The sequence below is a fragment of the Rhodoferax aquaticus genome (assembly GCF_006974105.1).
GTDB lineage: Bacteria > Pseudomonadota > Gammaproteobacteria > Burkholderiales > Burkholderiaceae_C > Allorhodoferax > Allorhodoferax aquaticus_A.
Genome location: NZ_CP036282.1, coordinates 2,517,403 through 2,575,073, shown reverse-complemented (window position 1 = coordinate 2,575,073; position 57,671 = coordinate 2,517,403). Strand labels below are relative to the sequence as shown.

General features: G+C 59.1%; 47 protein-coding genes (2 of these 47 only partly in view). 16 read left to right on the top strand and 31 right to left on the bottom strand.

Going from position 1 to position 57,671, the window contains the following annotated elements; genetic code table 11:
* The 3 genes from EXZ61_RS11780 to EXZ61_RS11770 all read right to left on the bottom strand — a co-directional run.
* Nucleotides 1-1,342, bottom strand: partial view of an efflux transporter outer membrane subunit gene (locus EXZ61_RS11780; protein WP_342590548.1) — the 5' portion only. Its footprint begins 140 nt before the window's first position; the window shows 1,342 of its 1,482 coding nt (coding positions 1-1,342); it begins with the start codon at nt 1,340-1,342; its stop codon lies beyond the left edge, outside the window.
* Nucleotides 1,343-1,399: 57 nt separating this feature from the next.
* Entirely contained in the window at nt 1,400-1,945 is a 546-nt protein-coding gene (locus EXZ61_RS11775) for a MarR family winged helix-turn-helix transcriptional regulator (RefSeq protein WP_142811956.1), read from the bottom strand.
* A 153-nt stretch (nt 1,946-2,098) separates the two neighbouring features.
* Nucleotides 2,099-2,698 (bottom strand): TetR/AcrR family transcriptional regulator, encoded by a 600-nt coding sequence (locus tag EXZ61_RS11770; protein ID WP_142811955.1) that lies wholly within the window; start codon nt 2,696-2,698, stop codon nt 2,099-2,101.
* Nucleotides 2,699-2,823: 125 nt separating this feature from the next.
* On the opposite strand from EXZ61_RS11770, the gene EXZ61_RS11765 reads away from it, so the two are divergent.
* Genes EXZ61_RS11765 through EXZ61_RS11750 form a run of 4 tightly spaced genes read left to right on the top strand, consistent with a single transcriptional unit; the run spans nt 2,824 to nt 8,392 of the window.
* A complete protein-coding gene (locus EXZ61_RS11765) occupies nt 2,824-4,233 on the top strand; it encodes a 3-oxoacyl-ACP reductase (protein ID WP_142811954.1) in 1,410 nt (469 codons plus the stop codon).
* Nucleotides 4,234-4,249: 16 nt separating this feature from the next.
* On the top strand, nt 4,250-5,134 hold the full coding sequence (locus EXZ61_RS11760; RefSeq protein WP_142811953.1) for a MaoC/PaaZ C-terminal domain-containing protein: 885 nt from the start codon (nt 4,250-4,252) through the stop codon (nt 5,132-5,134).
* Between the two features lie 51 nt (nt 5,135-5,185).
* Complete coding sequence (locus tag EXZ61_RS11755) at nt 5,186-6,478, top strand: acetyl-CoA C-acetyltransferase (protein WP_142811952.1); 1,293 nt, start codon at nt 5,186-5,188, stop codon at nt 6,476-6,478.
* A gap of 3 nt (nt 6,479-6,481) precedes the next feature.
* The gene (locus EXZ61_RS11750) at nt 6,482-8,392 is read left to right on the top strand and encodes an acyl-CoA dehydrogenase C-terminal domain-containing protein (protein ID WP_142811951.1); all 1,911 of its coding nucleotides are present in this window, start codon (nt 6,482-6,484) and stop codon (nt 8,390-8,392) included.
* Nucleotides 8,393-8,690: 298 nt separating this feature from the next.
* Here EXZ61_RS11750 and EXZ61_RS11745 read toward each other — a convergent pair whose 3' ends face one another.
* The 3 genes from EXZ61_RS11745 to EXZ61_RS11735 all read right to left on the bottom strand — a co-directional run bounded on the left by EXZ61_RS11745 (nt 8,691) and on the right by EXZ61_RS11735 (nt 11,427).
* On the bottom strand, nt 8,691-9,986 hold the full coding sequence (locus EXZ61_RS11745) for a type II toxin-antitoxin system HipA family toxin (RefSeq protein WP_142811950.1): 1,296 nt from the start codon (nt 9,984-9,986) through the stop codon (nt 8,691-8,693).
* On the bottom strand, nt 9,976-10,236 hold the full coding sequence (locus tag EXZ61_RS11740) for a helix-turn-helix transcriptional regulator (RefSeq protein ID WP_142811949.1): 261 nt from the start codon (nt 10,234-10,236) through the stop codon (nt 9,976-9,978). Before EXZ61_RS11740 ends, EXZ61_RS11745 begins: the two co-directional genes overlap by 11 nt.
* Nucleotides 10,237-10,524: 288 nt before the next feature.
* Nucleotides 10,525-11,427, bottom strand: coding sequence for a LysR substrate-binding domain-containing protein (locus EXZ61_RS11735; RefSeq protein WP_142811948.1), 903 nt, complete (start codon nt 11,425-11,427; stop codon nt 10,525-10,527).
* A gap of 213 nt (nt 11,428-11,640) precedes the next feature.
* On the opposite strand from EXZ61_RS11735, the gene EXZ61_RS11730 reads away from it, so the two are divergent.
* Both EXZ61_RS11730 and EXZ61_RS11725 read left to right on the top strand, forming a co-directional pair.
* A complete protein-coding gene (locus EXZ61_RS11730) occupies nt 11,641-12,831 on the top strand; it encodes an acyl-CoA dehydrogenase (RefSeq protein ID WP_142814215.1) in 1,191 nt (396 codons plus the stop codon).
* 153 nt (nt 12,832-12,984) lie between these two features.
* Nucleotides 12,985-14,025: a LacI family DNA-binding transcriptional regulator gene (locus EXZ61_RS11725; protein ID WP_142811947.1), complete on the top strand. Its 1,041-nt coding sequence runs from the start codon at nt 12,985-12,987 to the stop codon at nt 14,023-14,025.
* Here EXZ61_RS11725 and EXZ61_RS11720 read toward each other — a convergent pair.
* The 6 genes from EXZ61_RS11720 to EXZ61_RS11695 form a co-directional block, all read right to left on the bottom strand.
* The gene (locus EXZ61_RS11720) at nt 14,022-15,359 is read right to left on the bottom strand and encodes a GH1 family beta-glucosidase (protein ID WP_142811946.1); all 1,338 of its coding nucleotides are present in this window, start codon (nt 15,357-15,359) and stop codon (nt 14,022-14,024) included. The genes EXZ61_RS11725 and EXZ61_RS11720 overlap by 4 nt on opposite strands.
* A 106-nt stretch (nt 15,360-15,465) precedes the next feature.
* Nucleotides 15,466-16,809: a GH1 family beta-glucosidase gene (locus tag EXZ61_RS11715; RefSeq protein WP_142811945.1), complete on the bottom strand. Its 1,344-nt coding sequence runs from the start codon at nt 16,807-16,809 to the stop codon at nt 15,466-15,468.
* Nucleotides 16,810-16,812: 3 nt separating this feature from the next.
* Nucleotides 16,813-17,895 carry an ABC transporter ATP-binding protein gene (locus EXZ61_RS11710; RefSeq protein WP_142811944.1) on the bottom strand — a complete coding sequence of 361 codons (1,083 nt, stop codon included), beginning with the start codon at nt 17,893-17,895 and terminating at the stop codon, nt 16,813-16,815.
* 6 nt (nt 17,896-17,901) lie between these two features.
* On the bottom strand, nt 17,902-18,786 hold the full coding sequence (locus EXZ61_RS11705; RefSeq protein ID WP_237218939.1) for a carbohydrate ABC transporter permease: 885 nt from the start codon (nt 18,784-18,786) through the stop codon (nt 17,902-17,904).
* Nucleotides 18,787-18,790: 4 nt separating this feature from the next.
* Nucleotides 18,791-19,690, bottom strand: a complete 900-nt coding sequence (locus EXZ61_RS11700) for a carbohydrate ABC transporter permease (protein WP_142811942.1) — start codon at nt 19,688-19,690, stop codon at nt 18,791-18,793.
* Between the two features lie 83 nt (nt 19,691-19,773).
* On the bottom strand, nt 19,774-21,012 hold the full coding sequence (locus tag EXZ61_RS11695; RefSeq protein ID WP_142811941.1) for an ABC transporter substrate-binding protein: 1,239 nt from the start codon (nt 21,010-21,012) through the stop codon (nt 19,774-19,776).
* A 261-nt stretch (nt 21,013-21,273) separates the two neighbouring features.
* Here EXZ61_RS11695 and EXZ61_RS11690 point away from each other — a divergent pair, with 261 nt between their 5' ends.
* Nucleotides 21,274-22,566, top strand: a complete 1,293-nt coding sequence (locus tag EXZ61_RS11690; RefSeq protein WP_142811940.1) for a CaiB/BaiF CoA transferase family protein — start codon at nt 21,274-21,276, stop codon at nt 22,564-22,566.
* Nucleotides 22,567-22,609: 43 nt separating this feature from the next.
* Here the strand turns inward: EXZ61_RS11690 and EXZ61_RS11685 are convergent, their stop codons facing one another.
* From EXZ61_RS11685 to EXZ61_RS11665, 5 genes are all read right to left on the bottom strand, one after another.
* Nucleotides 22,610-23,182 (bottom strand): hypothetical protein, encoded by a 573-nt coding sequence (locus tag EXZ61_RS11685; RefSeq protein WP_142811939.1) that lies wholly within the window; start codon nt 23,180-23,182, stop codon nt 22,610-22,612.
* Nucleotides 23,183-23,314: 132 nt separating this feature from the next.
* Entirely contained in the window at nt 23,315-24,013 is a 699-nt protein-coding gene (locus EXZ61_RS11680; RefSeq protein WP_142811938.1) for a CTP synthase C-terminal region-related (seleno)protein, read from the bottom strand.
* Nucleotides 24,014-24,261: 248 nt separating this feature from the next.
* The gene (locus EXZ61_RS11675) at nt 24,262-24,975 is read right to left on the bottom strand and encodes a substrate-binding periplasmic protein (protein WP_142811937.1); all 714 of its coding nucleotides are present in this window, start codon (nt 24,973-24,975) and stop codon (nt 24,262-24,264) included.
* A gap of 293 nt (nt 24,976-25,268) precedes the next feature.
* The gene (locus EXZ61_RS11670) at nt 25,269-27,152 is read right to left on the bottom strand and encodes a M66 family metalloprotease (protein WP_168224757.1); all 1,884 of its coding nucleotides are present in this window, start codon (nt 27,150-27,152) and stop codon (nt 25,269-25,271) included.
* 478 nt (nt 27,153-27,630) lie between these two features.
* A complete protein-coding gene (locus EXZ61_RS11665) occupies nt 27,631-28,347 on the bottom strand; it encodes a DUF2726 domain-containing protein (protein ID WP_142811935.1) in 717 nt (238 codons plus the stop codon).
* A gap of 436 nt (nt 28,348-28,783) precedes the next feature.
* On the opposite strand from EXZ61_RS11665, the gene EXZ61_RS11660 reads away from it, so the two are divergent.
* Entirely contained in the window at nt 28,784-29,350 is a 567-nt protein-coding gene (locus tag EXZ61_RS11660) for a response regulator (protein ID WP_168224756.1), read from the top strand.
* A gap of 49 nt (nt 29,351-29,399) precedes the next feature.
* Here the strand turns inward: EXZ61_RS11660 and EXZ61_RS11655 are convergent, their stop codons facing one another.
* From EXZ61_RS11655 to EXZ61_RS11615, 9 genes are all read right to left on the bottom strand, one after another.
* Nucleotides 29,400-30,980 carry an indolepyruvate oxidoreductase subunit beta family protein gene (locus EXZ61_RS11655; protein WP_142811933.1) on the bottom strand — a complete coding sequence of 527 codons (1,581 nt, stop codon included), beginning with the start codon at nt 30,978-30,980 and terminating at the stop codon, nt 29,400-29,402.
* A complete protein-coding gene (locus EXZ61_RS11650; RefSeq protein WP_142811932.1) occupies nt 30,977-33,244 on the bottom strand; it encodes a thiamine pyrophosphate-dependent enzyme in 2,268 nt (755 codons plus the stop codon). Before EXZ61_RS11650 ends, EXZ61_RS11655 begins: the two co-directional genes overlap by 4 nt.
* Nucleotides 33,245-33,290: 46 nt before the next feature.
* Nucleotides 33,291-34,142 (bottom strand): ABC transporter ATP-binding protein, encoded by an 852-nt coding sequence (locus EXZ61_RS11645; protein ID WP_142811931.1) that lies wholly within the window; start codon nt 34,140-34,142, stop codon nt 33,291-33,293.
* A complete protein-coding gene (locus tag EXZ61_RS11640) occupies nt 34,139-35,059 on the bottom strand; it encodes an ABC transporter ATP-binding protein (protein WP_142811930.1) in 921 nt (306 codons plus the stop codon). Before EXZ61_RS11640 ends, EXZ61_RS11645 begins: the two co-directional genes overlap by 4 nt.
* Nucleotides 35,056-35,937, bottom strand: a complete 882-nt coding sequence (locus tag EXZ61_RS11635) for an ABC transporter permease (RefSeq protein ID WP_142811929.1) — start codon at nt 35,935-35,937, stop codon at nt 35,056-35,058. Before EXZ61_RS11635 ends, EXZ61_RS11640 begins: the two co-directional genes overlap by 4 nt.
* A complete protein-coding gene (locus EXZ61_RS11630) occupies nt 35,934-36,947 on the bottom strand; it encodes an ABC transporter permease (RefSeq protein WP_142811928.1) in 1,014 nt (337 codons plus the stop codon). Before EXZ61_RS11630 ends, EXZ61_RS11635 begins: the two co-directional genes overlap by 4 nt.
* A 64-nt stretch (nt 36,948-37,011) precedes the next feature.
* The gene (locus EXZ61_RS11625; RefSeq protein WP_201799072.1) at nt 37,012-38,565 is read right to left on the bottom strand and encodes an ABC transporter substrate-binding protein; all 1,554 of its coding nucleotides are present in this window, start codon (nt 38,563-38,565) and stop codon (nt 37,012-37,014) included.
* Nucleotides 38,566-38,624: 59 nt separating this feature from the next.
* The gene (locus EXZ61_RS11620) at nt 38,625-39,407 is read right to left on the bottom strand and encodes a cyclase family protein (RefSeq protein WP_142811927.1); all 783 of its coding nucleotides are present in this window, start codon (nt 39,405-39,407) and stop codon (nt 38,625-38,627) included.
* Nucleotides 39,408-39,462: 55 nt separating this feature from the next.
* Nucleotides 39,463-41,046 carry a phytoene desaturase family protein gene (locus EXZ61_RS11615; protein ID WP_142811926.1) on the bottom strand — a complete coding sequence of 528 codons (1,584 nt, stop codon included), beginning with the start codon at nt 41,044-41,046 and terminating at the stop codon, nt 39,463-39,465.
* 240 nt (nt 41,047-41,286) lie between these two features.
* Here EXZ61_RS11615 and EXZ61_RS11610 point away from each other — a divergent pair, with 240 nt between their 5' ends.
* The 8 genes from EXZ61_RS11610 (at nt 41,287) to EXZ61_RS11575 (ending at nt 53,200) form a co-directional block, all read left to right on the top strand.
* Entirely contained in the window at nt 41,287-42,324 is a 1,038-nt protein-coding gene (locus EXZ61_RS11610) for an AraC family transcriptional regulator (RefSeq protein ID WP_142811925.1), read from the top strand.
* Nucleotides 42,325-42,848: 524 nt separating this feature from the next.
* Nucleotides 42,849-43,340, top strand: coding sequence for an SH3 domain-containing protein (locus EXZ61_RS11605; protein WP_142811924.1), 492 nt, complete (start codon nt 42,849-42,851; stop codon nt 43,338-43,340).
* 395 nt (nt 43,341-43,735) lie between these two features.
* Nucleotides 43,736-45,304, top strand: coding sequence for a phytoene desaturase family protein (locus EXZ61_RS11600; protein ID WP_142811923.1), 1,569 nt, complete (start codon nt 43,736-43,738; stop codon nt 45,302-45,304).
* Between the two features lie 76 nt (nt 45,305-45,380).
* Nucleotides 45,381-45,923 carry a BLUF domain-containing protein gene (locus tag EXZ61_RS11595; RefSeq protein ID WP_142811922.1) on the top strand — a complete coding sequence of 181 codons (543 nt, stop codon included), beginning with the start codon at nt 45,381-45,383 and terminating at the stop codon, nt 45,921-45,923.
* Nucleotides 45,920-46,333, top strand: coding sequence for a response regulator (locus tag EXZ61_RS11590; protein ID WP_142811921.1), 414 nt, complete (start codon nt 45,920-45,922; stop codon nt 46,331-46,333). Before EXZ61_RS11595 ends, EXZ61_RS11590 begins: the two co-directional genes overlap by 4 nt.
* Nucleotides 46,334-46,374: 41 nt before the next feature.
* The gene (locus EXZ61_RS11585) at nt 46,375-47,550 is read left to right on the top strand and encodes an EAL domain-containing response regulator (protein WP_142811920.1); all 1,176 of its coding nucleotides are present in this window, start codon (nt 46,375-46,377) and stop codon (nt 47,548-47,550) included.
* Nucleotides 47,540-51,493 carry a PAS domain S-box protein gene (locus EXZ61_RS11580; protein ID WP_168224755.1) on the top strand — a complete coding sequence of 1,318 codons (3,954 nt, stop codon included), beginning with the start codon at nt 47,540-47,542 and terminating at the stop codon, nt 51,491-51,493. Before EXZ61_RS11585 ends, EXZ61_RS11580 begins: the two co-directional genes overlap by 11 nt.
* 60 nt (nt 51,494-51,553) lie before the next feature.
* Nucleotides 51,554-53,200 carry a methyl-accepting chemotaxis protein gene (locus EXZ61_RS11575; protein ID WP_168224754.1) on the top strand — a complete coding sequence of 549 codons (1,647 nt, stop codon included), beginning with the start codon at nt 51,554-51,556 and terminating at the stop codon, nt 53,198-53,200.
* A gap of 39 nt (nt 53,201-53,239) precedes the next feature.
* On the opposite strand, the gene EXZ61_RS11570 is transcribed toward EXZ61_RS11575, so the two are convergent.
* The 5 genes in view from EXZ61_RS11570 to EXZ61_RS11550 are tightly spaced (at most 54 nt apart) and all read right to left on the bottom strand, a layout consistent with a single transcriptional unit that may run on beyond the window.
* Nucleotides 53,240-54,682 carry a gamma-aminobutyraldehyde dehydrogenase gene (locus EXZ61_RS11570; protein WP_142811918.1) on the bottom strand — a complete coding sequence of 481 codons (1,443 nt, stop codon included), beginning with the start codon at nt 54,680-54,682 and terminating at the stop codon, nt 53,240-53,242.
* A 54-nt stretch (nt 54,683-54,736) separates the two neighbouring features.
* Complete coding sequence (locus EXZ61_RS11565) at nt 54,737-55,537, bottom strand: ABC transporter permease (RefSeq protein ID WP_142811917.1); 801 nt, start codon at nt 55,535-55,537, stop codon at nt 54,737-54,739.
* The gene (locus EXZ61_RS11560) at nt 55,527-56,513 is read right to left on the bottom strand and encodes an ABC transporter permease (protein WP_237218938.1); all 987 of its coding nucleotides are present in this window, start codon (nt 56,511-56,513) and stop codon (nt 55,527-55,529) included. Before EXZ61_RS11560 ends, EXZ61_RS11565 begins: the two co-directional genes overlap by 11 nt.
* The gene (locus EXZ61_RS11555) at nt 56,506-57,525 is read right to left on the bottom strand and encodes an ABC transporter ATP-binding protein (RefSeq protein WP_142811916.1); all 1,020 of its coding nucleotides are present in this window, start codon (nt 57,523-57,525) and stop codon (nt 56,506-56,508) included. Before EXZ61_RS11555 ends, EXZ61_RS11560 begins: the two co-directional genes overlap by 8 nt.
* Nucleotides 57,526-57,535: 10 nt before the next feature.
* Nucleotides 57,536-57,671, bottom strand: partial view of an ABC transporter substrate-binding protein gene (locus EXZ61_RS11550; protein ID WP_142811915.1) — the final stretch only. It continues 1,016 nt past the right edge of the window; 136 of the gene's 1,152 nt are visible here — the last part of the coding sequence; the start codon falls outside the window, past its right edge; the stop codon is at nt 57,536-57,538.

The window sequence follows — 57,671 nt, the reverse complement described above, 5'->3', positions numbered from 1 at the left end:
TCAGCACGTTCAGGTAAGTGCCCAAGCCTGCCTTGTAGCGCTGGGTGGCAATGGCGTAGGCGGCTTCGGCAGAGGCCTGGGCTGCGGCTTGCTCCACGCGTTGGCGTTGTATGGCTTTGGCCGAGGCCAGTTGGTCGGCCACGTCGCGCACTGCGTCAATGACTAAGGCGTTGTAGCTTTCAATGGCGGCGTCTAGGTCAGCCGCTTTGCCCTTGAGGTTGGCACGCAAGCGGCCCGCTTCAAAAATGGGCAAACGGATGGCGGGGCCTACGCCCCATTGCTGGCTCTCGTTTTTCAGCAGCTTGTCAAAGCCAATGCTGGAGAGTCCGGCAAAGCCGACCAAGTTCACATTGGGGTAGAACAGTGTTTTGGCATTGGCAACATCGCTGCTGGCGGCCTCCACACGCCAGCGTGCGGCGGCTATATCGGCGCGTCGGCCCAACAGGTCCAGTGGAATGGTCTGGCTCAGTGCTATAGGTTCTATAGCTGCTTGCGCAGTCAGCGTGGGCGCTAGTGGCACATTTTGCTGAGAAGTCAGTGCCGCCAGCATATTGAGCTGCAGGGCTTGCTGCTCTTTGAGCACTTCGATTTGGAAGCGGGCCTCAGGCAGCGCGCTGTCGCTTTGCTGCAGCTCGAGCTGCGTGTCCAGGCCAGCGTTCACACGGTCTTGCACCAAGGCTTTGGATTGCGTGCGTTGCGCCAGGGTGCGCTCGGCCACGGCGAGTTGGGCATTCACCCTCTGTAGCGCAAAGTAGGTGCGCGCCACATTGCTGGCCAAAAGCATGCGAGCCGCTTGCGCATCGGCTTGGGCTGCGCGGGCTTGGCCCAGTGCCGTGTCCAAGGCCGAGCGGTTCTTGCCAAAGAAGTCCAGCTCCCAGCTGGCGTTGGCTTGCAGCGTGCCGGTGTCGTTAACAGACCCAGCCAGCGGCGGTGGGTACATGCCGGTTGCGGTAAAGCGTTGGTGGGTCATGTCCAGGCTGCCATTGACTTGGGGCGCACCGTTGGACTCGGCGTGTTGGCTCACGGCTTGGGCGCGTGCCAGGCGGGCTTGGGCCACGCGCAGGCTAGGGTGGCTGTCGAGCGCCTGCGTGATCAAGGTGTTGAGCTGGCTGTCTTGGTAGGCCAGCCACCACTGGGCGTCCAAAGGCGCGGCCAAGGGTGGCAGGTCAGCGGAGGCTTGGCTTGCTTGCGGCGCTAGGCCCACGGCTTTGGGTTCAATGAGCTTGGCGCTGGAGCTGATGCCTGAAAAATTGGCGCAAGCGCTGAGCACCAGGAGTGCGGTGGCGCTAAGGGCCATGCGGCCCCATGCTGGGGCGTGGTGAGAAGTGGTGGTATGGGTCATAGGGATACGAGCGGGGGGAATCAGGCGGGCGCTTAGGTAGCGGGGCGGGCCTTGTGCTTACTCTGCGTGGGAATTGGGTGCGTCTGTGGTGCCAAAGTTTTGTGCGTTGGTCAACATGCGCCGTAGCAGGCTTTTGAGGGTGTCAAATTCTTCTTGGCTAAAGCCTGCGAGGTAGGCGTTTTGCACCGTGCTTAAGACCTTGGGAATCTCTTGCGCAGCTTGGGTGCCCGCCTCGGTGAGGGTGATGTTGACCACGCGGCGGTCTTCCTCGGAGCGGCTGCGTTTGCACAGGTCTTTGGCCTCCAAACGGTCCAGCAGGCGGGTCATTGCGCCCGAGTCCATTTGGCAGCTGCGCGCAACGCTGGCCACGGTGTTGCTTTGGCCGAGGTGCATTTTGTACAAGGGCAGCCATTGCGCGTTGGTGAGCTCGGTATGGGCGAATTGCCGCTCAACCTCTTGGCCCACGCTGGTGATGATTTGCCGCATGAGGTAGCCCACGCTGTCATCGGGCTTGTAGCTGTGGGCTTGGTAAAACGTGATGGGCTCGGGCGTGTTGCCAGCGTCTGATGACGGAGTGGGCGACTTGGAGGCTTTAGCGTTCATGGGCTGAATATTAATTGCCTAGGCAGTGATTGTCAAGGCAATTAATGTTTGAGCAAACATTGTTTAGGCAATCACTGGCGTGGTAAGCGGCAAAAACGCCAAAGGCCGAGCACATGGCGTCGGCCTTTGGCTATTTCCTGGGGCGGGCGTTGGCTAGCGTTTGGGGCTGTGGAAGTCCACCACGGCGCGTACCAAAGTGGCGGTGGTGACGGCGATGGTCTTCATCTCGTGCACACGGTCTTGCTCGATCAACTCCAGCGCCAGCTCATTCACACTGCCCACCATGGCCATGGCCAGTTCGGGGGACAAGACTTGGCGGCCTTCAGAGGCGTTGATCACGGCGCGCATGAAGTCGGCAATCTCTTGGTGCACGCGTCTGCGGGCGGCCAATCCCGGCGCGCCCAAGCCCAGTATTTCGATGAACAGGGTTTGCGTAAGCACCGGGTTGCTGCCCAAGTAGCCTAAATAGGCGGTGATCGCTTCTTCAATCTGGCTGTGCCAGTCGCGTTCGGGGTCAAGGGTGGCGCGCAGCACGGCCAGTGCGTTGCGGCTGGCGTTTTCGTACAAGGCGACCAGGCAATCCGCTTTGGTGGCGAAGTGTTCGTAAAAGGTGCGGCGCGAGACGCTAGCTTCCCGCACGATGTCGGCAATGGTGCTGGCACCGTAGCCCTTAGACGCTACAGCGCGTGCCATGCCTTCAAACAGGCGGATACGGTGCTCGTTGGTGTCGAGAGTGGGGAGGGCGGGGTCCATGGGAAATATTTATTTTGTTTTAGGCACGCAGGTCTAGAGAATACCAAGAGATTGCGCAGAGAATGGCGCTCGTGGTACTTGGCGGTACCAAAATCCAATATGCATGCACAACACTGGACGACACCATGACCGATTCCTACCTGAATTTCGCTAACTCCCCTGTGGGCGGCAAACTGGCAGATGTGCTGGGCCTGCCCAAACCGATGGTGCTAGAGCGCTACAAGGCGGGTCAGCCCGTCATCAAAGGCAGCGTCTTGCTCGGTGGTGGCACCAACGCGCCTTTGCTAGAAACATTGGCCGGCATTTTCAAACGCATTGGCGCTCAAACCGTGGCCCACGCCCAGCTGCCCCAATGGACGCCCATTGCCAACCAAGCCGGTTTGATGAGCGGCCGCTGGGGCGTTGACGGCCAACCCGGCGAAAAAGTAAAAGCCCTGGTGTTTGACGCCACAGGCTTGGTGGACAGCAGTGAGTCCGAGGCGCTGTACCAATTTTTCCATGATGCCGCGCGCTCGGTGCTGCCATGTGGCCGCGTGGTGATTTTGGGCCGCCCACCAGAGCTGTGCCGAACCCCACGCCAAGCCACGATTCAACGCGCGCTAGAGGGCTTGAGCCGCTCCCTGGCCAAGGAACTCAAAAAAGCCATTGCGGTGCAGTTGGTCTATGTGGCTGAAGGCGCTGAAGGGCAGCTCGAATCCACCTTGCGCTTCTTGCTGTCCCCCCGCTCGGCCTATGTGTCGGCCCAGGTGGTGCGCGTAGGTGCGCCCGTGGGCGAGGGCGCTGCTCCTGCCGACTGGAGCAAGCCCCTGGCGGGCAAAAAAGTGCTGGTCACTGGCGCGTCACGTGGCATTGGCGCCTCGATTGCTGAAGTCATGGCCCAAGAGGGTGCCACCGTGATTTGCTTGGACATTCCACAAGCCCAAGCAAGTTTGGATGAAGTGGCTGCCAAGATTGGCGGCAGCACCATCGCCCTGGACATTGGCGCAGCCGATGCCCCACAACTGTTGGTAGACGCCGCCAAGGCCGATGGCGGCTGGGATGTGGTGGTGCACAACGCGGGCATTACCCGCGACAAAACCATTGCCAACATGAAAGAGCATTTCTGGCAGATGGTGGTCAACGTGAACTTGTCGACCCAAGAGCGCATCAACGACGCCTTGGTGGAGTCCGGCGCCCTCAAAGCGGGTGGGCGTATTGTGTGCGTGTCGTCGATCTCGGGCATTGCTGGCAACTTGGGGCAAACCAACTACGCATTGTCGAAGGCCGGTGTGGTGGGCATGGTGCAAAGCACAGCGCCCATTTTTGCCAAGAAGGGCATCACCATCAACGCGGTAGCGCCTGGCTTTATTGAGACGCAAATGACCGCTGCCGTGCCTTTTGCCATTCGCGAAGCGGGCCGCCGCATGAACTCCATGAGCCAAGGCGGCTTGCCACAGGATGTGGCCCAGGCCATTGCGTGGTTTGCAAGCCCCGCCTCCAACGGTCTGACAGGCAATGTGGTGCGCGTGTGCGGCCAAAGCCTGATCGGCGCTTAACGCACAGGTGCACAGCATGAAAACCATTGACTTTGAAACCCTGCCCGCCACCGCGTCGCAATACGTTGGGGCCTTGTTGTCCACGCGCAAGCGCGCTGGTGTGGTCAAGGCCTTGCCCGCCATCACCTATGTGCGGCCCAGCGTGGTGCTGGACGGCGCAGCCATTGCCGCCTATGCCAAGGTGTGTGGTTACCAAGCGGCGCATGGCGTGCCACTGCTGTACCCACAGATGCTGACCTTTCCGCTGGCGATGGCGTTTTTTGTGTCGCCCGATTGCCCATGGCCTGCCTTGGGCACCGTGCACTTGGGCAACCGCGTGAAGCAGCACCACGCCTTGGCGGCCGGTGACGATGTGCGCGTGGAAATGTCGACCGGCCAACTCATGGCGCATGACAAGGGCCAAATGTTTGACCTCGACATGAAAATTTTGCGCGATGGCGAGTTGGTGTGGGAAGCCACGCAAACCCTGCTGCGCATGGGTGTGAAAAACCCCACCGGCGAGCCCTTTGCCAGTGCGCTCAGCATGGACACGCCCTTGTCACACCAAGCAGACTTCTTCGCTTCCAGCGACTTGGGGCGGCGTTACGGCAAGGTGTCGGGTGACTTCAACCCCATCCATATGTCGGCACTCTCGGCCAAGCTGTTTGGCTTTCGCCAAGCCATTGCCCACGGCATGTGGACCAAGGCACGCGCTTTGGCTGCACTCATGCCCGCCGCACCCGTGGCACAAGCAGAAGTGGCTGTGGAGTTCAAAACGCCCTTGTTCTTGCCTGCACGCGCCTCGCTGTGGTCTACCCGCCAAACCACGGGCAGCTTTGACCAGGCTGCGCTGTTTGAAGTGCGTAACGCCAAGGGCGACAAGCCGCATGTGCGTGGGCACTTGAGCTTCCACACCGCTTAGTTGTCGGCCCCGTTTGCACAGCCCCCAATTTCCTTTTCAATAGGACACCTTATGACCCAAGCTATCCGTCGCGTCGCCATCATTGGCGGCAACCGTATTCCGTTTGCTCGCTCCAACACGGTGTATTCCCAAGCGTCTAACCAAGAGATGCTCACCGCCACTATCCAAGGCTTGGTGGACCGCTTTAACCTGCATGGCGAGCGTCTGGGTGACGTGGTCGCAGGCGCAGTGATGAAGCATGCGCGTGACTTCAACCTGGTGCGTGAGAGCGTGCTCTCCACCACCTTGTCGCGCGAAACCCCTGCGTTTGACATCCAGCAAGCCTGCGGCACAGGCTTGGAGGCTGCCATGCTGGTGGCCAACAAGATCGCCTTGGGCCACATTGACAGCGGCATTGCCGGTGGCGTGGACACCACCTCGGACGCACCCATTGGCGTGAACGAAAAAATGCGCAAGATCTTGCTAGAAGCCAGCCGCGCCAAGACCACGGCCCAGCGCCTGGCCGCGTTGGCCAAAATGCGCCCCGGCATGTTGGTGCAACCGTCGCTCCCGCGCAATGGCGAGCCACGCACCGGCTTGTCCATGGGCGAGCACGCCGAGCAAATGGCGCAGCAGTGGGGCATCAGCCGCGAAGACCAAGACGCCTTGGCCTTGAAGAGCCACCAAAACCTGGCCAAGGCCTACGACGCTGAGTTCTTCAACGACCTCATGACCCCTTTCAAGGGCGTGAACCGCGACAACAACTTGCGCGCCGACCTCAGCATCGAAAAGCTGCGCTCCTTAAAGCCCGTGTTCGACAAAAAGGTAGCCCCGGAAAAAGGCACGCTGACCGCAGGCAACTCCACACCGCTGACCGACGGTGCTTCCGCCGTGTTGCTGGCCAGCGAAGAGTGGGCCGCCGCGCGCAATCTGCCCGTGCTGGCTTACTTGACCTTCAGCGAAGTGGCAGCGGTGGACTTCTTTGACAAAAAAGAAGGCTTGCTCATGGCACCCGCCTACGCAGTGCCTCGCATGCTGGCCCGCGCCAACCTGAAGTTGCAAGACTTTGATTACTACGAAATCCACGAAGCCTTTGCCGCCCAAGTGCTGTGCACCTTGAAGGCGTGGGAAGACAAAACCTACTGCAAAGAAACCTTGGGTCTGGACAAAGCCCTGGGCAAGATTGATATGAAAAAGCTCAACGTCAACGGTAGCTCCTTGGCAGCGGGTCATCCGTTTGCCGCTACCGGCGGGCGCATTGTGGCCAGCCTGGCCAAGCTGCTGGCCCAAAAGGGTTCAGGCCGTGGCCTGATTTCCATCTGCGCCGCAGGTGGCCAAGGTGTTGTTGCCATTGTGGAGCGTTAAACCATGACTACGTACAAAGCCCCCCTGCGCGATATGCGCTTCTTGATGAACGAAGTACTGGACTACCCCGGTCACTACGCCAGCCTGAGCAACGGTGCCGAGGCCACGCCTGATATGGTGGACGCCATTTTGGAAGGTGCCGCCACCCTGTGCGAAGAAGTGCTGGCCCCGCTGAACCACTCAGGCGACCAAGAAGGATGCCACTTCAAAGACGGCGTGGTCACCACGCCCAAGGGCTTTAAAGAAGCCTACGACCAGTTTGTGCAAGGTGGCTGGCAAGGTTTGTCCTTCCCCGCTGAGTACGGCGGCCAAGGCCTGCCCATGTCCTTCAACATCTTCAAGTCTGAGATGATGGGCACGGCCAACTGGTCGTTCACCATGTACCCTGGCTTGTCCGTGGGTTGCATCAACACGCTGATGCAATACGGCACCGAGGCACAGAAGCAGCAGTTGCTGCCCTCTTTGGTGGCAGGCACGTGGGCGGGCACCATGTGCCTGACCGAGCCACAGTGCGGCACCGACTTGGCCCAAATCAAAACCAAGGCTGTGCCTCAGGCAGATGGCAGCTACAAGCTCACAGGTACCAAGATTTTTATCTCGGCCGGTGAGCACGACCTGACCGACAACATCATCCACATCGTGCTGGCACGCCTGCCCGACGCGCCTGAAGGCACACGCGGCATCTCTTTGTTTGCTGTGCCCAAGGTCAACGTCAATGCAGACGGCTCGCTGGGCACGCGCAACGGCGTCTCTTGCGGATCTATCGAGCACAAGATGGGCATTCGCGCCTCATCTACGGCTGTGCTCAATTTTGATGAAGCGGTGGGCACCATGGTGGGCGAGCCCAACCGGGGCTTGGAAGCCATGTTCACCTTCATGAACACAGCGCGTTTGGGCACCGCTGTGCAGGGCGTGTGCCATGCAGAAGCCGCCTTCCAAGGTGCCTTGCCTTATGCCAAAGACCGCCGCTCTATGCGCGCCTTGTCGGGCAAAAAAGAGCCTGAAAACAAGGCCGACGCCTTGATCTGGCACCCCGATGTGCGCCGCATGCTGCTCACCCAAAAAGCCATTGCCGAAGGTGGCCGCGCCATGATCTACGGCGTGCTCAAACTGGGTGACCATATGTTCAACGCCGTGGCCGCGGGCGACCAAGCCAAGTACAAAGAGTACGACAGCAAGCTGGGCTTCTTCACGCCCATCCTCAAAGGCTTTTTGACCGAAATGGGCTTGGAAGCCGCTAACCTGGGCATCCAAGTGTTTGGTGGCCATGGCTACGTGCAAGAGCACGGCATGGAGCAAATTGCGCGCGACGCCCGCATCTCCACCCTGTACGAAGGCACCACCGGCATTCAAGCCTTGGACTTGCTGGGCCGCAAGGTGTTGCTGGGCTCTAAAGGCAAGTGTGTGCGCGACTTCAGCCTCACCATGCTGCAGTTTGCCCGCCCACATTTGCTGTCGCGCACCCCCTTGGGCGCCATGGCCCGCAACCTGACCATGCGCGCTGCCGAGTGGAATGTGCTGACCACCGCCATCATGCTGCGCGCCCCCAAAGACCGCGAATTGGTGGGCTCTGCCAGCTTTGACTACCTCATGTACTCCGGCTACGTGATGATGGCCTACTACTGGGCCCTGCAGGCGGAGAAGGCCACCCAGTTGCTAGGCGAGTTAGACACGGTCAAGGCCAAGTCCAAAGGCAAGAGCAAGTTAAAAGACAAGGCCGCTAGCGAAGCAGCTGCCAACGCAGCCCAGCCCGCCAAGGGCGCAGAGTCTGACGAGTTCTACCGCACCAAAATCCAGACCGCAGAGTTCTACTTCGACCGCCTGCTGCCCCGCGCCAACGCCCACCGCACCAGCGCCTTGGCGTCCACCCGCTCGGTCATGCAAATCGACAAAGAGCACTTTGCGTTTGTTTGATGGAAATCCTGGGTGCCAGAGGCGAAAAGTGCCTCTGGCGCCCATGGGGTAAGGGTGAGAAGCTATAAAAGGCATAGCGATCGCTCTGCGGTGCTTGTTGGTTGGGATGGGAGTTTTCGCAGAAAAACTGCTTCCCATTGACGGGTCTTGGCGCTCAGAGCGGGAGGGGCATGCATCCCAAGTGCAGCGCACTTTTGGTTTTCTTAAGCAAGTGTGCGAAGTGTTTCAAATCAAGAGCTTTAGCGCAGACCCTTCATGCGCTGGCCTAGTTTGAGTGCCCCTGAGTCCGATGGATGGTTCAGACCGGGGGCTCTGCAGTCGCGTCATTTTCTGCATCGGGGTCGGTGAGCCGCCGAATGGTCAAAGCGCAACGTTGTTCCATTAATGCGTTGATTTGCTCAACCACTGCGTTGCCAGCAAAGCCTCGTTCACGGTCGGACTGGAGCTTGCGCGCCACGCCTGGCAATGAATGGGCCAACTCCCGTATGCGCCTTTTCGCCTGCGCTTTGGTGAGGCCGGCGCTTTCTGCAAATTGCTCCCAGTGCCGCGCCTGAACCTCGCTGAATTTGTACTTGCTGCCGATTTTCATCGCCATCTTCGGTGTCAAGCTTGGGTACACAGCCGTTGACAGCGTGTCGTAGAAGGGTGCCAGTACGGGTGCTTTGCCTGCGTACAGCAGCGAGAAGTTCTTGGCGTGCGCGTCGTGGTTGCCGATCAGCGCATTGAAAACTACGTAGTCGAGCAGGCGCAAGGTTTGCGGTGCACTGGGGCGCGTTGCGCTGCGTACCAAGTTGAAACACTGCGCCAGATCGGGCCCACCTTCGTTTTGGTATTTCATCTCCGGTACCACGCCCAGCGCTTGGCAAAAGTCTTCTTGGTGAAGGCGTTGCCGCTTACCTTGGGTATCTATCAGTCGGTCGTATCGCTCCACCAGCAGGAACGCGCGACCCCGCACTCGGTGAACAATCGATTTCGCCGGCTTGAGTTGCATGGCCTCAGCCAGCGCCATGCAAAATCCTTCGTTGGTCACACTGTCTTCCACCGCGTGGATAGCAGGCTTCAAGATGTGGGAACTGGGTGTGCCATTGCGCGGTAGCCCAATGCGGGCCCCATCAAACACAACCGGCAGTTTGTCTTGTGCGCCAGCCAATGAAAGCCGCAATCCGTCTTTGCCAGCTAGCATGGGGCGGCGCGGCAGTTCATCCAGGATGGTTAGGACCTCGTCGTCACTAAGCCATTGAACATCCTCGTTGCGGGGCGGGATGGGTAGCGCTTGGCCCGGTGCAAGAAAGGTCACGGCCCCTGCGCAATCGCCGCCAATGTGGTCTAACAGCGCGAAGTCGTTCTGGCTAGAAACTTGGAACTGTTGCGCAATCAGCTGGCGCATGCGCCCCTCTGGCAGAAGCCCGGCAAAGAAGGGACGCGTTGTGCGGTCGTCAAATGGCGTCGCTTGCAGGGGCAGCGACACGGATAAGGCAAGGGCATCTGCTTGCGCCAGCCAGCTGGATGCGTAGCAAAAACTCAAGCGACCATCGGCCAGCGCCAAGGTGCCGACCCGATTGGCAAAAAGCCAGACTTCTAACTCATGCGCCATGGTCATTAACTGCCTGTTGATCGTCGGTCACTGCTGCTGGCAACCCGCTCAACTGAATCTCGCCGCCCAAGGCAGCAATGACACGCAGCACGTTTTCCAAGCGCAAGGTGGGCTTGCCTGCTTCTAGGTCGACCATGAAGCGCACACCGACCCCTGCCGCGAGAGCTAGCTGAGGCTGTGTCAGGCCCAGCTGCTTGCGCGCGGCACGCAAGGCATTTCCTAATTGTTGAGGCGATTGAATGGATGTCATGGGTTGATGAGTTTCCCGTTCGGGAAATTGTCGGCCACAAAAGTGCGGAAAGCAAGCGATATTTCCCGTTCGGGAATATTTCCCTGATTCGCTGGTCGAATTGCGATTTATTTTCCGATCGGGAAATTTTCAACGCAACCCTGCGTGGTGCCTTCAACTGCTTTGGCGCATACCCGCTCGGTCATGCAAATCGACAAAGAGCATTTTGCGTTTGTTTGATGTAAATCCTGGGTGCCAGAGGCGAAAAGTGCCTCTGGCGCCCATGGGGTATGGGCGAGAAGCTACTGTTTATATAGCAAGCTCCGCCTGCAACCACTGCCTAAACGCCCCCAACGCCGCGCGCTCATCCGTGCGTTCGGGCCACACGAGGTAGTAGGCGCGTTCGCCTTGGAGCGGCGCGTCGCAGGCGATGACGAGTTCGCCTCGGGCTAGTTCGGCTTCTACCAGCAAGCGGGGCACCAAGGCCAGGCCTAGGCCGCTGGCGGCTGCGGCTGCGGTCATCGAAAACAACTCATAGCGCGGGCCAGCCAAGGCCATGGGGGCGTCGGCTACCTGCATGGCGTCAAACCATTGGCGCCATGCCATGGGGCGGGTGCTTTGTTGTAGCAGGGGCAGGGCGGCTATAGCCTGAGGACTCAGGGGCTTGCCTTGGGGCAGCCACTGGGGGCTGCACACGGGGAGCACGTCTTCGCTTAAGAGGCGCAGCGCATGCGTACCTGCCCAGTTGGCCACTTGCTCGGGCGTGCCGCAGTACAGCGCGGCGTCAAACGGGGTGTCGGCAAACATAAAGGGGCGTGTTTGCGTCTCGATGTGGATGGTGAGCTCGGGCTGCACCGCCTTAAAGCTTGCTAGGCGTGGGATGAGCCATCGCGTGGCAAAGGTGGGCACGGCGGCCAGGTGCACACTGGCGCTGCGGCCCTGCGGTGCCATGACAGAGAGTGTGTCTTGCTCCAGCCCCAAGAGGCGGGGCGCCACTTGGGCGGCGTAGTCTGCACCCCGCTCGGTAAGCACTACGCCGTGGCGGGTGCGCCTGAACAAGGGCACGCCTACAAACTCTTCCAAGCTGGTGATTTGCCGTGACACGGCCCCCTGGGTCATGGCCAGCTCTTGGGCGGCGCGGGTGTAGCTTTCGTGCCGGGCGGCGGCTTCAAAGCAGGCCAGGGCTTGGAGGGAAGGGATTTTTCTGCGCATGGTGTGTGCAATATACACACCAAAGGTACGTAGATACTATGTATTTGATAGCTACTTAGGCAATATGGATGTGCGTAAAGTGGCTATTTGTGCCAAAAATGCAGAGTATTAAGTATGTGCAGATGGCATATCTAGGTGCAAATTTCTCGTTTGCCGTGCACTCAGGCCACCGCTAACATGGACACAACTTCCACCCAGCTTTCGGAGACACCTATGGCCCACGCAGCGTTCAACTGGCAAGACCCCTTCCTCCTAGACGCCCAACTCAGCGATGACGAGCGCATGGTGCGTGACGCGGCCGCTGCCTACTGCCAAGACAAGCTCCAGCCCCGCGTGCTGGACGCCTTTCGCGCGGAGAAGACCGACCCCGCCATCTTTCGTGAAATGGGCGAGCTGGGCCTCTTGGGCCCCACCATCCCCGAGCAGTACGGTGGCCCTGGTTTGAACTACGTGGCCTATGGCCTGATCGCCCGCGAGGTGGAGCGTGTGGACAGTGGCTACCGCTCCATGATGAGCGTGCAAAGCAGCTTGGTCATGGTGCCTATCTATGAATTCGGCACCGAAGCCCAAAAACAAAAGTACCTGCCCAAGCTGGCCACCGGTGAGTGGATTGGCTGCTTTGGCCTGACCGAGCCCGACCACGGCTCCGACCCCGGCTCCATGGCCACCCGCGCCCACAAGGTGCCCGGCGGCTACAAGCTCACAGGCTCCAAGATGTGGATTTCTAACAGCCCCATTGCCGATGTGTTTGTGGTCTGGGCCAAAGAGGTGAGCGAAGGCGGGGCGGTAGGGCCCATCCGTGGTTTTATTCTGGACAAAGGCATGGCAGGTTTGTCAGCCCCTGCCATCCACGGCAAGGTGGGGCTGCGTGCGAGCATCACCGGTGAAATCGTGATGGACGGCGTGTTCTGCCCAGAAGACAACGCATTTCCTGAAGTACAAGGCCTCAAAGGGCCGTTTACTTGCCTCAACAGCGCGCGCTACGGCATTGCCTGGGGAGCATTGGGCGCGGCAGAAGACTGCTGGCACCGTGCCCGCCAATATGTGCTGGACCGCAAACAGTTTGGTAAGCCCTTGGCGGCCAACCAGCTCATCCAAAAGAAGCTGGCCGACATGCAGACCGAAATATCGCTGGGCCTGCAAGGCTGCTTGCGCTTAGGCCGCATGAAAGACGAAGGCACGGCGGCGGTAGAAATCACCTCCATCCTCAAACGCAACTCCTGCGGCAAGTCACTAGACATTGCCCGTGTCGCGCGCGACATGATGGGTGGCAACGGCATCAGCGACGAGTTTGGTGTGGCCCGCCACTTGGTGAACTTGGAGGTGGTGAACACCTATGAAGGCACCCACGACATCCATGCGCTGATTCTGGGCCGTGCGCAGACGGGGATTGCGGCGTTTTGATGTGGGGTTGAGCGGGTGGCAGGCAGGCATCCGCTTTGGGCTTGTCCGTCGGAGAAGCCCCGCAACGCACCTAGTGCTTAGAGGGCTAAACCAGTATCATCGTGCGACAGCTGACCCCTTGGTCAGCACCATAAAAATGCATGGGATGAGATTTTGGGATCAGACGCCACCCCCCCCGCCAGTCAAGAACCTGTCACCCTGCTAGACGTCGCGCGCGAGGCCCATGTGTCACCGGCCACGGTGTCGCGCATTCTCAATGGCACAGCCAAGGTGGCAGAGAGCAAGCGCAAGGCAGTGGAAGATGCCATTGCTCGGCTGAAGTTCAGGCCCAACTTGTTTGCCCGCAGCCTGAAGACCGGCATCACCATGACAGTGGGGGTGCTGACCCAATCTATCCAAAGCCCGTTTTACGCCCATGCCCTCAAAGGAATTGAAGACGGCTTTGAGGCCAGTGGCCACGCCTCTTTGATTGTGAGTGGCCATTGGGACGCGGCCATTGAGCTCAATGCGGTGCGCCTGCTCATGGAACGGCGTGTAGACGGCCTGATCATCTTGACGGGCAGCATGAAAGACAGCGAGGTGTTGGAGGTTGCCACCCGGTTGCCGGTGGTGATTACCGAACGCAAGCTGGAAGGCCCCAATGTGCGTTCCATTCAGCTGGACCAGTTTCACGGCGGTTATATGGCCACCCAGCACTTGCTGGGCTTGGGCCATACGCGCATTGCGCACATCAAGGGGGTGGCTGGTCGTGCTGACTCGGAGGATCGCTACCTGGGCTACCTCAAAGCCCACCAAGATGCCAAGGTGCCTGTTGATCCTGTTTTGCTGGTGCAGGGGGACTTTACCGACATTGGCGGGCTCAATGCCATGAACCAACTCTTGGACAACCACATCGCATTTACCGCAGTGTTTGGGGCGAACGATGAGTCGGCTTTGGGGGCGCGCTTGGCCTTGTACCGACGGGGCTTGCATGTGCCCAATGATGTGTCCATCATCGGGTTTGACGATCTGCCTAGCTCGGTGTTTATGACCCCGCCCATGACGTCGATACGCCAGCCCACCTATGAGGTGGGGCGCTACTCAGCCCATACCTTGCTGAACATGATGGGCTACCCCATGGACGAGGTGTTGGTGCCCAAACTAGAGCTGGTGGTGCGCGAGACCACCAGCGCTGTGGCGCGGCTTAAGGTTTAAGCCTTGCGGTGCTGCCCGATGAGGGCGGTGTACCAGTGCGCGCTGTCTTTGGCCGTGCGCACTTGGCTGCTGTAGTCCACATGGAACAGGCCAAAGCGCTTGGCGTAGCCTGAGTCCCACTCGTAGTTGTCCATCAAGCTCCAGTAGAAGAAGCCACGCACATCAACGCCCTTGTCCATGGCGGCCTTGAGGGCTTGCAAGTGGGTGCGCATGTAGTCAATGCGCGGGGCGTCAGACACGCGCCCGTCCACCACGCTGTCGGCATTGGCAAAGCCGTTTTCTGTGATGTAGATAGGGGGCAGTGTGTAGTCGCCATGGATCTGGACCAACAAGTCTGTCAAACCTTGCGGGTAGTTTTCCCAGCCCATGTCGGACACGCCCATGGCGTTGGGTGGCGCAACCGGTGGCGTTGCGCTAGAGCACCACAGGCGGGTGTAGTAGTTCACGCCCAAGAAGTCCATAGGCTGGGCGATGGTGGCCAAGTCGCCCGCTTGCACCACGTCGCACACCGGCAGGTCTGGGCCACTGGGGTACTGTTGCAAGAAGATGGGGTCCATGTACCAGCGCACAAACTGCGCGTAGTCGCGCTTGGCCATGGCAATGTCAGCGGCGCTGTCGCTGGCGGGGGTGCTGGGGGACATATTGAGCACAATGCCCAAGGGTGCCTTCACCCCCGCAGCGCGCATGGCTTGCAGCGCCAAGCCGTGGGACAGCAGCAAGTGGTGCGCCACGCGCAGCATGATCTTGGTGTCTTTGAACCCTGGGGCAAAGCGCCCAAGCTCATTGCCCAGCACCGCGGTGCACCAAGGTTCGTTGTGGGTACAGATGCTGGCGGCGCGGGCCCCCAAGCGTTGGCCCATGACCCGTGCGTATTCGGCAAAGTGCACCGCGGTTTGGCGGGACTCCCAGCCGCCTTGGTCTTGCAGACCTTGGGGCAAGTCCCAGTGGTACAACGTGATGTGGGGTGCAATGCCGCGTGCCAAGAGGCCATCCACCAAGCGGTCGTAGAAAGCCAAGCCCTCTTCGTTCCAAGCGCCGTAGCCTAGTGGCTGCACGCGGGGCCAGGCAATGGAAAAGCGGTAGCTGTCTACGCCGAGCGACTTGATGAGGTCCAGGTCAGACTCCATGCGGTGGTAGTGGTCGCAGGCCACATCGCCGGTGTCGCCATTGAGTACCTTGCCAGGGGTGTGGGAGTAGGTGTCCCAAATAGAGGGGCCACGGCCACCGTCTTTGGCGCCGCCTTCAATTTGGTAAGCGCTGGTGGCCACGCCCCAGTGGAAGGCGGGGGGAAACGTCAAGTCGCTAGGGGGCGTGGGGTAGTTTGGGCTTGTCATGGTGCGTTGGATGTAGGTAGTAAATGACGGTATGGCGGCGAGTTGTTGCGGCGGGTTCAATACGGGCAAGGTGAGAGATTTGCGCGCGAACGCTCTTTGTAACTGTTTATTGAGATATCTGCTGGCTGGCAATGAAACCTTGGTACCACCAGGCGCTGGCCTTGGGGGTGCGCACTTGGGTTGCATAGTCCACATGGCAGAGGCCAAAGCGCTGGGTGTAGCCCTTGCCCCATTCAAAGTTGTCCATGAGGGACCAGGCAAAGTAGGCACTTAAGGGCACGCCTTCGCGTTTGGCTCGGGCCACGGCCATCAGATGGCTGTGCAGGTAGTGCACGCGTACCGAATCGTTGATTTGGCCATCCAGCACTTGGTCGTTCAAGGCGGCACCGTTTTCGGCAATGAACAGGTCTTTGACCGGGTACTGCTGCTGCAAGCGCAACAGCATGTGGTGCAAACCTTCAGGGAAGATTTCCCAGCCCATGGTGGTGTATAAGGCGCCGGGCACCTCCACCTCACGGGCGTGGGGGTAGGGCAGGCTGGCATCAAAGCGCACATGCCCCCGGGTGTAGTAGTTCAGGCCCAAGCTGTCGATGGGCTGGGCAATGATTTGCATATCGCTGGCCGCAATGTCTGGCGCATGCTCGCCGTGGGCTTGCCAAATATCCGCCGGGTAGCGGCCCAAAAACAGCGGGTCCAAGAACCAGCGGTTGAAGACACCGTCGGCATGCTGCACCGCCTGCTGGGTCTGCACGCTAGGGTCTGCCGCGTAGTAAGGCTTAACGTCCAACACAATGCCCACCTTGGCCGTTTGCGTGTGGCTGCGCAGCACAGGTACTGCCATGCCGTGGGCCAGCAGCAAATGGTGCGCTGCCAAGAGCGATTTGCTGCGGTCCTCCATGCCGGGCGCGTGGCGCCCTTCTAGGTATCCCACGGTGGCGCTGCAGCGCGGCTCGTTGAGGGTGGCGTAGCTGTGCACCCGGTCGCCCAAGCGGCGCGCCACTGCATCGGCAAACTCGGCAAATGCGTGGCACGTGTCGCGGTTGAGCCAGCCGCCGCGCGCGTGCAGTGGCAGCGGCAAGTCCCAGTGGTAGAGGGTGGCGTAGGGGGCGATGCCTTTTTCCAGCAAAGCGTCTACCAAGCGCTCATAAAAATCTAAGCCCTGTGCGTTTACCAGCCCTGTGCCTTGCGGCAGCACCCGTGGCCAGGCAATGGAAAAGCGGTAGGCGTTGTGGCCCAAGGTTTTGATGAGCGCCACATCTTGCGGCATGCGGTGGTAGTGGTCGCAGGCCACATCGCCCGTGCTTTTGTCTGCAATACGGCCGCTGTGGTGGGCAAACTCATCCCACATGCTGGGCCCACGCCCATCGGCGTGCACAGCGCCTTCAATCTGGTAGGCCGATGTGGCCGCACCAAAGTGAAAGTCCCGGGGGAAGTCGGTCAGTGAGGGCATGGCCTAGAGACGGTCTTGGCTCGCTGCGTCAAACACCGAGGCCTTGGAGGCGTTGACGCGCACAAACGTGAGCTCACCCTTGCTGTACTCCACGGTGCAGTCTGCCGTCATGCCCAGTTGCGTGTCGCCCACTTGCAGCCACACCACCTGGTTGGGGCCCATGGGCTCCACCAAGCGCACGGTAGCGGCAGCATGGTCTGGCGCTGCCACGCTGTGGCCGCTGACGTCTTCGGGCCGCACCCCTAACACGACCTTTTGGCCGTTCCTTGGTGGGGTTTTGAAGGCATAGCCAGTCAGCGGCAAGCGCAAAGCGGGGGACACAAACGCCGCTTCAGCGCCAGACACTTCGAGCGTGCCTTCCAAAAAGTTCATGCTCGGAGACCCCAAGAAACCCGCCACATACATATTGGCGGGCTTGCCGTAGACGGCAGCGGGCGTGTCGATCTGCTGAATTTTTCCGCTGCGCATCACGGCGATGCGGCTGGCCAAGGTCATGGCTTCCACTTGGTCATGGGTGACGTAGACCATGGTCACACCGAGTTTGTTGTGCAACTCTTTGAGCTCGCGGCGCAACTCCGCACGCAGCTTGGCGTCCAGGTTGGACAGCGGTTCGTCAAACAAAAACACATTGGCTTGGCGCACCAAGGCCCGGCCAATGGCCACACGCTGGCGCTGACCGCCCGACAAGTTGGCGGGCTTGCGCTGTAGCAACTCGGTCAGGTGCAGCATGGCTGCCGCTTGCTCCACACGCTTGGCAATCTCGGCTTTGGCCACGCCCGCCAAGCGGGGGCCAAAGGCCATATTGCCTTCCACCGTCATAGTGGGGTAGAGCGCATAACTTTGGAACACCATGCCAATGCCACGGTCCTTGGGGTCCGCCCAAGTGACGTCGTTGCCTCCAATGGAGATGGAGCCATCGGTGACATCAATCAGTCCTGCAATGCTGTGCAGCAAGGTGGATTTGCCGCAGCCTGAGGGGCCTAGCAATACGAGGAACTCACCGGCTTGGACCTCAAGGTTGAGGTGCTTGATGATGGAGACGCCGCCCAGTTCGATGTCTAAGGCTTGAACAGAAATATTGGCCATGAAAAATTAACCCTTAACGGCGCCAGAGGCAATGCCGCGAACAAACCAGCGCCCAGACGCTAGGTAAATGAAAAGTGGAATGGCAGAGGTCAAAATGGTTGCCGCCATGTTGACGTTGTAGGCCCGCTCACCGGTGGTGCTATTGACAATGTTGTTGAGCTGCACCGTCATGGGGGCGAGCTCTGTGCCGCCGAAGATCAAGCCCAGCAAGTAGTCGTTCCAGATGCCAGTGACCTGCATGATGGTCGCCACAATCAGTATGGGGGTGGACATGGGCAGCATGAGCTCTATAAAAATGCGCCAGAACCCACCGCCGTCAATCCGCGCGGCTTTGAACAACTCTTCGGGCAGGCCCGCGTAGTAGTTGCGAAACAGGAGCGTCATCACCGGCATACCAAAGATGCTGTGAATCACCACAATGGCGGGCAAAGAGCCAAACAAGCCCACGGTGGACAGCAGCCGCACCAGTGGGTACATGATGACTTGGTAGGGCACAAACACGCCAATCATCAATACGCCGAACAAGAGGTTGGCGTATTTGGAGCGCCAAAACGCGAGTGCGTAGCCGTTGATCGCACCCAGCAAGATCGACAAGATGACACTGGGAATCACGATGCGCACCGAGTTCCAGAAGCCTACTTTTAAGCCTGTGCACTCAAGCCCTGTGCACGCGGAGGTCCAAGCAATGGCCCATGGCTCCAAGGTCAATGTGGCGGGTAGGGAAAAAATGGAGCTTTCGCGTATGTCGTCCAGTGTTTTGAACGAGGTGACCAACATCACATACAAGGGCAACAAGAAGAAGGCCGCTGCAGAGATTAGAAAGAGATAGATGCCAATACGCGCGGGTGTCCAGCGCTTGGTGGGGCGCTTGTTTTTGGGGGCGTTGGACATGGTGTCAGGCCTTTGCATTTTTTTGAGCCGCCTGGTGCTTGTTGATGTAGTAATAAGGCACTAGCAAAGCCACCACGGTGAGCAACATCACCACGGAGGCGGCGGACGCCAAGGCAATGCTGCCGCGTTGAAACAAGTGGTCCAGAATGAACTTGGCGGGTACCTCACTGGCAAGGCCAGGGCCGCCACGGGTCATGGAGTTCACGGCGTCGTACACCTTGATGGCACCAATGGCTTGCAAGATGAAGGCGGTAGCCACCGCGCCTTGGATCATGGGCAGCACGATGTTGAGGTACACCCGCCAGGTGGGTATGCCGTCGAGGCGCGCGGCTTTCCAAATTTCTTCGTCAATGCCACGCAAACCCGCCAGCAAAATGGCCATCACCAAGCCCGAGGCTTGCCACACGGCGGCCAAGATGATGCAGTACATCACCTTGTCTTGGGTCACGATCCAGTCCAGCTGAAAGCTCTCAAAGCCGAGGCGGCGCACGGCGGACTGAATGCCCATTTCAGGGTTCAGCATCCATTGCCATACCAAACCGGTGACCACAAACGACATGGCGTAGGGGTACAGGAAGATGCTGCGAAAGATGCTTTCGGAGCGGATCTTTTGGTCAATAAAAACGGCCAATAGAAAGCCCAGCACCATGCACAGGCTGATGCCCACCACCGCAAACAGCGCCAAGTTTTGGAGCGATAACTGCCACCGCTCGCTGGCAAACAACTTGTGGTACTGGTCAAAGCCCACCAAGTTGGTATTGGGGAACATCTTGGAGCTGGTGAACGAAATAAAGATAGACCACAACAGGGTGGCCAAGTAGCCAACAATGGCCGTAATTGCCATAGGCAGCAGGGCCAGGTGCAGTCCCCAGTTGGGCCGTTTCCCGGGCTTTTGCTTGCGCATAGTGAGTTCAGAGTGAGAGGGTGAAGAGAACCCGGCTGCCGCGTCGCTAAACAGCGCGCAGCCGGGCAGGGGGCTAGTTCGCTTTAGGACTGGTCTTTCAAGATGGCAGCCAAGGCTTTGGCTGCGTCATCCACAGACTGGTCGGTGTTCCAGAACTTGGTGATGACGTCGGCCATGCGGCCACCTTTTTCGGGTGACACCAGTTGCGAGGGGGCGGGCAATTGGCGTGACACATCTTTCAGCGCGGCAACACCTTGTTGGCTGCAAATGTCGAGCTTGCCCATGTCCACGTCGGTGCGAATCGGGATGGAACCCTTCTTCGCGTTAAACGCCACTTGGACTGCCGGAGACGTCACAACGCTGGCAAACAACTCTTGGGCCTTGATGGCTTCGGCGTCCTTGGTTTTAGGGAACACGAACACGTCGCCCTCAATCATGTAAGGCGCTTTGGCACCCCATCCGGGGAAGCAACCAAACTCTTTACCAGCGGTTTGTTTGGCCACTGCGAATTCGCCTTTGGCCCAGTCGCCCATGATTTGGAAGCCCGCCTTGTTGTTGATCAGCATGGCAGTGGCCACGTTCCAGTCGCGGTTAGGTGAACCAGCGTCCACATAGCCTTTGAGCTTCTTAAAGTCAGCCAAGATTTTCTTGAAGTCTGCGGAGGTGGCGACTGCGCCGTCAGTGCTGGTGTAGAACTTTTTGTAGAGGTCTGCGCCACCTGCGGTGTGCAGAATGGCGTTGAACAAAATGTTCTCTTGCCAAGCTTGGCCACCTAGGGCCAAAGGAATGGCGCCACTGGCCTTGACTTTGTCCAGCGCGGCAAAAAATTGCTCCATGTTTTGGGGCTCAGCCTTCACGCCCGCTTTGTCCAGCACCGCTTTGGAGTACCAGAACCAGCTGGGGTTGTGGATGTTGACGGGCACCGCAAAGTAGCGACCTTCGATCTTGACGAATTTTTTCAATGGCTCCGGCAAGATTTGGTCCCACTTGTCGCGCTTGGCGACGGCGTCAATGCTGTTCATATAGCCTTCAAACACCACTTCGTGGTACTGCTTGGAGGTGTTGAACTGCGCGACCGTCGGTGGCTTGCCACCAATGATGCGGTTGATCGTGGCATTGCGTGCGTTGTCGCCACCGGCGATTGCGGTGTCCACCCACGTGCCGCCCGCTGCCTTGTAGGCGGCGGCCAGCTCTTGCACAGCGGCAGATTCACCGCCAGAGGTCCACCAGTGCACTACTTCTGCTTTTTGGGCCATTGCCGCGCCCGACATGCCCATTGCGGCGACCAAGACTGCCAATGTTTTGTGTGTGAAAGCTTGCATGTAAATCTCCTCGTGTTGTTAGTGCGTCGTACCGAATTACCTACCAATGAAATCGTTATCAGTTTAATAAACTAGTAATGAAAACGTTTTCATGAAGCGAATTAAACCTGCCGGGACAAGTCCTTGTCAACGTGGATCACCCTAAAAAAGCAGCAAACTAGGGAAAACACCAAGCGCATAGCGCGCCTGCGCACTGGCCCAGAAAAAGCGCGCAGTACCATTGCGCAACTATTACCAAAACGGGCCACAAGCCAACTCTGTATGCAGCCAAGCCACGCTTCAACCACCAGCCAAGCAACCACCGCCAGCACCCCTAGTGGCGCGCTCTCCCACCTCAAAGTGTTGGACTTGTCACGTGTGTTAGCGGGCCCTTGGTGCACCCAAATGCTGGCCGACCTCGGGGCCGATGTGGTGAAAGTAGAGCGCCCAGGCGTGGGGGACGACACCCGCCACTGGGGGCCTCCGTTCCTCAAAGACGGTGAGGGCCAAGACACCGCGCACGCCACGTACTTCACGGCCTGCAACCGCAATAAGCGCTCCATCACCATTGACATGGCGCAGGACCAAGGCCAGGCCCTGATCCGCAAAATGGCGTTGGAGAGCGACATCTTGGTTGAAAACTTCAAAGTCGGGGGCTTGGCGCAATATGGGCTGGACTACGCCAGCCTGCAAGCGCTCAACCCGCGCCTGATTTACTGCTCGGTCACCGGCTTTGGTCAATACGGTCCGTATGCACAACGCGCGGGCTACGACCTCATGATCCAAGCCATGAGCGGCATGATGAGCATCACCGGCCGCCCGGACGACGTGCCCGGTGGCGGCCCGCAACGCGTGGGTGTGGCGCTCACCGACTTGTTTACCGGCGTGTACGCCTGCAGCGCCATCTTGGCCGCGGTAGAAGTGCGCAACCGCACGGGCCAAGGCCAGCACATTGATATGGCGCTATTGGACGTAGGCATGGCTATCCTTGCCAACCAAGCGGCAGGCTTGCTCAACACCGGCAAGGTTCCCCAGCGCCAAGGCAACAGCCACCCAAGCCTTGCGCCTTACCAAGACTTTCCCACCGCAGACGGCGCCATGCTCTTGGCCATTGGCAACGACGGCCAGTTCGCCCGCTTTTGCGAGGCCGCTGGCCAGCCGCAATGGGCCACAGACCCGCTGTACGCCAGCAACTCGCTGCGCGTCAAAAACCGCGAGGCTTTGATTGAGGCCATGCAAGCCGTGACCCGCACGCGCAGCACCGCGCAGTGGATCACCTTGTTGGAAGACAAAGCCGTGCCCTGCGGCCCGATTAACGACATGGGCCAAGCGTTTGCCGATGCCCAGGTGCAAGCCCGTGGTTTGGTGGTCAATCAGCCTTTAGCGCCCGCAGGTATTGCGCAGACAGCTATTCAATCCATAGCAACTGTGGCAAGCCCCTTGCGCCTAAGCGCCACGCCGCCTGTGCTCCACCGCGCGCCACCCGTGCTGGGCGAGCACACCGACGAGGTGCTGCAAGGCTTGGGACTGCAGGCCAGTGAGATAGCCGCGCTGCGTGCGCAAGGCGTGGTTTAAGAGCTTCGTCGAAATAAGCCTGGCGCGTGAGGCCTAGTGGGCTCTAGGCAAAAACGTTGAGCTTGGCGGTGAGCTGCTGAAACTTGGCGCTCAGGCCACTGGTGACCTTGGCATCGCCTTCGCCGGCACCTTTTTTCAAGGCGGCAATACCTTCTGCATAGTCACGCATGGTGTTCACGGCTGAGCTTACAAACTCAGGTGGGCTGCTTGAAGCGGGTGTTTGTGCTTTGGCCACCAACACGCCGTCTTTGTTGAGCGAAATCTTGGTAAACACGCCCATGTTTCTGCCCAAAGCCAGTTGGTTCTCCAAAGACATGTTGTCAATATCAGCGGGCTTGATGGCGGGCGCTGGGCTTGCCGTGTTGCGCGCCAAGTTGCTGTACATGGACGCATCCGGCGTGCTCACCTTGTCGCCCAACTGCTCGGCCCCCACAGATGCTTGGTTGTTGATCTTGAGCACCACGCTGCCAGGCAAATTGTCCGAGCGCTGAATCTCTGGCGCAGCGGTGGGGGCTGCTAGAGCAGGGGCATTGGAAGTGGCACTCGTCTTTTTCAGCGCGGACGGCAGGCTGCTGTCAGGCGGAAACTGCAGATGGTTCAGACGGTTGATTTGCATGGTGGGCCCCTGTCAATACCTGGATGAGCCAAGTATGGGCAGGCCCCCAAAACATCAGACCCAAAATAAAGCCCTATAAACCACGTAATTGCCGCCCTTCATTGGATTGCTTGCGGGGCGGCTACGTGAGCTTCACACAGCGCAGGCCCGGACAAACGCCTCCACCAAGGGTGCGCGCTGACCTTTCAATGCTGCGCGCTCGGGTTGAAACAAGGTGGCGACGAAGAAAGGGTGCCCATCCAACTCTACGCTGCGCACTTCGCCTGTTTCGTCGTCCGCCGCTGCTCGAAGCGGCCCCGCCGTGAGTTCCAACTGGAATCTAGGGTTGAGGCCATAACGGCAACGGTACCCTTCGGTCGTTTGGTTGGCACCGTAGGCGGCGGCAATGCGGGTCCCTGGGAATAGGCGGACAGTGCCTGTTGCCTCGACCAAGGCGCACTCTAGAGGCGAGATCACCGCACGGGCTGCATCCGGTGCAGTTTCTGCATGCTCGGCATCGCGCCATCCAAGCACGTTACGCGCGAACTCAATAACGGCATGTTGAAAACCCCCGCACGTGCCGAGGAATGGTATGGCTGCTCGGCGGGCATGTTCAATGGCCCGAAGTGCACCGTCCATGCTCTGATAGGGGCTACCAGGTACACACCAGAGACCATCAAACGGAGCGACGCGCGATGGGTTGATGATCTCTTCGGTGGCTACCCACTCAAACTCAACGGCAATGTTGTTTGCGTGGCTTGCGCTTTGCAGCGCCAAAGGTATCGCTTGGTGAGCGGGTATTGAGGCGTGGTAGTCACCCATCAGGCCCACGGTTACTTTGCTTTTCATCATCTTGTTTTGTTAAAAGAACACACCATTCATGTCTGATTCCGGCGGATGTCGATGCGCTGCTTGTGAGCAGTTTCGCTTGGACTGGCTACAGTGTATGCAATGCTGTGGCTTCGGAAAAGCGGTAAGCATTAACGGTAAGTATTAGAACTAGTGACATGCCATCCATTCCTTCTCTCGCTAGAAGTGCAGGATCTGCGCAATGGCTTGGTCGATGTGGGGATCCGCATGGGGCCGGGCTAATCGTGACTTCATTGGTATAGGCGGAGTACCTTGTCTATGAAACCATCCGCTTTCATGCGGCGAATAGCGTCGTTCATTGTCACTATGGCACTGCTTGCGACAGATGGGTTGCACGCCAGATAGACAGCCACTTCTCGAAAAGTCATCACTTTTTTTATTGGAACACCATGCTTTTTGGCCAACCATTTTCCAGAGGCCGACCCAACGGCCCAAAGGTCGAAGCGGCCTAGCGATAGCTTTCTGAGGTTTAGGTCTTCACTGCTTGCGGTGTCAACCGCAAAGCCGTTGGATTTCAAGAAAGTTGCTTGAGCGCTTTCGTTGACAGCGCCAATTTTGTAGATCCGTGCGTCACTGAGAGTGTTCGCGAAAATTTGGCTATCTGCTCTGGCAAACAGCGTCCAACTGTCCGTGCTAAGGGGGCCTACCCATTTGAACTGTTCTTCTAGGTCTTTAGTTCTCGCGGCTGTGAAAACGCAAACATCTTTTCCGTCTCTTGCCATTCTGTAGGCCCGTGCCCATGGATAGACCTTGACAGAAGCTGCAAGCCTGGTGCGTTTGAGCATTTCATCAATGATTTGATAGGACGAGCCAGAGAGATATCCATAGTCAGTTACGTAGGCAAATGGAGGGTAGTCTTCTGTGACAAATGACAAGCCCAACGAGTTGCTGCTCACACCGAGCAAGCCCACGAAAAACAGCGCTACTTTTTTCCTCAAGTTCATCCGAGAGTTTTATTGATGGTTTGTGGGTTGTTCACAGCGAGCCCCTGAGCTGTCGGGTTACTCGGGTTACGGATGTGGGGTGCAATCGACTGATGGCACCTGGAGGAACACCAAGACAAAGGAACTGTCCGGTGCTCAGCATTCCCCCAACTCGTCACGAGACGGTGACCAGAATGCAAGGCATACGCAGCTACCAATAAGATCAGCAAAAAACTAACCGTATCGATGGTGTTTAATCGCACTCAAGACGCTGCATTTACCTTTGCGGCACCCATGGGGCTATGCGAATTTCTTCAGAAAACATCAAGAGTCGCTGCTACGGGTGCTGCGGCAATCGCCGCAGGTGTCATACCCCACACCATAGGTGTCGATAGCAGTTCAAGCTTTTTGAGTCGTGGCTTGCCTGCGGGGGTCGGAATGTTGATGGCCCACCACAAAAAGCTGTCGCGTTGCTTCTCGTCATTGACCGTTTCTTTCCACTGCTCAGGCTTCGCCCATTGCCGACCACTGCCACGCAACACACGGTAGCTCGGAGTTGACACTCCTTCGTAAGTGGCTCTCACGGTGAAGTCGCAACCGCTCGAGTGGCAGTACTTGTAATAGGATGCAGAGGCTTTGCCACTGTTGGTGGCGTGGATGGAGGCCAGTTGCACACTGTCCATGGGGTCGATCAATTGCAAGCCGTTACCTACATGGCGCACAGGTTTGTAGAACTGAGAGGCCAACGCAGTACCCGCCAAACTGTGGGTGATGAAGACAAAGTCCATGTCCTTGCCGATCATGGCTGCGTGTTTGGCATTGAGCCCATCCCACGCAAAGTCTGCGGTCGCCATAGGCCAGTTGACCCAATCGTTTGCGGCATTGAGCCGCAGGAAGCCGGTGTTCGTATCGTTGATGGCGTCCCGTTGCAAGGCCCAGCGTTGCACGCGTCCTACGTTGTAGTCCGAAAAGAGAGGAAAGGCGGCCTGCGGATCCTTTTGGTCATCGGCGGAATGCATGGGGTCAAAACGGTAGCAGCGGCCCCGGCTGTCTTTCGGGAACCACTGGCCGCCACGCTCGGCCTTGTCTCCTTCGCATTTGGCATACCAAGAATTTGGGGTGGTCAATGGTGACCGGAAATAGCCTTTGGATTGATCGAACCCCCACGCCGAGCCCTTTAGGCTTCCCGCTTCGTAGGGGAAGGTACCTCTTTGCAGATCCGCTGGTGAATGCCCTAAGCTCATGGCATGGCCACCTTCATGCCACAGCAACCCAAAGCTGGGGTCGCCCACTGCCACACCAGAACCGGGGTATGAAACCCCTCCGCCTGCCCATGCTCTTTTGCCGTCTGCGCCGAGCATGTATTTGGCACCAAATGTGACGCGGTTAAGTGGCAGATCGCCGGCGGCTTCGTTGATGAGCCAAGTCATATCCAAGAGAGGATCTGACACCATCTCGTCTTTAGAGAGCGCCTTTGTGGCGGCGAGTGTGCCGGTGGGCGGCAGGATCAAATAGCTGGATTCAAATGCGCCAATCGGGTGATCCACGAAGCGAGTTTTCGTAAACGGCATGCCCGACTCGCCCTGTGCGCGTTCACTGTCTGTCATCTGCATGAGGCCACTGGTGTCGCGCTTGGCCCCAAAGAGAAGATAAGCAAGCAGTTGAAACGTGACTTCTGACCTGGGCGCGACGGTCAGAACAACTGGCTCGTGTAAAGCGCGCCCGCCCTCACGTACCCTCAGCGCAATGCCGGGCGTGACTTTGTCAGCGGGCAACATCACAGACCACGTGCTGTCTGAAAAGGCTTCGTCACCACCTTCGCTGGGCGGGAGTTGCTTTGGGGGTTTGAGTGCGTAGGTGCCCACGATGGTGGAGCCGGATACCACGTCGACGATGGGTGCCGTGACTGCCATGCCGTTAAAGCGCGCAAGTACCAGGGTGTCGCGCTCTGCCGAGGCCCGCAGGTGACCTGCGGTGTCGTTGGTCCACTTTAGTCCCTGGGGTGGAAGGACGTGGGATTGCGCAACTTGCAAGCTTACCGACGGTGCTGCCACTTGCGGAGTGCTGCTGCCCGACGAGGCGACGGCATTTTGTGGTGAACTGCCATCGGACTTGCCGCCTCCGCAGGCAGTGGCCAAAAGCGCCGCTACACAGATTGCGCCCAACAGTACTTTCTTCTGGTGATTTTGTTTTTTCATTTTTAACATCCTTTCTTGTGCCACCAATATTGCTAACGACAAAGTCCTAGCAAGCATTTGCACAATATTTTTGTCACTGGTCGCAAGGGCAGGACTAGCTAAAAGTATGGTTTATGGAGGGTTTCGCCAGACAGCACCTGGCATAGGCACGCAGAGGGCGGTTAATACAGGCAGATATCCGCACGCCAGCTCAAAAACTTGCAGACGTTTCTAAAATAGCTGTGGCGTGCTTATTTACAGAATCTCATCGAGATGGCGCGTTCGAACGCCTATTTCGCCCAAAAGAATGTTGAAACTAGGATATTGAACACGGATAGCGAATAGCGGCCGTGCTTGCGAGGTTGACTTGCAATGAAAAGTCAAGCGGATGCTTCTCAAAAACTCGCTCGCTGCAAGCGAATTAAATAAAGATCAAATATCTGATGCCAAGGTGTATGTGCGCTTTACCAATGTATTAAAAACTAATTGAAACTGAGAATTAGCGTTCGTCTAAAGGTAATAAAAATGAATTGGTACTTGTTGAGAACCCTGACCCAATGGTGGAACTGTCGCTAAAGGCTTTTGCTTCGTTTCGGCGGTCTTTGAGCCGTTCGTGAAGTTGTTTTTTGACTTGGGTAAAGTCATCTTTATCCGCTTGATTGACGGGGTTACCATATTCGTCCATACTGAATTTCAAGAACTCAAACTTTTCTTGAATTTTCTTGAGATCTTCTAGGTAATCATTGCCAAGCACCCAGTAATCAATACCTAGCGAAGCCATGATGCAGGCCTTGAGCCTGACATCTTTTCGTTTCTTCGAATTGAAGTTGTAAAAGTCTATACAAGCGACAACGTTGGTGTCAGCGTCCATCACAACAAAAAGAAATACGAGATTCTCAATACACTCGAAAAGGTCCTGCCTCTTTTCCTTGTCGGTACTCACAACCATTCTCGTCAGCGAAGTCTTTACCAAGACGTCTTGGCCTTCGTAGACATGCTTGACGAGCTGAAAAATTTCGTACTCTTGCCGGTTGAGAAGCGAGCGTTTGCGCAGGGGAAAGTTCTCACCTCTCGCCTTCATGAGCTTAGAGATTAGGTTGAGCCTTGCGGCTTTTTTCCGTGAGGAAAAAAAATTGCTAAATAACGAGCCAAACACATCGCCTCCTACTAAGACCGAATCACGGGTTGCAGAGCCTGAATTCTCCGGGACTGCCAAGCGCGTGCCGCCAACAATTCAAAAAACCGCTTCTTTCTATCGAATTTCACAAATTTTGTGAGCAGGCGGCTACAAATTTCAGCCCTCTGGGCTTGAATTTGCGAATTTTGGTTTTTCTTAGGGCCCACTGGGCTTGCCCAGCGTGACAAGGTGTGTCCTCGGCTTTCAGCGCGAGGCCTATTGGCAACCGTTCACCAAAGGTGTCCCCCTGCTAGCCTTTGGTAGCCTTGTTGGGTACCGTGCGTTTTGTGTGATTCAGTGTGTGATTCAGTGTGTGGTAAAGGGCGGGTCGGTGCGTCAAATTCGCGCAAACCACTAGCTTTGGTGCTCAACTAAGGTTATTGTTGCGCGGCTACAGGTGATTGTGCTTTGATGAAGGGGAGCTTGCTTAGTGGATTCAGACGGTGTTTTAACAACAATGCAGGCGGCCAGGCTGTTGGGGCTGTCTGTTACGACCGTCCAAAAGATGGTGCTGCGTGGTGAGATCGCCGCGTGGAACACGCCGGGCGGCCATCGCCGTATTTCGGTCGCGGAGGTCAAAAAAGTCCTTAACGCCAAAGTACCTGTCGTTTCACCGCTGGTAGAAGCACCCATAGTCAGCGCACCGAAGTTGGCAATCCTGCTAGTGGAAGATGACCCCATCCAAATTCAGTTCTTCCGCAGCATCTTGAAACGTTGTTCCGTGGCTGTTGATCTCAGTGTCGCGACAGATGCTTCTATTGCCTTGACGGTATTGCGGCGCAGGCGCCCGGACTTAGTCGTAACGGACTTGATGATGTTGCCGCTGGACGGCTTTCATCTGTTGAACGTTTTACAAAGCGATGGGGCAGCCTATGCCAACGTCGATGTCTTGGTCTTGTCTGCCATGGACGAGGAAGAGGCCAGACAAGCGGGCCCACTGCCGAGCTGGGTGACGTACTACCAAAAGCCCATCAACCCTGATCGCATGTTCGGCTACCTGGATAGCCTGAACAGCCGCTTGCTCAGAAGGCTAAGCCGCTAACGGCGATCCATGGCTCGTGGGGTCTGAGCAGGCCCGTCAACTCAGTACGCTAGGCCGGCAAACCCAGCTGCACCCATTTCGCCCGCAGTGCGTCACCCTTGGCATCTTGCAGCGCTGCTGTGCGCAGACCGCGCAGTTGCTCGGCGGCATCGCTTTGCAGGGCGAGCAGGGTGGCGGCGCGCATGAGTTGGTCGAACTTGCTGCTGCCTCGAGCGTGGGTGTCGCTATAGCCTTTGACCAAGCGGCGGCACACTATCATTTCTACCGCCAGCGCGTAGTCCACGGGCAGGGTGGCCACCACCTTGTCCATCCACGCTTGGATGTGCTCGGTCTCGGTGGCGTGGCGCAGGCTGTGGCGGCGCCAGCGGCGCAGGCCTGCCATGGCTTGCAACATGAGCTGGCCGCGCAGGGTGTGCGGGCGAATGCGCTTGCCGTCGCCAATGGCTAGGGTTAGCAGCTTGCGCACCCAGCCTATGCCGTCGATGGTGCGTACCAGTTTGGGGGGCAGCAGGCCGTAGATTTCTTCCAACCGGGGGTGAAAGAACTCGACGGTGCCCACAATCTCGCCCGCCGGAGCCCCAATTTCTTCCCGCACGCGGGCAAAGCGGGCAGGGCGGGTTTTGAGGTCGGCCACGCGGATCACGTCGTCATAGCTCATGGCCACGGCCAACCAGCGGGCGCACTCGGCCGTGGCCGCAAATCCGCGTGCCGCACCACCGGCGTTTTGGTCGGCACTGTACACCGCTTGCATGCGGTCTAGGTACTCGGTGCCGTAGGCAATGTCTTGGTACTCCATCACCCGCTGCAGGCCTGCGCCCAGCATGGCGTGGGCGTGCGGCGGGAACTGGGTTTCTATGCGCAGGCGCAGTGGCTCTACGGCGGCCGACGCCGCGCGTTGGGGCAAGGGCTGAGGCGCGGTAGCCATAGGGTCTGCCGCATCCACAAGGGGTGCTGCTGCCAGCGCTTGGGCCACAACCTTGGCACCCGCAGCAAAGGCTTTGAGGCTGGCTTGCACGCCCACACCGGCGCGCTGCACGGTTTCTTCATAGGCCGTAGGCGTAAAGGGCAGCTCGTTGGCCCCGCTGAGCGCGCCAAACAGCACGGCAGAAATCACGCTGCCGCTGGACTTGGCCAGCGACTGCATGTCCGCCTGGATGAAGCGCTGCGAGTGCTTTTGTGCCGCACTCAGCACGGCGTGGTGGTCTGCTATGCCGTTGCCCGGTACCACTTTTTCCAGTGTCGCAAAGTCGCGGTGGGTCGATGTGATGAGCGTGGTGCGGTCTGGCGTGACCAGCCCGCGCTGCATGGCGCGGCCTGCCTCCATGAGCTCAGAGCAAATGACGATGTCCACCTCGCCGGGCACGGGCATGAGGGCCAGCACAGGCTGGCGCGTCTGGCCGTTCGCGTGAGCGCTGAGGTGGCTCAGGGCAAACAGCTCAATATAGTAAATGGTGGCCCCAGTACGCTGGGCCACGCCGGGGACGGAGGTGGACTGTGCCAAGTAGCCGTTGTGCTCAGCCAGGTCCACAATCCAGTCCACCAACACGCCGCCACCTTGGCCGCCCATGGCCAAAACCGCAATGGTGATGGGGCGCTGCGCGCTGCCGCCTAGAGTGCGCGTGCTGCTCATAGCACCTCCACATACAAAGAGCGGGCTTGCAAGGCGCGCTGCTGGCGCTGCTGCAGCCAGCCCACGGCTTTGCGCCGCCATGTGTCGACCGTGCGCTCCCAGCGACTGGGGTTGCGCACCCACTCGGTACGGTAGAACGAGGGGCACAGCACGGCGGCGTCAGCCACCTCACCGCAGTGGCCGCAGGCCACGCAGCCGTCGTCCACATGGGCCACTGGGTCGGGCTTCAATGGGTCGCCGCTGTTTTTAAGCGTGAGGGAGGGGCAGCCGGAGAGGCGTATGCAGGCGTGGTCGCCACTGCACACGGCGGCGTCTACGCCGAACTTTTCTTTCACTACACGCTCACCGCGCTTCACGGCGGCGGCAATTTGGGGCTTCACGCGGCGCTGCTTGTTCAAGCTGCACTCGCTTTGCGCGATGACGACTTTGGGGCCTTTGTAGTTGGTGGTGAGCGCCTCGTTGAGCGTGTTGCGCATGGTGGTCACATCGTAGGTGTGGCGCACAGTGCGCACCCATTCCACGCCCACGCCGCGCACGGCGGTTTCAATGGCGTGGTAAGTGCTGCGGTGCGTGTTGTCGGCGCGGGAGGACAAAATGTCTTGCCCGCCGGTGGCGGCCGAATAGTTGTTGTCCACAATAACGATGACGCCATCGGCCTTGTTGAAGACGGCGTTGCCTATGCCGCTGGTCAGGCCGTTGTGCCAAAAGCCGCCGTCACCCATGATGGCAATGGAGCGCTTGCTGGCGTCTACATTCAAAGCGGCTGCGCTGGACGCGCCCAAGCCGTAGCCCATGGTGGATGCGCCAATGTGAAACGGTGGCATGGCCGCAAACAAATGGCAACCAATGTCACCCGCAATATGGTGCTGGCCCAGCTGCTCTTGCACCAAAGTCATGGCCGAGAAAATAGGGCGCTCTGGGCAGCCCACACAAAAGCCCGGTGGGCGTGGCGGCACGATGCCGTTGAGCTCTGGCGCGGCCAAGCGCAAGGGCGCTGCGGCTGCCACAGCAGCTTGGGGTGACGTGACTGCGATTTGCGTGCTGGGGGCTTTTGCTACCGGGGCGGCTGCGGGCACTGCCGATGCAGACTCGGGCTTGCGCACCCAGGCCAAGGGCTTTGCTTGTGCCAAAGCACTGGGGCGGTAGCGGTCCAAAAATGCGGCCAGGCCTTTTTTCAGCTCGGTCACGGTGTATTCACCCGCCATGGTCAGCATGTCTTTGCCATGGATGGTGGTGCGTACCCCGGCGCGGCCTACGATGGTGTGCAGGGTTTGCTCGTGGTACTCGGGCTGGCCTTCTTCAATCACCAGCACCGCCTTTTTGCCCTCGCAAAAGCGCAGCACTTCAGACTCGATCACAGGGTAGGCCACGTTCATCACATACAGCGGCAGGCGCGAGTTGCCAAACAGGTCGGCCATACCATGCGCCATGAGGGCGCGCAAGGTGTTGTTGTACATGCCGCCCAGCATGATGATGCCCAGGTCGTCAATGTCGCCGTCAAAGAACTCGTTGAGCTGGTGCTCTTCGATGTAGCGCACGGCGGCGGGCCAACGGTCCAAAATTTTCTCGTGCTCGTGCAAGTAGGCCGCAGGCGGCAGCACGATGCGGCTGGTGTCGCGCACCGGGCTTTCTAGCGCCTCTTTCAGCGTGAAGGCGGGGCGCTTGTTTTCTTGGGTGACAAAGCTGCCATGTACATGGCAAGAGCGCACGCGCATTTGCAGCATCACCGGGGTGCGGCTGGCTTCTGACAAGGCAAAGCCGGTGTGCACCGCTTGGGTAATCGACGTGAGGTTGGGGCGCGGGTCTAAGAGCCACATTTGTGACTTCATGGCAAAGGCGTGGCTGCGCTCTTGCATGATGGACGAGCCTTCGCCGTAGTCCTCGCCAATGATGATGAGCGCGCCACCGGTTACGCCGCCAGACGCTAGGTTGGAGAGTGCGTCAGACGCCACGTTGGTGCCCACGGTGGACTTCCAGGTCACCGCGCCGCGAATGGGGTACATCACCGAGGCTGACAAGGTGGCCGCGGCGGTGGCCTCGCTGGCGCTGGGCTCAAAGTGCACGCCCAGCTCTTTCAAAATAGGTTGTGCGTCTGAGAGCACATCCATCAGGTGGGAGATGGGCGAGCCTTGGTAGCCCGCCACATAGCCCACACCAGACTCCAGCAGGGCTTTGGTCACGGCCAGGATGCCTTCGCCCCTGAAAACCGTGCCTGGCTCGGCGCGAAGCTGCTGCACCTCAGCCGCAAATGATCGTTCAGCCATGGGGCTTATCCTCCGTAGTCAATATAAATTTGATAGCTGCTTACGCTTATTCCACGGGCGCTGGAGCCCGATTTGGCTTTGCATTCAGCCATGCGGGGTCTGGGTCCGGCAGGGGAATGGCGTCTAGCAATTCCTGGGTGTAGGGGTGGGCGGGCGCTGCAAAGATGCGAGCGCTCTCGCCCTGTTCCATCACTTCGCCTTGGCGCAAGATGAGCACGCTGTCGCACAGGCTACGCACCAGCGAGAGGTCGTGGCTGATGAAGATGAGCGCCAAGCCTTGCTCGCGGCGCAATTCGTCCAAGAGCGCCACGATGCGGGCTTGGGCCGACACGTCGAGCCCCGAGGTCACTTCGTCCGCAATCAAGGCCTTGGGTTGGAGCGCCAGTGCACGTGCAATGCCCACGCGTTGGCGCTGCCCACCCGATAGCTCATGCGGGTAGCGGCTAGCAAATTGGCTGCTCAGGCCCACACGGTCTAGCAAGCGCTTGGCTTCGGTCGCTTCTGCCTGGCTGTTTTTGATGTGGCCCAGTGCGTAGAGTGGTTGCGTCACGATGGCTTGCACTGTGCGCCGGGGGTTGAGCGATGACATAGGGTCTTGAAACACCAGCTGCATTTGGGTGCGGTAGTGCACCAGCTCGGCAGGGCTCAGGTCCATGACCGACTTGCCCGCAAACAGCACTTTGCCGGTTTGGGGCGGCATGAGCAGGGTGAGGGCGCGGGCCAGGGTGGATTTGCCGCTGCCAGATTCACCGATGACACCGAGCGTGCCCGCCGCTTGCAGCGTAAAGCTCACGTTGTGCAAGATGCGTTTGGCAGGGGCTTCGCCCCAAAACGGTTTGTTGGGCAGGTCGGGCAGTGACAGCCCCAGGGACTGCACTTGCAGCAGTGGCGCGCTCATGCCAAGGCTCCTTGTTGTTGGTCGTAGGCATGGGCCTCGGTGCTCAGGCGCTCAATGAGCGCATCATCCACCGGGCGCAGGGTGTGGCTGGGCCGGTCAAACCGGGGGGTGGCCGCCATCAGCGCCTGGGTGTAGGCGTGCTGGGGGCGGGCAAATACATCGGCCACGGTGCCCGCTTCCAAGATGCGCCCGCTGTGGATGACTGACATGCTGTCGCAGAGCTTGGCTACCACGCCCAGGTCGTGCGTGACCAGCAGAATGCCTTGGCCTTCGCCCGCCAGCTGGCGAATCAGGCGCAGCACTTGCTTTTGCACCGTCACATCCAGCGCGGTGGTGGGCTCGTCGCAGATGATGAGCCGTGGCTTGCAGGCCCAGGCCATGGCGATGACCACGCGCTGGCGCATGCCGCCTGAGAGCTGGTGGGGGTATTGCTGTAGCACCCCCTGCGGGTCGCGCACCTGCACTTGCTCTAGCAGCGCAATGCTGGCTTGCACCAGCGCTTGGCCGCGCAAGCCTTGCTTGGGGGTGAGTACATCGGCAATCTGGGCGCCAATGCGGCGCACGGGGTTCAGCGCCGTGAGCGGGTCTTGCAAAACCATGCTGACGCTGTTGCCGCGCACCGTGCGCCATTGCGACTCACGCCACTGGGTGACGTCTTGACCGTCCAACACGATGCGCCCCCGGCTGATCACGGCAGCGGCGGGCAACAAGCCGGTGGCCGCTTTGGTGACCATAGACTTGCCGCCGCCTGATTCGCCCACCAGAGCGTGGATGCGGCCCGGCTGCACGCTCAAGTTCACGCCACGCAGCAGCGGAGTGATGTGCCCCGCGCGGCGGATTTCGACATGCAGGTCTTCAATCCGCAGGGCCAGCTTGGCAGCAGCCTGCGCTTGTGGTTTGGGAATTGACGCGTTCATCGCTGCACCACCGGGTCGAGTTCGCGGCGCAGGCCGTCGCCCAGGGCGTTGAGGCCCAAGACAGCAAGCATCATGCACAGCATAGGAAGCACCATGAGCCATGGCGCTTGGTTCACGTACAGGCGGCCTTCACCAATCATGCCGCCCCAGGTGGCCTCGCCCGAGGCGAGCGACAGGCCCACAAAACTCAGAATGGCCTCGACCACGATGGCCACCCCCATCTCCAGCGTGAACAGGGTGATGAGCAGCGGCACCACGTTAGGTCGAATCTCGGTCCACACAATGCGCCAAGGTGACAGGCCCAGCATGCGGGCGGAGGTGACATAGTCCAGCGCCTTTTGGGCTTGGGTCTCTGCCCGCACCACGCGGCAAAAGCGTGTCCAGTCCACAATCACAATGGCTGCAATCACCGACCACAGCCCGGTGCCTATCACCGACACCAGCACCACCGCCAGCAGCACGGGGGGAAACGACATCCACACATCCACCATGCGGGAGATCAGCGCATCGCACTTGCCACCAAAGTAGCCCGCCAGCGCACCCAGCGTGGAGCCAATGGCGCAGCTCAGCACGGCAGAGACCAGTGCCACCCACAAGGCAATGCGCGCGCCGTAGACCAAGCGCGAGAGCACGTCGCGGCCCAAGTTGTCCGTGCCTAGCCAGTGTGTTGCTTCACCTTCGATAGCAGGCTGCGCAGTATTCATGAGCGCTGGCGGCTCAAAGCTTGCAATGAGGTCTTGCTCTTGCGGGTCTAGCGGCGCAATCCACGGGGCCAAGAGGGACACCAACACCAAGAAGGCGCAAATCAACCCACCTAGCACCACGCGGGGGTTGCGCAGCAGGCGCTGGCGCAGGGGAATGTGCAGGCGTGCGCTCATGCTTTGCTCCCACGCAGGCGGGGGTTCAAGGCCACCACCAGGGTGTCCACCGCCAAATTGATGCTGATGAAGAGAACCGCAAAGGTCAGCACCACCGCTTGGATGAGCGGCAAGTCGCGCCCAATGACGGCGGTGATCGCCAAGCTGCCAATGCCGGGGTAACTAAACAGGCGTTCTATTAAGACCGTGCCACCCAGCAAAAACGCAAACTGCACGGCAGACAAAGATAGCGTGGGCGTGATGGCGTTGGGCAAGGCTTCCCGCAGCAGCACGCGGGTGCCAGACAGGCCCTTGAGCCGGGCCAGCATCACATAGTCGCTGCCCAGGGCTTCTTGCATAGAGGCCTTGAGTACGCGGGCCAGCATGGCGCTTACTGGCAAGCCCAGCGCCAAGGCGGGTGCCACCATGTGGCTCAGGAGCGAGCCCACAATGTCCCAGCGGCCACGCGCTACATTGCTGAGCAAGATGAAGCCGGTGCCAGCGTCTTGGCTCAGCGCAGGGTCTAGCCGCCCCGACACGGGCAGCCAAGGCAGCAGCACGCCAAACACCAAGATGAACACCAGGCCCCACAGAAAGTCGGGGATGGATTGCACCAAGGCCGCACCGCCGTCTAGCAGGCCCGCCAGTGCGCCGCCGTGCCAGGCCGACGACAAAACGCCCACCACGCCGCCCAGCACACAGGCCAGCAGCATGGCCACAATGCCCAGCTCTAGCGTGGCGGGCAGGCGCTCGCCAATCAAGCCCAGCACGTCTTGGCGAAAGGTGATGGAGGTGCCAAAGTTACCGTGCAACACCTCTTTGACCCAAATGCCAAACTGCACTGCAATGCTGTGGTCTAGCCCATAGTGGGCGCGCAGCGTGGCAATGTCTTGCGGACTGGCTCCGGGAGGAATCATCATGGCGATGGGGTCGCCAGGCACCACCCGCATGAGGATGAACACCACCAAGCCCACCCCAAACAAGGTGGGTAGGGCCAGCAGCAGACGCTTAAACAGAAGTTGTGGGCTCATAAAGGCTCGCTGTGCGCCCTTAAAGGCGCACAGTGTTGGGCTTAGCTAGTGGGTGAGCGCGGCTTTAGGCGCGGGTAACGGACTGCGGCTGTACAAAGCCAGCGCCGTGCGGTGCTGCCTTGATGCCCTTGCGGAACATCACGGTTTGCTTGTACTGAAACAGCGGTATCACGTAGGCGTTGTCGGCAATGTATTTGTCGGCTTTTTTGTAGCCAGCAATGCGCTTGGCCTCATCCTTTTCGCCCCACAGCGGACCAATGAGATCGTCCACGTCTTTGGTCTTCCACGCGGAGTGGGGCGACATGCTGAACATGGCAAAGCCGGTGGAGGTGGATGGGTCGCCAATGGCATTGCCCCAGTTGTAAAACGCTGCCGGTGCCAGCTTGTGCTGGGAGCGCAACTCGTAGTGCTTGGCCACCTCGTACACCTCTAGCTCGGCTTCTACGCCAATGGTCTTCCACATGCCCACCACGGCTTGCATCACTTCAAAGTCTTTGGGTTTGAAGCCGCGTGTGGTTTGCACCTTGAACTTCAGGGGCTTGTCTTTGGAGTAGCCCGCTTCTTCCATCAAAGCCTTGGCCTTGGCCATGTCGTAAGGCACTTTGGTGGACGGGTCAAACGCTTCGTAGGTGTTGGCCTGCAGGGTGTCAATGGGCAAGGCCGCGCCCCGCATGAGCTTGTCGGTCAGCGCCTTCTTGTTGATCGACATGGCCAAGGCCTTGCGCACATTGGCGTTGAGCATGGGCTCCACATTGGTCAAGAAGATCATGCCAATGTCGCTAACGGGTGCATTGGTGCCGCCCAAGCCTTTGCTCTTGAGGCGGTCAAACTCTTCCAGCGGGATTTCCATGGTCATGTCGGAGCGGCCAGACTCAATCTCAGCCACGCGGGCGGATGGGTCGGTCACGAACTTGATGATCACACTCTCAAACACGGGCTTGGGGCCAAAGTAGTCACGGAAAGCCTTGAGCTTCATGTGGGAGCCAGAGACAAACTCCTCCACCAAGTAGGGGCCGCTGCCCACGGGCTTTTTCTCAAAGCCTTCTTTGCCCACCTTTTCGTAGTAGGCCTTGGGCATGACGTAGCCGGTCAAGAAGGCCATCCACTTAAAGAGGGTGGGTTCAAACTCTTTAACGTCTGCCGTGACCTTGTCGCCCTCAGCTTTGATGTTGGTGATCTTGCCCCACACAAACTGAATGGGGTTGCCCGTGGCGGGGTCGGCTGCGCGGCGCAGGGACCAGGCCACGTCTTCCGCGGTGAGGGCGCTGCCGTCGTGCCACTTGGCACCTTTGCGCACGGTCATGCTGATCTTGCTGCGGTCTGCGTTCCAGCCCCATTGGGTGAGCACGTCGGGCTTGAGGCTCAGGTCGGTGTTTTGGTCAATGAACTGCGACAGCACCGACTTGTAGAGCGCTTGGATAGTGGGGTTCACGGCTGAGGGGCCCACGGTCGGGTCCCAAGAGGGCAGGTCTACGTTGTAGGCAATGGTGAGCGTGCTGCCGCTTTGTGCCAGCACTTGCAGCGGGCCAGCTGCGCCAAAGGCCGCCATGAGCGCGCCAGACTGGCGCAAAAAGTTACGGCGCTGGGCAGTGAATTCGGGGGTGTCAGTAAATGGCATGTTGTCTCCTCGTGTTGTTGGGTTGTGTGTTTGGCTTTGAGGTCTCTTTTTGGTGTGGCTCAGGCGGGTACCAAGGCCATCACACGCAGGGGGCTGCCAGAGCCGCCTTTGATCTTCAAAGGTGCGGCCACGATCACGGCGCCGGTGGGCGGCAGCTGGTCGAGGTTTTTGAGGCACTGCAGGCCAAACTTGTTGGCGCCATGCATCAGTGTGTGGCAGGGGTAGGCCACGGGCCAGGCGTAGGACTGGCCGGCGTCGGTGTTGATGGTTTCCACGGCAAACCCATGCACCCTGCGCTCGTTAATCAGCCATTCGACAGCAGCTTGGGTGGGTCCGGGGGTGTGGGCGCCGTCTTCTTTCATGTTCACAAAAGCGGCGGGGTCGTTGATGCGCTTGGACCAGTCGGTGCGAAATGCCAACCATGCGCCTGCTGGAATCTGGCCGTGCTTGGCTTCCCAAGCCTGCAAGAACTCCACCGTGAGCAACCAGTCGGCGTTGGCAGCCACTTCAGCGCTGGCGTCTACCACCACCACCGGGGTGATGAAGTTGCTGCAGTCAATGGTGTCCACCGTGTTGTTGGCGTGGTCCTTGCCCGAGATCCAGTGCACAGGCGCATCAAAGTGCGTGCCTGTGTGTTCACCGCAGGAGAAGTTGTTCCAGTACCAGCCCGGGCCTGCCTCGTCGTAGTGGGAGATGGTCTCCATCTTGAAGGCCCACACCTGCCCAAACTGCGGGGGCAGCACCAGGGCAGGGAAGTCGCTGGACAGGGTTTGGGTGAGGTCTACGATGCGCACCTTGCCTGTGGCCAGGTCGCTTGCGAATGCGCTGAGTGAGTTAGTCATGTGTGTCTCCTTGGTTGTGATGTGTATGGGGCGTTAACGTGTGCTGGCGCTGGGGCTAGCCTTTGGCCAAGTGCTGGGCCACATGCAGGCCAGACACCCCGCCCAAGCCGGGGCCGGGGTGGGTGGATGCACCGATGTGCCACAGGTTTTTAAGCGGTGTTTGGTGGTTCTTCACGCCGGGCAGCGGGCGCCACAGCAGGAACTGGTCCAAGCTGCATTCGCCTGAGTAGGGGTCGCCCCCCACGAGGTTGATGTTGAGCTTTTCTAAGTCGGCGGGTGAAATCACTTTGCGCCCCACGATGCTGCGCGTCAGGTTGGGAACGTGCTGTGCCAGGCGGGCGATGATGCGGTCGGCGTAGGCCTCGCGCACGTCCTCGTTCCACGCACCGTTGGCGGGTGTGGCAATGGTGCCAGCGGCGTCACCGGCAATATGGCGAGGGCACTCTGGCAGCTGAATCCACAACACGCTGGCGCCCACAGGTGCACGGGTGGCGTCTAGTGCGCTGGGTTGCCCCACCACAATGGTGCCGTCCACAGGCAGCATGCCGCGCTGGGCTTCGTCTACCGCTTTGGCCACACCGTTTAGGCCAGGTGTCAGGTGCACATAGGCCACCTCTGCCAGCGCTGGCGCGCTCCACTGGGGCGCTTCAGACAAGGCCAGGTGAATTTGCATATTGCCTTTGCCATAGCGGTAGGCCTGGGCTTGCTGGCGAATAGCAGGCGGGCAGTGCTCTTGGGGCACCAGCCGTGTGTAAAGCTGCGTGGGTGTGACGTTGCACACCACGTTGCGCGCATAGAGGGCCTCGCCGTTGGCCAGCGTCACTCCCACAGCCTTGCCGTGCTTGACCAAGATTTGCGCAACGTCGGCATTGCACTGCAAGCTGCCGCCGTGCTTCTCAATCAGGGCTCGAAAGGCATGGACCGTTTGCGCGTTGCCACCCTTCACCATGGGCATGCCCACGGCTTCTAGCGTAAAGGCCACCACCTGCGCCATCAGGCCCGACATCGCGCTATCTGGCCCCAAGCCGCAGTGCAGCACCCACGGGGCCAACAAGGCGTGCACCAGGTCGGACTTGAAGTGGGTCTCCAACCATGCCCGGGCGGACTGCAGGGACTGGCCTGCAAACGCACTGCTAGGGTAAAAGCCGCTTTTCCACGCTTTTTTGGCCAGGGTTTTGAGCACCGATGTGCTCCACAGCTCTTGGCCTAGGAGCGTAAAGATCAGCTCTGCGTTGCCCTCCAGCGCACTCATGGCCTGTGCGTAGGCCTGGCCGTCGCCCGCTGCCAGCGCCTCAAATGCAGCGATGTTGTCTTGGCGGGCTGTGCGCAACACCAGGTGGCGGCCATCGGGCAGCAGCACGGCGGTGGGGCTGTTGGTATTGCAGTAGCTTAAGCCCGCAGCGTGCAAGTCAGCGCCCAGTGCTGCGTACGCAGGCCCCGCTACGAATAAAGGGTGGGCCGCGGACAGGGTGTCGTGCAAGTAGCCGGCTGCGGTCAGTGCCTCCGTGCGAATGCAGCCACCCAAAACAGATTCACGCTCCAGCACATGCACTTTTTGGCCACGCTTGGCCAGCATGGCGGCGCACACCAGGGAGTTAATGCCACTGCCAACCAGCAGTGTGTCGATAGGGCGAGTCATGGTCGTTGGAGCGCTGTGCAATGGGGCAAGGTGGTTCGCATGGGCAAAGTATGGGTAGGGCCAAGGGCTGTCGCAATCCACTTCACGCCAGCACTTATCCAAAAAACGCGACATTCATCACGCTTGGTGAAAACACTGTTGGTGTTATCCCTGAGATTTTGAAAATACTTTGGGCCTAAACTAATCTTATGTCTGATCTGTGTGCCTTCTAGCCTCGCGCCCTAAGCGGTTTGTTTGACCATGAATGAACCTGAATCCACCATTGCCGCACCCTCAGAGTCGCGCTACCTGTTGGACAACTACCCCCTGATTCGCTCCCGCTCAGCCGTAGAGGCACGCGAGATGGTGGGGCGCATTTTTTCACCGCACCGCTTAGATGTGCGTGGCAGCCACCACGGCTTTGAGGCACGGCACAACCGCATTGCCTTGGGCGAGGTGGCTTTGAACGTGTTGAGCTACGGCAGCGAGGTGTGCATCAACCCCGGCGAGCGGGGCGACTTCTATTTGGTGTTGCTGCCCCTGCGTGGCCGTGCGCGCGTGAGCTGCGCTAACGAAGAGGCCGACATCGACAGCGATACGCTGGCCGTTCTGCACCCCCACCGCGCCACCCAAATGGTGTGGAGCAGTGACTGCGCCATGCTGATGCTGCAGGTGCCCAGGCTCGCGCTGCAAAGCCGCATGCCGATTGATAGCCACAGCGGCGTGAGCGCGCCAGCCCCGCGTTTTGCCTTTACCCAGTGCCGCAGTTACCCCGCCATTGGCGCGTGGTGGCGTGCCGCCTATGACTTGGCCACCAACTTGCACCAATACGGCCCGCAGTGGATGGCGCAACCCGCCGCCTGTGGCGCTATGGAAAACTTTTTGCTCTACGGCTTGGCGTCCATGTTGCAACCCGCCGAGGCAGGCTCAGACAGCAATGCGCTGTTGCCAGCACCGGCCAACACCCAAACCCGCTGCGTACGCCGCGCAGTGGAGTACCTGCGCGCCCACGCGCACGAAGGGGTGTGCTTAGACGACATCGCCAAGGCCGCCTGTGTGAGCCCCAGAACGCTAGAGGCATCCTTTCAGCGCGAGCACCAACAGTCACCCTTGGCCTATCTGCGCGCCTTGCGCTTAGACCGTGTGCACCAAGCCCTGCAGTCGGCGGCGCGTGCGCAACAAGAAGTGTCGGTGACGGAGCTCGCCCTACAAAACGGCTTTTCGCACATGGGGCGCTTGGCGGCTTACTACAAGCAACGCTATGGTTGCTCGCCCTCGGCGACCTTGCGTGGGGCGTGAGGGGGCTCAGATTTATTACAGGCGCGTAGGCCAGCAGCCGGGTGACACATCGGTCGGCTATGCCGCGAAAGCGGTCATCGACCTGCACGGTTTGACTTGTCAGGAAAAATGACGTTTTTGCTGCGAATCAAGGTCGCCCGAGTCTTCGCTGCATAGTTTGACTGAACGACCCTGTTAAAAATCAACGGCACGCGTATTCTGTTTTCTCTATTCACCAATTCAGTGTCGCGATACGTAGCGGCTTTAACTTTTCAAACACGATGAGGTCCAACGAAATAATGCGATCCTTAGTTTTCTTCGCCATCTTCGTATCGACACTGTGCGTCTCACCAGTTGCCAGTGCTCAGGCAAGGATTTCTCACCCAAATGCTCTGCAAAGCCCATTCCCTGGACTCCGAACATTCGTTGTTTCACAGATCGTGGGGAAGACTGCTCAGCAGGTTTCATATGACTCGTCGCTGACCAGGCTGATCAATACACCCCTCGATTCGAAATTCAATACTCAGGGGATCGGAACAAACGACATGACCACCGTTTTGTCCACTCGAATAGATCGAACCTCGTCACTACGGTACTTCATTCATTTCGATCCTGGCGCGAGCGACGATCCAGCTTGGGTAGTTGCAGATGAGTCCACTGGAAAATGGCTCGGAGTAATCGACACCGACTACCTGCTTATTCCTGGCAATGGTTTCTTGTACGCAATCGGAAGAACGAACAAGATACACACAGAGCGGCGGAAGTATGCGGTCCGTGAGGGCAAGGTTGTGGAGGTAACGCAACCTTATCTCTATGTGGGCTTGGATACCCACACCAAGATACCGATTGCACTCCTGTCTGGTAAGGATACTGGTGAGGTGATCGCGCAGATACCAAAAGGAGAAAAGATCCACGTTCTATTGAGCGAAGGAGATTACCTCCTCGTGAAGTCAAACTTCGGACTGGTCGGCTGGTTTAAGACAAGCGCTAGTCGCGAGTCGCCCGACTTTGATGGGATCTACTTCGATGGCGATTGAACTTAACATGACAATCGACATGGGCATTCCAAATGCAGAATGCGGCTTCGCCGCAAATTGTTCTGGGCCGATCATCTTCACGTTAAAGCAGCAATCCTAACGTCCGCTATGGAGCGCTGCGGAAGTCTGCAACCAGCCCAAAGCCGCCGTGCGGATTGATGTTTTCCTCCTTGCTGCTAGGCACATAGCCATAGGCAAGCAGGTGGCTTTTTTGAATCGCTGCTGATGGCTTTGGTCGGGGCTACGCCGAGCCGACGAGCACACGCGCAGCCGAAAGCTCCCGCACCTATCCACTTTCCGCAGTTCGCCATCCAGCTTTCGCTAACCTGTTGCTCTGCACTGTGCAGGCACCGGCGTGCCCACTAGACTGAGCTATTCAGCGTAAGGAGTGGGCTATGGCGTGGGACGCAATTGTGGTGGGGTCGGGGATCAATGGCTTGGCGGCTGCGGTGCACTTGGGTAGCAAGGGTTGGAAGGTGCTGGTGCTGGAGCGCGCCGCTGTGCCCGGTGGTGCGGTCAAGACGGCTGAGCTAACCCTGCCGGGCTATGCCCACGATGCATGCGCTATGAACCTCAGCATGTTTGCTGGCTCCCCGTTTTATGCCGCGCACAAGGCCAAGCTGGATGCCGCTGGGCTGGAGCTGTTGCCTGCGGGCAAGAGCTTTGCTTCGGTGTTGCCCGGGGGAACTTGGCTGGGCGTAGAGAGCGATGCCGCACAAACCATGGCGCGCATTGCTGCACGCAACCCGCAAGACGCGGCAGCGTGGGGGCAAATGCTAAGTGAGTTTGGGACCGTGGCACCGCATTTGTTTGCGGTGTTGGGCTCGCCCGTGCCGTCGTTTGCAGTATTAAAGGCGCTATGGCGTGCATGGCGGGCCTTGGGTACTGCCAAATGTATGGAGCTGGCCAAGCTCATGGTGTCTAGCCCCAGGGCTTGGCTGGGTGCGCACTTTCAAGACCCCGGTGTGCAGGCCATGATGGGGGCTTGGGGGATGCATCTGGACTTTGGTCCCGATGTGGCGGGCGGGGCGCTGTTTCCGTATTTGGAATCCATGGCGAGCCAAGCCTTTGGCATGGCACTGGGGCGTGGTGGTGTGCAGACCGTGGTGCAGGCCATGGTGAAAGTGATTGCGCAGCAAGGTGGAGAAGTGCGTTGCAACGCTACCGTAGAGCGCATTGAAACCAATGAAGGCCAGGCCAAAGGCGTGCTCTTGCAAGGCGGTGAGCGGCTTCAAGCCACGCGCGCGGTGATTGCCAACGTTCACCCCAAACTACTCTACGGCAAGCTGTTAGCAAGCGGCAGCCCTGCAGCTGCGCAGCCAGCGCCCAGCCGTTTGCGCAGTGGCCCTGGCACCATGATGATTCACTTGGCCATGGCCCAAATGCCGCAGTGGGCTGCGGGCCAAGAGCTGCAAGAGTTTGCCTATGTGCACCTCGCACCCACCCTAGACCATATGGCGCGCACCTACGCCGACGCCATGGCTGGCCTGCTGCCTGCAGAGCCGGTCTTGGTGGTGGGGCAGCCCACAGCATTTGATGCAGGGCGCGCACCAGCGGGTAAGCATTTGCTGTGGGTACAAGTGCGTGTCTTGCCCAGCGTGGTCCAGGGGGATGCCGCTGGCGCGATTGCACCTGCGCACTGGGACCAGATCAAGGAAGCGTATGCGGACCGCGTGATGGCGGTGCTGGAGCGCTACGCGCCGGGTCTCGGTGCCCAAGTGTTGGCCAGAACCGTGGTGTCACCGGTGGACTTGGAGCGCGAAAACCCGAACTTGGTGGATGGCGATAGTTTGTCTGGCAGCCACCACCTGGACCAGTTCTTCTGCTTTAGGCCTGCGTTTGGTCACTCGCGATGGCGCACGCCGGTTAAGCAGCTGTACATGGTGGGGGCGTCCACCTGGCCCGGTGCGGGCACGGGTGCTGGGTCTGGCTATATGCTGGCAAAAGGCTTGGCGGGGGCATAACGGCTCCGCATGGAGCGGGACAAAAACCGCACAACGCACTTACTGCCGAAATGGTCAATATTTCGTTTGACGTTTTGTGACGCTCAACCGTACTATTGTCTGGTCGTTCATATATTCTTCGAACGCGGATGCTTTCCGCAGGGCGATGCAAATAGGAGGTGCGGTGCTTTCGCAAATGATTTATGCGAGCAGGGTCTGTGCCCCTGCGAGTTCAGAAACCATCAACGAAATATTGCAAATATCTCGCAAGAACAACCAACGTGTTGGCATTGGCGGTGTGCTGCTGTATGACGAACGCTATTTTTTTCAAGGCGTAGAGGGTGAGCGTAGTGATGTCAACAGCCTGCTGAATCGGCTTGTCAAAGACTTCCGCCACACTGATTTTCATTTGCTGAGTTTTAAATCGCTGAGCCACCGCCACTTCAGCCGGTGGTGCATGGCCACAGCCAGCGCAGTCATGGCGCGTGCTCCCTTTCTATTCAAACACGAAGACTCGACCGAATTTGATCCTTACACCTTATCGGATCACCATGCGGTGGCCGTTCTGGGGCATATCGCAGGCTTGACGCGAGAGCAGTGCCCAACGCTTGGCGAAGAACTTCACTTGGAGCAAAGATGAGTAAAAATTTGGTCCAAAGCAACGCATCGCCACTGGTCATGGTGGTCGATGACGACGACTTCAGCCGGGATTTTTTGAGTGAGATGCTCACCGAGCTGGGGGTGCGTGATGTTCACTGTGCAGTCGATGGCCGCCAGGCGCTAAAGGCTATGAAAATGCTGCCGCGATACCCAGACTTTCTGGTGTGCGATATCTTTATGCCTGACATGGACGGCATTGAATTTCTTGCCGAGCTGGCGAAAAGCGGTTACCGCGGCAGCATCATGCTGGTCAGCGGTGAGGATGCTTCCATGATGCATATTGCGCAAGAAGTTGCCTTGGCCAATGGGCTGCAGCTGATGGGGGCGTACACCAAGCCTGTCGCCATGGCCACTCTGGCGCAAGCACTGGCCAAACTGCTGCCGGATTAAGGGCCCATACCAGCATCTGCCTGCTCGAGCCCCACAGCGCCATGCCCAACCCCACCATCCTGCTGGTCGACGACGATGCTTTGCAGCTCAGCTTGGTGGAGATGCAGCTGCATAACCTGAATTACACCCAGGTGGTGTTGGCCCAAAGTGGTGTCGAGGCACTGGCAGCGTTTGAACGCTTGGGTGGGCGCATAGACATCATTGTGAGTGACCTCTTTATGCCCGATATGGACGGCCTCGTGCTGATGCGCCATCTGGCACAGCGCGGGTTTTGCGGGTCGTTTATCTTGCTGTCGAGCTCCACCCCCGAAATTTTGACCAGTGGGGCGGGGTTGGCACAGGCCCATGGATTGGATTTGCTTGGGGTGCTGAGCAAGCCCTGTGCTCCAGAACAACTGGGCACCATGCTGGGCGCGCGCAAGCCCCGCAAAGAGGGCAGTGGTGTTCACCCGAAATTGCCATCCTTGACCTTACCCGCGCTCACGCAGGCCCTGTCTAACCAAGAATTGGTGCCTTGGTACCAACCCAAAACAGATATTCATACCGGTAAAGCTAGCAGCGTGGAGGCCTTGGCGCGTTGGCCTTTGACATCCATAGGGCCGGGCACCTTTGTTCCTGCGATGGAAGCCTGCGGTTTGTCCGACGAATTGTTTTTTGCCATGGCGCGCGCCGTGGTGCAAGACTTGGTGGTCTGGCGAAGGCAGGGCGTTGCTGTCAAGGTGGCCATCAATCTGTCCATGGATACTGCGCTGAACCTGGCTATGCCAGAGCAACTGCTGGCACTGGTGCTGAATGCGGGCTTGAAGCCCGCAGACCTGATCATTGAGGTCACCGAGAGCCAGCTCATGGTGCAGCGCAAGCTAGCCTTGGAAACCCTGACGCGCCTGTCCATGATGGGTTTCATCCTGTCTATTGACGACTTTGGTACGGGATTTTCTAGCTTGGTGCAGCTGTTGGATTTGCCGTTCAAAGAGCTCAAGATTGACAGCAGCTTTGTGCAGCGTGCCCTCAGTGAGTCCAAGGCCGAAGCCATTTTGCGCTTGGCCATTGCGGCCGGTGCAAGCCTAGATATGCATGTGGTGGCAGAAGGGGTGGAAACGACAGCGCAACTGGCCTTTATTCGGGAGTGTGGCGGCAGCATTGCACAGGGCTATCACTTTGCACACCCCATGCCGTTTGATGCCTGTACCACCTGGCTGCAGCAGTATGGTGCTTAACGCGTCATCCATCCATGCCCGCGCTGGTGCGGTGGTAGCCCTGGCTCCTTGGACGCCCTGGTTGGTCTGGCTGGTGGGCTGTTGCCTAGCCGCTGCGGCCGGGTACTGGAAGCACCATGTCAATGTGAGCGTTGCAGAACTCCACATGCAGCGAAATGCCGATGCCGTGGCCCAAACCATCAGCGCACGATTTGCACACCCTGTCTTCGGCTTGCAGGGTGCCAGGGGCTTGTATGCAGCCAGTGAACGCGTGCCCCGGGCCGCTTTTTTGGCCTACGTAGAGTCGCGCAATTTGGCGCAGGAATTTCCCGGTGTGCGCGGGTTTGGCTTTGCACAGCGGGTGCTACGCCCAGACTTGGCTGCCTTTGTGGCTGCTGAGCGCGCGGACCGCGCACCCCAGTTTGCGGTGCGCCAATTGGCTGGCACCAGCTACGACGACCTCTATATCGTCAAGTACCTAGAGCCGGCTTCTGGTAACCCTGATGACCAGGGCCTAGACATTGGCTCCGACATGCGCCAGCGCCCCGCACTACAGCGCGCGGTGGATACCGGCATGCCCACCATTTCTGGGGCGATTGCCCCACCGCAAGACCAAGTTAAGGCAGGCACGGCGTTGGTCATTTTTGTGCCCGTCTATGCCAAAGGTACCCGCCCCGACAGCATCGCCCAGCGCCGCGCATCGTTGGTGGGCTTGCTGCTCGGGCCGGTGACCGTGGCAGAGCTGCTAGATGGCATGAACTTGGTCAACGACGGCCAGATGACCTTGGAGCTGTTCGATGCCTCCTCGCCGCCAGAAGGTAGCCCGGGCGGGCCCTTGCTGTTTGGCGCTGGCGGGCCCCATGCTGCTTCTGCGGGGGAGGCGCCGATGCAGCTACGCGGAGTCTCACCCCCGCAGTTTTCAGTCACCCGCCAGCTCCCACTGCTGGGCCGTGACTTTGCGTTGCAGGTCAAGAGCACGGCTGCATTTGAGGACGAGTTGGATAAGACCACGCCTTGGGTACTGCTGCTGGGCGGCACTCTCTTCAGTACGCTGATCGCATGGCTGCTGCACCAGCAGTTGGTGGCACGGCGCCAGGCCGAGCACAGTGCGAACGACCACCTGGACGAACTGGAACTGCAAAAGTATGCGCTCGACCAGTATGCCATTGTGGCCACTACCAATGTGCAGGGCCGCATTACTTACGTCAATGACAAGCTGTGCGAGATCAGTGGCTACAGCCGCGAAGAGCTCATGGGGCAAGACCACATCATGCTTAATTCAGGCCACCACCCGCATGGGTTCTTTAAGGCAATGTACCGCACCATTGCGGCAGGCACAACGTGGCGAGACGAGGTCTGCAACCGGGCCAAAGACGGCCATTTGTATTGGGTCGACACCACCATCGTCCCCGTGATGGGCCCAGATGGAAAACCCCAGCGCTACCTCGCCATACGCGCCGACATTACGCCGCGCAAGCACGCAGAGACCGCGCTAAAGCTTCAAAAAGCTGAACTCGAGATGCAAAAGTATGCGCTCGACCAGCATGCCATTGTGGCCACCACCAATGTGCAGGGCCGCATTACCTACGTGAATGACAAGCTGTGCGAGATCAGTGGCTACAGCCGCGAAGAGCTCATGGGGCAAGACCACATCATGCTTAATTCAGGCCACCATCCGCATGGGTTTTTTAAGGCGATGTACCGCACCGTTGCAACCGGCACAACCTGGCGGGACGAGGTGTGCAACAGGGCAAAGGACGGCCAGTTGTACTGGGTGGACACCACCATCGTCCCCGTGATGGATGCTGAGGGCAAGCCGGAGCGCTACCTCGCCATTCGCGCCGACATCACCCTGCGCAAACAGGTGCAGCTGGATTTGATGGAGCAGCAGTTGAGCCTGGAAATGCGCGTCAAGCAAAAGACGGCAGCCGCAGTGCTGAGCGAAAACCACCTGCGCCTGGTCATGAACAACAGTTTGGATGCCATTATTGGCATGGATGCTCAGGGGCGCATCACCGAGTGGAGCAGCCAGGCCGAAACTGCATTTGCTTGGACAATAGCCGACGTTCGGGGCAAGCCGTGGTACCAATTTGTGCTCCCTCAGCGCTACCACGCCGCGCCCCAAATGGGCTTGGACGCGTATCTTGCGAGCGATCACGGACCTCAGCCGGGAAAACGGCTTGAACTGGTTGGGGTACGCCGGGACGGTGCTGAGTTTCCGATCGAGCTGGCTATTTCGCCCATTGTGACGCCGCAAGGCACCAGCTATAGCGCCTTCATCAGCGACATCACGCAGCACAAAAAAGAGCAGGCAGAGCTGTTGGCCGCCAAAGCATTGGCTGAGAGTGCCAGCCGCGCTAAAAGCCAGTTTTTGGCCAATATGAGCCACGAAATTCGCACGCCCATGAATGGGGTGGTGGGCATGGTGGACATCTTGCAGAAAAGCAGCCTGCTGCCGCAGCAGCGTCGCATGCTAGGCACGATCGAGAACTCGGCCATGGCCTTGCTGCAAATCTTGAACGACATTTTGGACTTCTCCAAAATCGAAGCCGGGATGTTCACCACCGAGCGGCTGCCCATTCGCCTGTGCGAAGTCGCAGAAGGCGTGACTGACTTGCTGGCTTCAGGCGTGGGCGCCCAATCAGACCTTGTGCTGTCGATTGACCCTGCGCTGCCGCAGTGGTGTCTGGGTGACCCCACCCGACTGCGCCAGGTGCTTTTGAACCTGATGGGCAATGCCATCAAGTTCAGCAGCAAAAACGGTAGCCAACGGGCTAAGGTCAGCCTGAGCTTGGCCCCGTGCGTGCTTGAAAGTGGTGCCGATGGGGTGCGCATCGCGGTGGCCGACAACGGCATTGGTATGTCACCGGAGGTAGTGGCCAAGCTGTTTCAGCCCTTTACCCAGGCGGACGAGAGCACCTCGCGCAAATTTGGAGGCACCGGACTGGGCCTGTCCATCACACGGGCGCTGGTGGAGCTGATGGGGGGGAGCATCCGCGCCAAAAGTACGCTGGGCGAGGGCTCGGAATTTGTCGTGGACTTGCCGCTGCAGGTCTGCGAGCCCGGCCTGAATGAGGTTGTTGACCGGGCGCCCGTAGAGCGCCGTATGGCTCAGCGCAAAACCCCTATTGCGCACGATGAGACCCGGCAAACGGGTCTGATGATTTTGCTGGCCGAAGACAACGAGATCAACCGCGAGGTGATGCAGGAGCAACTGCGTCTGTTGGGCTACCCGTGCGAATCTGCCGAAGACGGTTTGGTTGCACTGGGCATGTGGCATGCCAAACCCGACCGTTACGGTCTGCTGCTGAGCGACTGCCACATGCCCAACCTCGACGGATTTGGGCTTACCGCAGCCATCCGCGCGGCTGAGCCTGCGGATAAGCGCTTGCCCATCATTGCGGTGACCGCCAACGCCATGCAGGGTGAGGCACAGCGCTGTATTGAAAATGGTATGGATGACTACCTTTCCAAGCCGCTGCGCCTGGAACAGTTGCAGGAGAAGTTGGCGCAATGGATGCCGCTTGCAGCGGCTGGCACTACCGGGCACAAGGCGCCACTTGCGGCGGACCCCGCAGTGGCGCCAGCCCCCGAAGCGGCGCTTGCCCCGGCCGCGCCGCTAGCCTTAGCCATCTGGAACCCGGCGACGCTCACTGCGCTGGTGGGTGACAACCCGGGCATGCACAAGCGCCTGCTGAGCAAGTTTCTGGTCAACGTGGAGCAGCAAGTGGTTGAGATCATCAAGTTCGCAGCGGCCCACGACCCCCATAGCCTGACCGCTGTGGCCCACACAGCCAAGTCCGCCGCGCGCAGCGTGGGCGCTCTGGCTTTGGGCGAGTTGTGCCAAAGCCTAGAGACAGCAGGGCGAGCCGGAGACACACAGCGATGTAGCGACCTGGCCATGGGTTTGGCGAGCGCGTTTGTTGCTGCCTCTGCAGAAATAAATGGCCATTTAGGCCTCTAGTGCCTGAATCTATTGCGTAAATAGCTCCGAAATTTGTAGCAAATAGCGAACCAAGAGACCATGAGAAAACTCACACTTGCCAATAAGCTGCGCTTGTTCATTGTGTTGCTGTGTCTGGCCATTGTTTCAGTGGCCGTAGTGGGGGTGACCCTTGGACGCACCATTCACCAGGAGGGCAATCAGGCCCAATTGCAGGTGCTTGCAAGCACCCCAGACGGGGGCTTGTCCGACGCGCAAGCGCAGTTTGATGCTGGACGTCGCTTGCAGGTGGAGCACATACAAGCTGCGACCGAGGAACGCTGCAAAACCATCGCTTTGTATATTTATGGCGCATTGTTCAGTGTGCTGCTCATGATCGCGGTGGGCACCGAATGGTTGGTGCGCAGCTTGCGCAACTCTTTGCAGGCCGCGGGCGCATTCGCCGAACGAATTTCTCAAGGCGATCTGTGCAGTGAGCTTGAACAACAAAGCGATGATGAGTTTGGCGCGTTGGGGCAGTCGCTGCAGACCATGCAGGCATCCTTGAGTGGAATAGTTGCCGATGTGCGCAACGCGTCCGTCATGGTGACCCACGTGGGAGGGCAACTGGTTGCTGATGCGCTGCAGCTTTCCCAACAAACACAATCCCAGGCCACGAGCTTGGAGCGCACCACGAAAAATGTAGGCAAGGTCAGCCGCGCAGTCACCCGCAATTCAGAAGGTTCTACCGAAGTCAGCCTGATGACCGAAAGCCTAGAAAAAGAAGCGCAGGACGCGAGCGTGCTCATGGAGCATGCGATGGCCAACATGCCTCCCTTGCTGGACATCGCCAGTCGCATGAAAGACATCATTTCTACCATCGATGGCATCGCTTTTCAGACCAACCTGCTGGCCTTGAATGCGGCGGTGGAGGCCGCGCGCGCAGGCGACTCTGGCAAGGGTTTTGCCGTGGTAGCCACAGAAGTTCGCCAGCTTGCAAGGCGCAGCCAGATTGCGGCAACGCAAATTCGAACCATGATTAGCGAGACCGACACGCGCGTTCAGCGCGTGGTAACCGACACGGGGGAGGTGAGTCGGTTGATGACCAGTCTGGTGACGGGTATCAAAGAGGTGGCGGGCAGCGTGTCGAGCATTGCCGATCAGAGTGCCCAACAAAGTGGGGCTTTGGAGGAGGTCGTTCAATCTGTCGGGGACCTAGACCGCGCTACCATTTCCAACTCGCAGTTGGTAGACCACACCTCCCACAAGGCCGCCAAGCTTGCGCAGCGCTCCGAGGAGCTTATTGCAGCCGTGTCGCACTTGAAACTGCGCGAGGGAACGGCGGACGAGGCCATGGCACTGGCGCTGCGGGCGGCTGAGCATGTGCGTTCGGTAGGCGAGGCGCAAGCATTCCATGACTTTCATGACCCACAAGGCGGTTTTATCGACCGCGATTTGTATATCTTTGTGTTCGATCGTGAAGGTACCTACAGCGCCCTGGGTGCAGACCGGGCGCGTGTTGGCGGCAACGTTGCCGACATGACCGGCATTGATGCGTCGCAGATGATTGCTGACGCGTGGTCCCGGGTGGACCGGGAAGAAAGCGGCTGGGTCGAGTACAGCGTCGTGAACCCTGTCAGTGGCGATGTTCGGGTGAAGTCTTCTTTCGTGCTTGCCCTAGACGATTCGCGGCTCATTGGCTGCGGTGCTTACCGCAGCGCTATTGCCAGCGCGATGCGTCACCAGTAGCCCTATGCAGGTGCGTGGCACCTGGTCAGCCTTGGCCGCTTAGCTATGTTTGACCATCACATGGCGCACGCAGCTGTAGTCTTCTAGCGCGTACATGGACATATCTTTGCCGTAGCCAGAGTGCTTCATACCGCCGTGGGGCATCTCAGACACGAGCATAAAGTGGGTGTTGACCCAGGTGCAACCGTATTGCAAGCGCGAGGCAATGTTCATGGCAGTGCCCACATTGCTGCTCCACACCGAACTCGACAGGCCGTACTCGGAGTCGTTGGCATAGGCGACGGCTTGTTCTGCATCTTTGACGCGAGTGATGGACACCACGGGGCCAAATACTTCGCTGCGCACAATTTCGTCATCTTGCTGCGCGCCTGCCACCACCGTGGGTTTGTAGAAGAAGCCCTTGTTGCCCCATGCGCTGCCGCCCGCCGTGATTTCTACATGCGGTAACTGGCTGGCACGGTCTACAAAGCTGGCCACGCGGTCACGCTGGCGGGCGGAGATGAGCGGGCCCATTTCGACGCCGTTTTCTTGTTGCAAACCGACTTTGATGCTGGACACTGCGCTGCTGAGGTCCGCCACCAAGCGCTCGTAAATCTTTTCAGTAGCGTACACACGGCATGCCGCTGTGCAGTCTTGGCCTGCGTTGTAGTAGCCGAATGTGCGCAAGCCTTCCACCACGGAGCCGAGGTCTGCGTCGTCTAGCACGATGACAGGGGCTTTGCCGCCAAGCTCCAAATGGGTGCGTTTGATGCCCCGGGCTGCAGCCTCCATGATCTTGGAGCCTGTGGACACGTCGCCTGTGAGCGACGCCATGCGGATGCGCGGGTCGCGGATAAGCGGCGCACCCACTGTGTCACCGCGGCCGCACACGATGTTGACCACGCCAGGCGGCAAGATATTGGCCAGCAACTCGCCCAAGCGCAGCGTAGTGAGTGGCGTGTTTTCGGAAGGCTTGAGCACTACCGTGTTGCCCATGGCAATGGCCGGGCCAAGTTTCCACGCGGCCATCATGAGCGGATAGTTCCAAGGTGCAATAGAGGCGACCACACCCAAAGGGTCGCGCCGAATCATGCTGGTGTGGCCTGCGAGGTACTCACCACCTAAGGCGCCTTGCAGATTGCGAATGGCGCCCCCAAAGAAGCGAAAGACGTCAGCAATGGCGGGTATTTCGTCGTTGCGGGCGGCGCTGAGCGGCTTGCCGCAGTTGAGCGATTCTAGGGATGCAAACTCGTCGCCATGCGCTTCAATGGCATCTGCAATTTTGAGCAAAAAGCCACTGCGGTCTTTGGGTGTGAGGGCCGCCCACGCAGGGAAGGCCGCGCTGGCGGCATCAACGGCCTGACGCAGCTGCTCGGCACTGGCTTCTGCCACTTCGCACAGCACTTCGCCGGTAGACGGGTTCAAGACGCTTTCAGCGCGGCCCGCGCCCGCTACGCAGACGCCGTTGATCAAGAGTTGGGTGGGGAAACGGGTTGCAGTCATGGCAATGTACTCCTTGGTGTATGGGGTCGGCTGAATAGACGCGGTGGGGACAGATCAGCGGTTGTTGGGGTTGGCATCACCGTCGCGGGTGAGGCGCCAAGCGACGAGAATGAGCGGCATGGTGATGAGCATGACGCCCAGTGCCACCACATTGGTGACAGCCACCTCACGGGGGCGGCTGAGTTGGTTGAGCAGCCAAATGGGGAGTGTTTTCTCGCTACCCGAGGTGAAGGTGGTGACGATGAGTTCATCCACCGACAGGGCAAAGGCCAATATGCCCCCGGCCATGAGTGCTGTGCTGAGCTGCGGCAACACGATGTAGCGCAGGGTGGTTAGTGTGTCTGCGCCTAAGTCCATCGAGGCTTCAATGAAGCGCGCGGGCAAGCGGCGCAAGCGCGCCACCACGTTGTTGTGCACGATCACCACGCAAAACGTAGCGTGACCCACCACAATGGTCCAAAAGCCCGGTGTGACATCCATCAACTTGAAGGCAGCCAAAAGCGCAATACCTGTCACGATGCCCGGCAGTGCGATGGGCAGGATGAGCATGGTGGTGAATGCGTCTTTGCCGAAAAAGCGGTCGCGGTTCAGCGCGGCAGCGGTGCACGTGCCTAGCACCATAGCAAGCAAGGTGGCCATGGTCGCGACCGAAAGAGACAGGCCAATGGCCTCACGGATATCGCTGCGCTCTAAGGCCCGGGCAAACCATTTGAGCGTGAGCCCGTCTAAGGGAAAGGTGTAGCCGCTCTCATTGCTGTTGAAGGCATACAGCGCAATGAACAGCAGGGGTAGGTGTAAGAAAGCCAGCCCGCCATAGGCCGCTACGCGTAGGGCTGATACTCCGTTAAAGCGCATTGAATGCCCCCAGTCTGCGCGCGATGGCAAGGTAAATGGTGATCAACACAATGGGCACGCAAGTGAACGCTGCCGCCATAGGGATATTGCCAATCGTGCCTTGCAAGGTGTAGACCATGCTGCCGATGTACAGGCCAGACGGCCCCACCAGTTGGGGAATGATGTAGTCCCCCAAAGTGAGCGAGAAGGTAAAGATGGACCCCGCGACCACGCCAGGAAAGGCCAAGGGCCACAAAATTTTGCGAAAGGTCTGAAATGGTGTCGCGCCAAGGTCGCTAGACGCGAATAGCAGGTTGCTGGGCACACGCTCAATGGCGGCTTGAATGGGCAGCACCATAAAGGGCAGCCAGATGTAGGTGAACACCAAAAAGCGCCCTAGGTTGGAAGTGGCCAAAGTTTCTCCGCCCACTGCGGGCAAGCCCAACACCGCATGCAAGACGCCTAGAAGGTGCAGTTGCTCCAAACCCCAGTAAATGACACCACCTTTAGCGAGTAACACGGTCCACGCATAGGCTTTAACGATATAGCTGGCCCACATGGGCAGCATGACCGCCACGAAGAAGAAGCCTTTTTCTGCTGGCTTAGCGTAGTGCGCCATGTAGTAGGCCATGGGAAAACCAATGGCTACACAGCCCAGCGTGACGGCCACGGCCATGGCAAGCGTGCGCAGCACGATGTCTAAATTGGCGGGAACCAGCAGCGCCACAAAGTTGGCGCTGGTGAGTTCGGCGGTGACCGACATGGCCATCTCGTCAAAGGTCAGTGCGCTTTGCCCCAGCAGCATGAGCAGCGACCCTAGGTAGACCACGCCAAACCAAAGGAGTGGCGGGGCCAAGAGCAAGGCCAGTGTCAGGCCTTTGCGTTGGTAGAGCAGGTTGGACAGAGGGCGCAATAGGCCTTGGCCAGACTTGGAAAATGGCGAGAGCTCCATGGCGGATGCCGGTGAAGCTGTTGCCAAGGGAGCGAGCTTAAGCATCAAGCATCACCATATGCGGTTGCGCCCAGCTCAGAGACACACGTTGGCCCGCGCTGATGCCCGGCTGATTCGTATCGCTGTCTTGCTGTTGTTGCAAAGCGGTGAGGGTGTGTGGTCCCACTTGCACTTCGATCCGCTGGCTGGCCCCCAAGAACTGAACCGCCAAGACATCGCCCTCAAGCTGCAGGCCTTTATTGGCGGGCTTGTCGGTCGGTTGCACTGAGATGTGCTCTTGGCGCACAGCAAATGCTTGTGGGCGTCCGGTCAAATGGTTCGCGAGGGTGGCATCAATGACGTTGGCGCTGCCAACAAATTCGGCAACAAAGCGTGTGCGCGGCCGGTGGTACAAGTCGCGTGGGGTGGCAATTTGCTCGATCTTGCCTTGGTTAAAGACCGCCACGCGGTCCGACATGGAGAGTGCCTCGCCCTGGTCATGGGTGACATACACAAAGGTAATGCCGAGCTTGCGGTGCAGCACTTTGAGCTCCACCTGCATTTGCTCACGCAGCTTCATGTCCAGCGCGCCCAAGGGCTCGTCTAACAACAAGATTCGCGGCCGGTTGACCAAGGCGCGTGCCAAAGCTACGCGCTGGCGCTGCCCGCCCGACAACTGAGCGGGCGTGCGCATGGCATGGTCTGGCAGTGCCACCATCTCCAAGGCCTCGCGTGCTCTTGCATGGCGCTCATCCTTGCCCATTTTGCGCACCATCAAGCCGTAGGCCACGTTATCCAGCACGTTCATGTGGGGGAATAAGGCGTAGTCCTGGAACACGGTGTTGACGTCCCGTGCATAGGGCGGGGTGGTGGTGGCATCTGCGCCTAGCAAGGTGAGGCTGCCACTGCTGGGTTGTTCAAACCCTGCCATCAAACGCAAGGAGGTGGTTTTTCCTGAACCTGAGGGGCCCAGCATGGAGAAGAACTCACCTTCCTCCACATGAAAGCTCACCTGGTCTAGCGCACGGACCGTGCCGTAGTGCCGCGAGACGCCCTTGAATTCGATGGCAAATGTCATAGTTTTTCGCTTAACGTCCGCCCATGATGGCGATGTAGTCCAAGGCCCACTTGGAGTAGGGCACGCAAGTACCTTGGGTGCTGCACTTGGCCTCAGGGGTTTTCCAGAACTTGACTTGCGTGAAGCGTTCAAACCCGTTGTCTTTG

Excerpts from the sequence above, each read along its gene's own strand:
- EXZ61_RS11705 (WP_237218939.1), bottom strand. The coding sequence starts at position 18,786 with ATGTCCAACGCCCCCAAAAACAAGCGCCCCACCAAGCGCTGGACACCC.
- EXZ61_RS11735 (WP_142811948.1), bottom strand. The coding sequence starts at position 11,427 with ATGCGCAGAAAAATCCCTTCCCTCCAAGCCCTGGCCTGCTTTGAAGCC.
- EXZ61_RS11575 (WP_168224754.1), top strand. The coding sequence starts at position 51,554 with ATGAGAAAACTCACACTTGCCAATAAGCTGCGCTTGTTCATTGTGTTG.
- EXZ61_RS11680 (WP_142811938.1), bottom strand. The coding sequence starts at position 24,013 with ATGATGAAAAGCAAAGTAACCGTGGGCCTGATGGGTGACTACCACGCC.
- EXZ61_RS11610 (WP_142811925.1), top strand. The coding sequence starts at position 41,287 with ATGAATGAACCTGAATCCACCATTGCCGCACCCTCAGAGTCGCGCTAC.
- EXZ61_RS11645 (WP_142811931.1), bottom strand. The coding sequence starts at position 34,142 with ATGAGCGCGCCACTGCTGCAAGTGCAGTCCCTGGGGCTGTCACTGCCC.
- EXZ61_RS11740 (WP_142811949.1), bottom strand. The coding sequence starts at position 10,236 with ATGACATCCATTCAATCGCCTCAACAATTAGGAAATGCCTTGCGTGCC.
- EXZ61_RS11770 (WP_142811955.1), bottom strand. The coding sequence starts at position 2,698 with ATGGACCCCGCCCTCCCCACTCTCGACACCAACGAGCACCGTATCCGC.
- EXZ61_RS11695 (WP_142811941.1), bottom strand. The coding sequence starts at position 21,012 with ATGCAAGCTTTCACACACAAAACATTGGCAGTCTTGGTCGCCGCAATG.
- EXZ61_RS11635 (WP_142811929.1), bottom strand. The coding sequence starts at position 35,937 with ATGAGCGCACGCCTGCACATTCCCCTGCGCCAGCGCCTGCTGCGCAAC.
- EXZ61_RS11560 (WP_237218938.1), bottom strand. The coding sequence starts at position 56,513 with ATGCTTAAGCTCGCTCCCTTGGCAACAGCTTCACCGGCATCCGCCATG.
- EXZ61_RS11600 (WP_142811923.1), top strand. The coding sequence starts at position 43,736 with ATGGCGTGGGACGCAATTGTGGTGGGGTCGGGGATCAATGGCTTGGCG.
- EXZ61_RS11585 (WP_142811920.1), top strand. The coding sequence starts at position 46,375 with ATGCCCAACCCCACCATCCTGCTGGTCGACGACGATGCTTTGCAGCTC.
- EXZ61_RS11615 (WP_142811926.1), bottom strand. The coding sequence starts at position 41,046 with ATGACTCGCCCTATCGACACACTGCTGGTTGGCAGTGGCATTAACTCC.
- EXZ61_RS11690 (WP_142811940.1), top strand. The coding sequence starts at position 21,274 with ATGCAGCCAAGCCACGCTTCAACCACCAGCCAAGCAACCACCGCCAGC.
- EXZ61_RS11755 (WP_142811952.1), top strand. The coding sequence starts at position 5,186 with ATGACCCAAGCTATCCGTCGCGTCGCCATCATTGGCGGCAACCGTATT.
- EXZ61_RS11580 (WP_168224755.1), top strand. The coding sequence starts at position 47,540 with ATGGTGCTTAACGCGTCATCCATCCATGCCCGCGCTGGTGCGGTGGTA.
- EXZ61_RS11590 (WP_142811921.1), top strand. The coding sequence starts at position 45,920 with ATGAGTAAAAATTTGGTCCAAAGCAACGCATCGCCACTGGTCATGGTG.
- EXZ61_RS11565 (WP_142811917.1), bottom strand. The coding sequence starts at position 55,537 with ATGCGCTTTAACGGAGTATCAGCCCTACGCGTAGCGGCCTATGGCGGG.
- EXZ61_RS11670 (WP_168224757.1), bottom strand. The coding sequence starts at position 27,152 with ATGAAAAAACAAAATCACCAGAAGAAAGTACTGTTGGGCGCAATCTGT.
- EXZ61_RS11620 (WP_142811927.1), bottom strand. The coding sequence starts at position 39,407 with ATGACTAACTCACTCAGCGCATTCGCAAGCGACCTGGCCACAGGCAAG.
- EXZ61_RS11745 (WP_142811950.1), bottom strand. The coding sequence starts at position 9,986 with ATGGCGCATGAGTTAGAAGTCTGGCTTTTTGCCAATCGGGTCGGCACC.
- EXZ61_RS11750 (WP_142811951.1), top strand. The coding sequence starts at position 6,482 with ATGACTACGTACAAAGCCCCCCTGCGCGATATGCGCTTCTTGATGAAC.
- EXZ61_RS11765 (WP_142811954.1), top strand. The coding sequence starts at position 2,824 with ATGACCGATTCCTACCTGAATTTCGCTAACTCCCCTGTGGGCGGCAAA.
- EXZ61_RS11655 (WP_142811933.1), bottom strand. The coding sequence starts at position 30,980 with ATGAGCAGCACGCGCACTCTAGGCGGCAGCGCGCAGCGCCCCATCACC.
- EXZ61_RS11760 (WP_142811953.1), top strand. The coding sequence starts at position 4,250 with ATGAAAACCATTGACTTTGAAACCCTGCCCGCCACCGCGTCGCAATAC.
- EXZ61_RS11775 (WP_142811956.1), bottom strand. The coding sequence starts at position 1,945 with ATGAACGCTAAAGCCTCCAAGTCGCCCACTCCGTCATCAGACGCTGGC.
- EXZ61_RS11555 (WP_142811916.1), bottom strand. The coding sequence starts at position 57,525 with ATGACATTTGCCATCGAATTCAAGGGCGTCTCGCGGCACTACGGCACG.
- EXZ61_RS11650 (WP_142811932.1), bottom strand. The coding sequence starts at position 33,244 with ATGGCTGAACGATCATTTGCGGCTGAGGTGCAGCAGCTTCGCGCCGAG.
- EXZ61_RS11605 (WP_142811924.1), top strand. The coding sequence starts at position 42,849 with ATGACCACCGTTTTGTCCACTCGAATAGATCGAACCTCGTCACTACGG.
- EXZ61_RS11700 (WP_142811942.1), bottom strand. The coding sequence starts at position 19,690 with ATGCGCAAGCAAAAGCCCGGGAAACGGCCCAACTGGGGACTGCACCTG.
- EXZ61_RS11715 (WP_142811945.1), bottom strand. The coding sequence starts at position 16,809 with ATGCCCTCACTGACCGACTTCCCCCGGGACTTTCACTTTGGTGCGGCC.
- EXZ61_RS11675 (WP_142811937.1), bottom strand. The coding sequence starts at position 24,975 with ATGAACTTGAGGAAAAAAGTAGCGCTGTTTTTCGTGGGCTTGCTCGGT.
- EXZ61_RS11710 (WP_142811944.1), bottom strand. The coding sequence starts at position 17,895 with ATGGCCAATATTTCTGTTCAAGCCTTAGACATCGAACTGGGCGGCGTC.
- EXZ61_RS11625 (WP_201799072.1), bottom strand. The coding sequence starts at position 38,565 with ATGCCATTTACTGACACCCCCGAATTCACTGCCCAGCGCCGTAACTTT.
- EXZ61_RS11570 (WP_142811918.1), bottom strand. The coding sequence starts at position 54,682 with ATGACTGCAACCCGTTTCCCCACCCAACTCTTGATCAACGGCGTCTGC.
- EXZ61_RS11685 (WP_142811939.1), bottom strand. The coding sequence starts at position 23,182 with ATGCAAATCAACCGTCTGAACCATCTGCAGTTTCCGCCTGACAGCAGC.
- EXZ61_RS11730 (WP_142814215.1), top strand. The coding sequence starts at position 11,641 with ATGGCCCACGCAGCGTTCAACTGGCAAGACCCCTTCCTCCTAGACGCC.
- EXZ61_RS11630 (WP_142811928.1), bottom strand. The coding sequence starts at position 36,947 with ATGAGCCCACAACTTCTGTTTAAGCGTCTGCTGCTGGCCCTACCCACC.
- EXZ61_RS11720 (WP_142811946.1), bottom strand. The coding sequence starts at position 15,359 with ATGACAAGCCCAAACTACCCCACGCCCCCTAGCGACTTGACGTTTCCC.
- EXZ61_RS11640 (WP_142811930.1), bottom strand. The coding sequence starts at position 35,059 with ATGAACGCGTCAATTCCCAAACCACAAGCGCAGGCTGCTGCCAAGCTG.